General features: G+C 54.2%; 57 protein-coding genes and 1 pseudogene (1 of these 58 running past the window's edge). 38 read left to right on the top strand and 20 right to left on the bottom strand.

What is annotated here, in order from left to right:
* The 12 genes from V6U78_RS08740 to V6U78_RS08685 form a co-directional block, all read left to right on the top strand.
* Positions 1-502, top strand: partial view of a sigma-E factor negative regulatory protein gene (locus V6U78_RS08740; RefSeq protein ID WP_405339481.1) — the 3' portion only. 197 nt of this gene lie to the left of the window's left edge; 502 of the gene's 699 nt are visible here — the last part of the coding sequence; its start codon lies off the left edge, out of view; the stop codon is at positions 500-502.
* A gap of 35 nt (positions 503-537) precedes the next feature.
* A complete protein-coding gene (locus V6U78_RS08735) occupies positions 538-987 on the top strand; it encodes a SoxR reducing system RseC family protein (protein WP_405339479.1) in 450 nt (149 codons plus the stop codon).
* 42 nt (positions 988-1,029) lie between these two features.
* On the top strand, positions 1,030-2,472 hold the full coding sequence (locus V6U78_RS08730; RefSeq protein ID WP_405339477.1) for a DegQ family serine endoprotease: 1,443 nt from the start codon (positions 1,030-1,032) through the stop codon (positions 2,470-2,472).
* A 118-nt stretch (positions 2,473-2,590) separates the two neighbouring features.
* Positions 2,591-4,402, top strand: coding sequence for a translation elongation factor 4 (gene lepA / locus V6U78_RS08725; RefSeq protein ID WP_405339475.1), 1,812 nt, complete (start codon positions 2,591-2,593; stop codon positions 4,400-4,402).
* 66 nt (positions 4,403-4,468) lie between these two features.
* Positions 4,469-5,314, top strand: a complete 846-nt coding sequence (lepB, locus tag V6U78_RS08720) for a signal peptidase I (protein WP_405339521.1) — start codon at positions 4,469-4,471, stop codon at positions 5,312-5,314.
* Positions 5,315-5,321: 7 nt separating this feature from the next.
* Positions 5,322-5,999, top strand: a complete 678-nt coding sequence (gene rnc, locus V6U78_RS08715; RefSeq protein WP_405339473.1) for a ribonuclease III — start codon at positions 5,322-5,324, stop codon at positions 5,997-5,999.
* The gene (gene era / locus V6U78_RS08710) at positions 5,996-6,907 is read left to right on the top strand and encodes a GTPase Era (RefSeq protein ID WP_405339471.1); all 912 of its coding nucleotides are present in this window, start codon (positions 5,996-5,998) and stop codon (positions 6,905-6,907) included. Before rnc ends, era begins: the two co-directional genes overlap by 4 nt.
* A gap of 17 nt (positions 6,908-6,924) precedes the next feature.
* Positions 6,925-7,740 carry a DNA repair protein RecO gene (gene recO / locus V6U78_RS08705; protein ID WP_405339469.1) on the top strand — a complete coding sequence of 272 codons (816 nt, stop codon included), beginning with the start codon at positions 6,925-6,927 and terminating at the stop codon, positions 7,738-7,740.
* Positions 7,741-7,761: 21 nt separating this feature from the next.
* Positions 7,762-8,493, top strand: coding sequence for a pyridoxine 5'-phosphate synthase (gene pdxJ / locus V6U78_RS08700; protein WP_405339467.1), 732 nt, complete (start codon positions 7,762-7,764; stop codon positions 8,491-8,493).
* Positions 8,494-8,518: 25 nt separating this feature from the next.
* The gene (locus V6U78_RS08695; RefSeq protein ID WP_405339465.1) at positions 8,519-9,874 is read left to right on the top strand and encodes an AmpG family muropeptide MFS transporter; all 1,356 of its coding nucleotides are present in this window, start codon (positions 8,519-8,521) and stop codon (positions 9,872-9,874) included.
* An 11-nt stretch (positions 9,875-9,885) separates the two neighbouring features.
* A complete protein-coding gene (locus V6U78_RS08690; protein WP_405339463.1) occupies positions 9,886-11,817 on the top strand; it encodes a hypothetical protein in 1,932 nt (643 codons plus the stop codon).
* A 17-nt stretch (positions 11,818-11,834) separates the two neighbouring features.
* Positions 11,835-12,767, top strand: a complete 933-nt coding sequence (locus V6U78_RS08685) for a ketopantoate reductase family protein (protein ID WP_405339461.1) — start codon at positions 11,835-11,837, stop codon at positions 12,765-12,767.
* Here V6U78_RS08685 and rfaH read toward each other — a convergent pair.
* A complete protein-coding gene (gene rfaH / locus V6U78_RS08680) occupies positions 12,733-13,221 on the bottom strand; it encodes a transcription/translation regulatory transformer protein RfaH (RefSeq protein ID WP_405339459.1) in 489 nt (162 codons plus the stop codon). The genes V6U78_RS08685 and rfaH overlap by 35 nt on opposite strands.
* A gap of 168 nt (positions 13,222-13,389) precedes the next feature.
* Between rfaH and V6U78_RS08675 the strand changes: the two genes are divergently transcribed.
* The 4 genes from V6U78_RS08675 to acpS all read left to right on the top strand — a co-directional run bounded on the left by V6U78_RS08675 (position 13,390) and on the right by acpS (position 16,146).
* Positions 13,390-14,592, top strand: coding sequence for a glycosyltransferase (locus tag V6U78_RS08675; RefSeq protein WP_405339457.1), 1,203 nt, complete (start codon positions 13,390-13,392; stop codon positions 14,590-14,592).
* Positions 14,546-15,118: a phosphatase PAP2 family protein gene (locus V6U78_RS08670; protein ID WP_405339455.1), complete on the top strand. Its 573-nt coding sequence runs from the start codon at positions 14,546-14,548 to the stop codon at positions 15,116-15,118. The genes V6U78_RS08675 and V6U78_RS08670 overlap by 47 nt, the downstream gene beginning before the upstream one ends.
* 149 nt (positions 15,119-15,267) lie before the next feature.
* Positions 15,268-15,753, top strand: a complete 486-nt coding sequence (locus V6U78_RS08665; protein WP_405339454.1) for a YajQ family cyclic di-GMP-binding protein — start codon at positions 15,268-15,270, stop codon at positions 15,751-15,753.
* 6 nt (positions 15,754-15,759) lie between these two features.
* Entirely contained in the window at positions 15,760-16,146 is a 387-nt protein-coding gene (gene acpS / locus V6U78_RS08660) for a holo-ACP synthase (RefSeq protein WP_405339452.1), read from the top strand.
* 148 nt (positions 16,147-16,294) lie between these two features.
* Here the strand turns inward: acpS and V6U78_RS08655 are convergent, their stop codons facing one another.
* Entirely contained in the window at positions 16,295-17,554 is a 1,260-nt protein-coding gene (locus tag V6U78_RS08655; protein WP_405339450.1) for a 6-phosphofructokinase, read from the bottom strand.
* 200 nt (positions 17,555-17,754) lie between these two features.
* On the opposite strand from V6U78_RS08655, the gene mpl reads away from it, so the two are divergent.
* Together mpl and V6U78_RS08645 are read left to right on the top strand one after the other, a co-directional pair.
* Positions 17,755-19,155 carry a UDP-N-acetylmuramate:L-alanyl-gamma-D-glutamyl-meso-diaminopimelate ligase gene (gene mpl, locus V6U78_RS08650; protein WP_405339448.1) on the top strand — a complete coding sequence of 467 codons (1,401 nt, stop codon included), beginning with the start codon at positions 17,755-17,757 and terminating at the stop codon, positions 19,153-19,155.
* A 29-nt stretch (positions 19,156-19,184) separates the two neighbouring features.
* A complete protein-coding gene (locus V6U78_RS08645; RefSeq protein ID WP_405339446.1) occupies positions 19,185-19,796 on the top strand; it encodes a flavin prenyltransferase UbiX in 612 nt (203 codons plus the stop codon).
* On the opposite strand, the gene V6U78_RS08640 is transcribed toward V6U78_RS08645, so the two are convergent.
* Together V6U78_RS08640 and V6U78_RS08635 are read right to left on the bottom strand one after the other, a co-directional pair.
* Positions 19,793-20,758 carry a GGDEF domain-containing protein gene (locus V6U78_RS08640; RefSeq protein ID WP_405339444.1) on the bottom strand — a complete coding sequence of 322 codons (966 nt, stop codon included), beginning with the start codon at positions 20,756-20,758 and terminating at the stop codon, positions 19,793-19,795. The genes V6U78_RS08645 and V6U78_RS08640 overlap by 4 nt on opposite strands.
* Entirely contained in the window at positions 20,755-21,627 is an 873-nt protein-coding gene (locus tag V6U78_RS08635; protein ID WP_405339442.1) for a hypothetical protein, read from the bottom strand. The genes V6U78_RS08640 and V6U78_RS08635 overlap by 4 nt, the downstream gene beginning before the upstream one ends.
* Positions 21,628-22,013: 386 nt before the next feature.
* Between V6U78_RS08635 and V6U78_RS08630 the strand changes: the two genes are divergently transcribed.
* The 11 genes from V6U78_RS08630 to lipB all read left to right on the top strand — a co-directional run bounded on the left by V6U78_RS08630 (position 22,014) and on the right by lipB (position 32,139).
* Positions 22,014-23,270 (top strand): glutamate-5-semialdehyde dehydrogenase, encoded by a 1,257-nt coding sequence (locus V6U78_RS08630; RefSeq protein ID WP_405339440.1) that lies wholly within the window; start codon positions 22,014-22,016, stop codon positions 23,268-23,270.
* Complete coding sequence (nadD, locus tag V6U78_RS08625; RefSeq protein WP_405339438.1) at positions 23,251-23,940, top strand: nicotinate-nucleotide adenylyltransferase; 690 nt, start codon at positions 23,251-23,253, stop codon at positions 23,938-23,940. Before V6U78_RS08630 ends, nadD begins: the two co-directional genes overlap by 20 nt.
* Before the next feature lie 13 nt (positions 23,941-23,953).
* Positions 23,954-24,334, top strand: a complete 381-nt coding sequence (gene rsfS, locus V6U78_RS08620; protein WP_405339436.1) for a ribosome silencing factor — start codon at positions 23,954-23,956, stop codon at positions 24,332-24,334.
* Positions 24,331-24,798 (top strand): 23S rRNA (pseudouridine(1915)-N(3))-methyltransferase RlmH, encoded by a 468-nt coding sequence (gene rlmH, locus V6U78_RS08615; RefSeq protein WP_405339434.1) that lies wholly within the window; start codon positions 24,331-24,333, stop codon positions 24,796-24,798. The genes rsfS and rlmH overlap by 4 nt, the downstream gene beginning before the upstream one ends.
* A gap of 31 nt (positions 24,799-24,829) precedes the next feature.
* Positions 24,830-26,695, top strand: a complete 1,866-nt coding sequence (mrdA, locus tag V6U78_RS08610) for a penicillin-binding protein 2 (RefSeq protein ID WP_405339432.1) — start codon at positions 24,830-24,832, stop codon at positions 26,693-26,695.
* Positions 26,685-27,824, top strand: coding sequence for a rod shape-determining protein RodA (rodA, locus tag V6U78_RS08605; protein ID WP_405339430.1), 1,140 nt, complete (start codon positions 26,685-26,687; stop codon positions 27,822-27,824). Before mrdA ends, rodA begins: the two co-directional genes overlap by 11 nt.
* A 71-nt stretch (positions 27,825-27,895) precedes the next feature.
* Entirely contained in the window at positions 27,896-28,873 is a 978-nt protein-coding gene (gene mltB, locus V6U78_RS08600; protein WP_405339428.1) for a lytic murein transglycosylase B, read from the top strand.
* A 48-nt stretch (positions 28,874-28,921) separates the two neighbouring features.
* Positions 28,922-29,806 carry a septal ring lytic transglycosylase RlpA family protein gene (locus V6U78_RS08595; protein ID WP_405339426.1) on the top strand — a complete coding sequence of 295 codons (885 nt, stop codon included), beginning with the start codon at positions 28,922-28,924 and terminating at the stop codon, positions 29,804-29,806.
* Between the two features lie 166 nt (positions 29,807-29,972).
* Positions 29,973-31,073, top strand: coding sequence for a D-alanyl-D-alanine carboxypeptidase family protein (locus V6U78_RS08590; protein ID WP_405339519.1), 1,101 nt, complete (start codon positions 29,973-29,975; stop codon positions 31,071-31,073).
* Positions 31,074-31,201: 128 nt separating this feature from the next.
* Complete coding sequence (locus V6U78_RS08585; RefSeq protein WP_405339424.1) at positions 31,202-31,489, top strand: HP0495 family protein; 288 nt, start codon at positions 31,202-31,204, stop codon at positions 31,487-31,489.
* Between the two features lie 2 nt (positions 31,490-31,491).
* The gene (lipB, locus tag V6U78_RS08580; protein WP_405339422.1) at positions 31,492-32,139 is read left to right on the top strand and encodes a lipoyl(octanoyl) transferase LipB; all 648 of its coding nucleotides are present in this window, start codon (positions 31,492-31,494) and stop codon (positions 32,137-32,139) included.
* On the opposite strand, the gene V6U78_RS08575 is transcribed toward lipB, so the two are convergent.
* Entirely contained in the window at positions 32,136-32,840 is a 705-nt protein-coding gene (locus V6U78_RS08575; RefSeq protein WP_405339420.1) for a hypothetical protein, read from the bottom strand. The two genes, lipB and V6U78_RS08575, sit on opposite strands and share 4 nt — an antisense overlap.
* 79 nt (positions 32,841-32,919) lie before the next feature.
* On the bottom strand, positions 32,920-33,195 hold the full coding sequence (locus V6U78_RS08570) for a hypothetical protein (RefSeq protein WP_405339418.1): 276 nt from the start codon (positions 33,193-33,195) through the stop codon (positions 32,920-32,922).
* Positions 33,196-33,368: 173 nt separating this feature from the next.
* On the opposite strand from V6U78_RS08570, the gene gyrA reads away from it, so the two are divergent.
* Positions 33,369-36,092: a DNA gyrase subunit A gene (gyrA, locus tag V6U78_RS08565; protein WP_405339416.1), complete on the top strand. Its 2,724-nt coding sequence runs from the start codon at positions 33,369-33,371 to the stop codon at positions 36,090-36,092.
* Between the two features lie 114 nt (positions 36,093-36,206).
* On the opposite strand, the gene V6U78_RS08560 is transcribed toward gyrA, so the two are convergent.
* Positions 36,207-36,506 (bottom strand): peptide-methionine (S)-S-oxide reductase, encoded by a 300-nt coding sequence (locus tag V6U78_RS08560; protein ID WP_405339414.1) that lies wholly within the window; start codon positions 36,504-36,506, stop codon positions 36,207-36,209.
* Between the two features lie 43 nt (positions 36,507-36,549).
* Positions 36,550-36,798: pseudogene (locus tag V6U78_RS08555) on the bottom strand (peptide-methionine (S)-S-oxide reductase); the annotation flags it as partial.
* Positions 36,799-36,856: 58 nt separating this feature from the next.
* On the opposite strand from V6U78_RS08555, the gene V6U78_RS08550 reads away from it, so the two are divergent.
* The 5 genes from V6U78_RS08550 to V6U78_RS08530 all read left to right on the top strand — a co-directional run bounded on the left by V6U78_RS08550 (position 36,857) and on the right by V6U78_RS08530 (position 41,352).
* Positions 36,857-37,864, top strand: coding sequence for a methionine ABC transporter ATP-binding protein (locus V6U78_RS08550; RefSeq protein ID WP_405339412.1), 1,008 nt, complete (start codon positions 36,857-36,859; stop codon positions 37,862-37,864).
* On the top strand, positions 37,864-38,538 hold the full coding sequence (locus V6U78_RS08545; RefSeq protein ID WP_452312089.1) for a methionine ABC transporter permease: 675 nt from the start codon (positions 37,864-37,866) through the stop codon (positions 38,536-38,538). Before V6U78_RS08550 ends, V6U78_RS08545 begins: the two co-directional genes overlap by 1 nt.
* Positions 38,539-38,651: 113 nt before the next feature.
* On the top strand, positions 38,652-39,422 hold the full coding sequence (locus V6U78_RS08540; RefSeq protein WP_405339410.1) for a MetQ/NlpA family ABC transporter substrate-binding protein: 771 nt from the start codon (positions 38,652-38,654) through the stop codon (positions 39,420-39,422).
* A 152-nt stretch (positions 39,423-39,574) separates the two neighbouring features.
* Positions 39,575-40,525, top strand: a complete 951-nt coding sequence (locus V6U78_RS08535) for an ABC transporter ATP-binding protein (protein ID WP_405339408.1) — start codon at positions 39,575-39,577, stop codon at positions 40,523-40,525.
* 53 nt (positions 40,526-40,578) lie between these two features.
* Positions 40,579-41,352: an ABC transporter permease gene (locus V6U78_RS08530; protein WP_405339406.1), complete on the top strand. Its 774-nt coding sequence runs from the start codon at positions 40,579-40,581 to the stop codon at positions 41,350-41,352.
* A 79-nt stretch (positions 41,353-41,431) separates the two neighbouring features.
* On the opposite strand, the gene V6U78_RS08525 is transcribed toward V6U78_RS08530, so the two are convergent.
* Entirely contained in the window at positions 41,432-42,058 is a 627-nt protein-coding gene (locus V6U78_RS08525; RefSeq protein WP_405339404.1) for a hypothetical protein, read from the bottom strand.
* 126 nt (positions 42,059-42,184) lie between these two features.
* Between V6U78_RS08525 and V6U78_RS08520 the strand changes: the two genes are divergently transcribed.
* On the top strand, positions 42,185-42,754 hold the full coding sequence (locus V6U78_RS08520) for a nitroreductase family protein (RefSeq protein ID WP_405339402.1): 570 nt from the start codon (positions 42,185-42,187) through the stop codon (positions 42,752-42,754).
* Positions 42,755-43,246 (top strand): YiiD C-terminal domain-containing protein, encoded by a 492-nt coding sequence (locus tag V6U78_RS08515; protein WP_405339400.1) that lies wholly within the window; start codon positions 42,755-42,757, stop codon positions 43,244-43,246. It abuts the gene before it with no gap.
* On the opposite strand, the gene V6U78_RS08510 is transcribed toward V6U78_RS08515, so the two are convergent.
* The 11 genes from V6U78_RS08510 to V6U78_RS08460 all read right to left on the bottom strand — a co-directional run bounded on the left by V6U78_RS08510 (position 43,207) and on the right by V6U78_RS08460 (position 54,385).
* A complete protein-coding gene (locus tag V6U78_RS08510; RefSeq protein WP_405339398.1) occupies positions 43,207-43,932 on the bottom strand; it encodes an NAD-dependent deacylase in 726 nt (241 codons plus the stop codon). The genes V6U78_RS08515 and V6U78_RS08510 overlap by 40 nt on opposite strands.
* 113 nt (positions 43,933-44,045) lie before the next feature.
* Positions 44,046-45,263, bottom strand: coding sequence for a BaiN/RdsA family NAD(P)/FAD-dependent oxidoreductase (locus V6U78_RS08505; RefSeq protein WP_405339396.1), 1,218 nt, complete (start codon positions 45,261-45,263; stop codon positions 44,046-44,048).
* A gap of 117 nt (positions 45,264-45,380) precedes the next feature.
* On the bottom strand, positions 45,381-46,997 hold the full coding sequence (locus V6U78_RS08500) for a methyl-accepting chemotaxis protein (RefSeq protein ID WP_405339395.1): 1,617 nt from the start codon (positions 46,995-46,997) through the stop codon (positions 45,381-45,383).
* 228 nt (positions 46,998-47,225) lie between these two features.
* Complete coding sequence (locus tag V6U78_RS08495) at positions 47,226-48,998, bottom strand: proton-conducting transporter transmembrane domain-containing protein (RefSeq protein WP_405339393.1); 1,773 nt, start codon at positions 48,996-48,998, stop codon at positions 47,226-47,228.
* Positions 48,995-50,494 (bottom strand): complex I subunit 5 family protein, encoded by a 1,500-nt coding sequence (locus V6U78_RS08490; protein ID WP_405339391.1) that lies wholly within the window; start codon positions 50,492-50,494, stop codon positions 48,995-48,997. The genes V6U78_RS08495 and V6U78_RS08490 overlap by 4 nt, the downstream gene beginning before the upstream one ends.
* Entirely contained in the window at positions 50,488-51,960 is a 1,473-nt protein-coding gene (locus V6U78_RS08485; protein ID WP_405339389.1) for a complex I subunit 5 family protein, read from the bottom strand. Before V6U78_RS08485 ends, V6U78_RS08490 begins: the two co-directional genes overlap by 7 nt.
* The gene (locus V6U78_RS08480) at positions 51,957-52,274 is read right to left on the bottom strand and encodes an NADH-quinone oxidoreductase subunit K (protein ID WP_405339387.1); all 318 of its coding nucleotides are present in this window, start codon (positions 52,272-52,274) and stop codon (positions 51,957-51,959) included. The genes V6U78_RS08485 and V6U78_RS08480 overlap by 4 nt, the downstream gene beginning before the upstream one ends.
* A gap of 18 nt (positions 52,275-52,292) precedes the next feature.
* On the bottom strand, positions 52,293-53,201 hold the full coding sequence (locus V6U78_RS08475) for a hydrogenase subunit MbhD domain-containing protein (protein WP_405339385.1): 909 nt from the start codon (positions 53,199-53,201) through the stop codon (positions 52,293-52,295).
* Positions 53,194-53,499, bottom strand: coding sequence for a cation:proton antiporter (locus V6U78_RS08470; RefSeq protein ID WP_405339383.1), 306 nt, complete (start codon positions 53,497-53,499; stop codon positions 53,194-53,196). Before V6U78_RS08470 ends, V6U78_RS08475 begins: the two co-directional genes overlap by 8 nt.
* Positions 53,489-53,833, bottom strand: a complete 345-nt coding sequence (locus V6U78_RS08465) for a monovalent cation/H+ antiporter complex subunit F (protein WP_405339381.1) — start codon at positions 53,831-53,833, stop codon at positions 53,489-53,491. Before V6U78_RS08465 ends, V6U78_RS08470 begins: the two co-directional genes overlap by 11 nt.
* 12 nt (positions 53,834-53,845) lie before the next feature.
* Entirely contained in the window at positions 53,846-54,385 is a 540-nt protein-coding gene (locus V6U78_RS08460; RefSeq protein ID WP_405339379.1) for a Na+/H+ antiporter subunit E, read from the bottom strand.
* Between the two features lie 254 nt (positions 54,386-54,639).
* Between V6U78_RS08460 and V6U78_RS08455 the strand changes: the two genes are divergently transcribed.
* Positions 54,640-56,565: a methyl-accepting chemotaxis protein gene (locus tag V6U78_RS08455; RefSeq protein ID WP_405339377.1), complete on the top strand. Its 1,926-nt coding sequence runs from the start codon at positions 54,640-54,642 to the stop codon at positions 56,563-56,565.
* Positions 56,566-56,607: the final 42 nt, after the last annotated feature.

The following is a 56,607-nucleotide window of genomic DNA, read 5'->3' as shown; positions in this document are numbered from 1 at the left end:
GCAGGTCGATTTGTCGGCGCGAATCATGCAGCAGCTGGCGCTTGAAAGCGGTGATCAGGTCTATGATAGCCGTCTGGATGCTCCCGCAGTGGCCTCAGCAGAGGCTGTGACAGCGGCTGTTGCGCAGGATAAGGGGAGCTGGTTTCGTGGTGCTGCCTTGGCGGCTTCCGTGGCGGTTCTGGCGATTACTGGCGTGCAGCTGGTTAATTTGCCGCAGGGGCCAGCTGGCTCGCAGGAGCTGGTGAGTCAGCCACTTGAGCCTCAATCGATTCAGCATTCAGCGCCGCCTAGCTTGCAACTGGTCTCAAGCCAGCCTTTGCGTCTGGCACCTGTGCAGGGCTACGCACCGCCGCAGCGTTTCCAGCTGGTCAGTGAAAGTGTCGCGCCTGAGGCCTATTCGCGTATGCGAGTGATGGAGGAAGAAACAGCGCCAAGTTGGAGTTCAGGTCAGCTTCAGTCACCGGTGAACTTCTTCTGGACGTCGCCTGCGACTGAGCCTTGATGCACCCATGAGATCGCACCCATGAGATCGCACCGATGACAAGCCAGATCACACAACCTGCCCGCGTAACAGCCCGCTCAGGTGATCGGGTTCAGTTACAGCCTGTGGCGGTGCAGGGCTGCCAATCCTGCCAATTAGCAGGAGGTTGTGGTCAGGGGGTTGTCGCGCGCTGGCTTAAAAAAGCCCCGCCAGTGATTGAGTTACCTGCACCTGCCTCTGTGCGCGTGGGCGATCTGGTTGAGCTGGGCGTGTCGAGTCCAGCGCTGATGCGTGCCGCTGCTTGGCAATATTTGCTGCCATTATTCTGTGCGCTTTTCAGTGTTGTGCTTGTTGATGCGCTGATGGCGCCTACACTGCTGGTGCAAGCGCTTGCTGCCTTGCTGGGCTTGGTGCTGGGTTTGGCGCTGGCCGAGCGTTGGGCTGCCAAGGTGCAGCTGGAATTAATCTTGCCGAGCGAGCCGCTTGTTCGCTCTTCTCCTTCCTGAAAATTTGACTGATCCTAGGTTCACTATTGGAGTCATCAGCAAATGAAAAAAATATCCTTGCCTCGCTTTTCCTTGTTTTTTGCTTGTTGGCTACTTTTTGCTTATCCCGTGCTGGCCGTTGATCGTCTGCCTGATTTTACTGAACTGGTCGAACAGAGCGCGCCTGCGGTGGTGAATATCAGTACTGTGCGTGGTCAGGTACAGCGTCAGGCGCCGCTCGCACCGCCAGGTGATTTTCCCGATCTGTTTCAGCACTTCTTTGGTCAGCCTCCCTTTGGTGGGCAGCCTTTTGCGCAGCCTGGGCCACAGCGTCAGCGCCCCAGTCGTCAATCACTCGGCTCTGGATTTATCGTCTCGCAGGATGGCTATATCGTCACCAATCATCATGTGATTGAAGGCGCGCAGGAAATTCTGGTGCGCCTCAGTGATCGGCGTGAATATCAGGCGGAGTTGATCGGTAGTGATCCAGCAACCGATCTGGCGCTACTCAAGATCGAGGCTGAGGATCTGCCAGTGGTGCGTTTTGGCGACTCTGAAAACCTGCGAGTGGGCTCCTGGGTGCTGGCGATTGGCTCTCCTTTTGGTTTTGACCATTCGGTGACGGCAGGGATCGTCAGCGCCATAGGTCGCTCTTTGCCGAATGAAACCTATGTGCCCTTTATTCAGACCGATGTGGCGATTAATCCGGGTAACTCTGGTGGTCCGCTGTTTAACCTGCAGGGTGAGGTGGTCGGTGTGAATTCGCAGATCTATACCCGTTCAGGTGGTTTTATGGGGCTGTCTTTTGCGATTCCCGTGCAGGTGGTGGAGCAGGTGGTGGCTCAATTGCGTGATGATGGTCGCGTGGTGCGTGGCTGGTTGGGTGTCGTGATACAAAATATTGATGTGCATCTGGCTCAGTCCTTTGGTCTGGATCGGCCACGCGGCGCTTTGATTGCTCAGGTTGATCCACGCAGCCCTGCTGCTGCGGGCGGATTGCAAGCTGGTGATATCGTGCTGGCGGTCGAAGGGCGCGGCATCGAGGTCTCCTCTGATCTGCCGCCCGCTGTTGGTCGGATACGCCCTGGCGAGGCTGGGCAGTTCCGCGTGCTGCGTGATGGCGCTGAAATCGAACTGCGCATTCAAGTCGGCGAGCGTCCAGATGATTCTCAAGGGCAGCGCAGTGCAGGTCGGGCCGATCCCAAGTCTGGCTTGGTGCTGATTGAAGATCGTCTTGGGCTGACACTCAGTCCTCTTTCGGATGCTCAGCGTCAGCGCTGGAATCTGGAAGCCGGTTTAGAGGTCACTCAGATCGATTCCAGCGGTTTGGCTGCTCAAGCTGGTGTGCGTCGTGGTGATATTCTGGTGTCCTTGGCAGGCCAATCCATCACCAGTTTAGAGGTGTATCAGCAGCTGGTAGAGCAGCTGCCTGCTGGACGTGCTGTCCCATTGCGCTTAGTGCGTCAGGGTAGTCCACTCTTCGTCGCGATTTATATCAGCGAATAGCAGCGGGTTTATTTCCCCTGCGCCGCCGAATCAGTTAGACTTTGGCGACTTTTCAAGGCAGTCCGATCAGGCGCGATGCCGTGATCGGGCTTTCTTTTTGTGATGACTTCTTTCTCGGATGCAGGTGAACGTGAGCCCAATTAAGCATATCCGCAATTTTTCAATTATTGCCCATATCGACCATGGTAAATCGACGATTGCCGATCGTTTTATCCAATTTTGTGAAGGTCTTTCAGATCGTGAAATGAAGGAGCAGGTCCTGGATTCGATGGATCTGGAAAGAGAGCGGGGTATCACGATCAAGGCACAGAGTGTCACACTGAACTATGCCTCCTTATCAGGTGAAACCTATCAGCTGAACTTTATCGATACCCCCGGGCATGTCGACTTCTCGTATGAGGTTTCACGTTCCTTGGCCGCTTGTGAAGGCGCGCTGCTGGTGGTCGATGCCGGTCAGGGTGTTGAAGCGCAATCTGTTGCCAACTGCTATACCGCGATAGAACAGGGGCTCGAAGTGGTGCCTGTGCTGAATAAGATGGATTTGCCCCAGGCCGATCCTGAAAAAGTGGCAAAGGAAATCGAAGAAATTATTGGCATTGATGCCACGGATGCGGTGCGCTGCTCGGCCAAAAGCGGCATAGGGATACAGGATATTCTTGAGCGCTTGGTCCAACAGGTCCCACCGCCTGAAGGGGATATTGAAGCCCCCTTACAGGCATTGATTATTGATTCCTGGTTTGATAACTACCTAGGCGTTGTTTCTTTGGTGCGGATTAAAAATGGCACCTTAAAGAAAGGCGATAAGATTTTGATCAAATCGACAGGCAAAACCTGGGATGCCAATGGTGTCGGCATTTTTACGCCCAAGCGTGTTGAAACTGGCTGCTTAAAGGCTGGTGAAGTGGGTTATCTGGTCTCGGGCATCAAGGAGATTCATGGTGCGCCAGTGGGTGACACCATTACCCATGCCAAAACGCCTGATGTTGAGCGCCTGCCTGGTTTCCAAAAGGTGAAGCCTCAGGTCTATGCCGGTCTCTTCCCTGTGTCCTCAGATGACTTTGAAGACTTCCGCGAGGCGCTGGATAAGCTCTCACTGAATGATGCTTCCTTGTTCTATGAGCCAGATAGCTCCGAAGCCTTGGGTTTTGGTTTCCGTTGCGGCTTCTTGGGCATGCTGCATATGGAGATCATCCAAGAACGCTTAGAGCGCGAGTATGATCTGGATCTGCTGACGACCGCGCCAACGGTGGTCTATGAAGTTGAGATGAAAAGCGGTGAGGTGGTGTATGTCGATAATCCTACGCGCCTGCCTGATCCTGCTGGCATTGCCGAAATGCGCGAACCCATCGCACGCTGCACGATTTTGACGCCGCAGGAGATGGTCGGCTCGATCATTACCCTGTGTACTGAAAAACGCGGTATGCAAAAAGATATGCAGTATCTGGGGAGCCAAGTGCAGCTGGTTTACGATATTCCAATGGCGGAAGTGGTCCTGGATTTCTTTGATCGCCTCAAATCAGCCTCACGCGGTTTTGCCTCGCTTGAATACAGCTTTGATCGCTTTGAAGCAGCTAAGCTTGCCCGTTTGGATATCCTGATTAATGGTGAGAAGGTCGATGCGCTGGCATTGATCGTGCACCGTGATTTGGCTGCCAACAAAGGCCGTGCGCTGGTTGAGAAGATGCGAGAGCTGATTCCACGCCAAATGTTTGATGTGGCCATTCAAGCGGCGCTTGGCGGTCAGATTATTGCGCGCTCAACCGTCAAGGCGCTGCGCAAGAACGTACTGGCCAAGTGCTATGGTGGTGATGCAACGCGTAAGAAAAAGCTACTTGAGAAGCAGAAAGCGGGTAAAAAACGGATGAAGCAGGTCGGCCGAGTTGAGATTCCCCAAGATGCCTTCTTGGCGGTCTTGCAGGTCGATAGTTAGTGGTGAGCCGAGTGGGGCGCGCTACCCTGCTCGGTGTTCATAAAGGAAGGAAGAGTTTTGATGCATATCGATTTTTCTCTGGTGTTGGTGCTGGCGACCTTGTTCAGCGGGGTGGTCTGGGCGCTCGACCGTTGGGTGTTGCGTCGTCAACGTGCTGCGGTGCAGGCAGAGGGTAAAAAGGCAGAGCCAGGTTTGGTTGTGGAATACTCCGTCTCTTTTTTTCCTGTCCTGGCTTTGGTTTTGGTGCTGCGCTCCTTTTTGTATGAGCCTTTTCAGATTCCCTCCGGCTCGATGCTGCCGACACTGAAAATCGGTGATTTTATTCTGGTCAACAAGTACAACTATGGTGTGCGTTTACCGGTCATACACACCGAGGTGATTCCAGTTGGGCGACCTGAGCTAGGCGATGTGGCCGTGTTTCGCTATCCGCTTGATCCACGTTTGAACTATATCAAGCGGGTTGTCGGTGTGCCGGGAGATCGTATTGCCTACCGTAATAAAGAGCTGATCGTCAACGGCCTGCCCGTTGAGCGTCAATTGTTAGAGCGTCATCCGCGTGAAGCACCGAGTGAATGGTTATGGCAAGAGCAGCTCGGTGAAGTCAGCCATCAGGTCTATAACTTTCCTGAGCGCTACTATGATTTTCCTGAAGTCGAGGTGCCAGAAGGTTTTTATCTGGTGATGGGCGATAACCGTGACCATAGTAATGACAGCCGTTTTTGGTGTGAAGGTCAGCCGCATGCTGAGCAGGGTTGCTTGATTATTCCCGAATATTTTAACCAGCGTGGCGAGCCTCTAGTGATGGGCTTTGTGCCTGAAGAGGCTTTAGTGGGCCAGGCCGTGGCTGTCTGGATGCACTGGACAGGCTTTTTTAATTTACCAAGCTTCCGTGATGTGAGGCTGATTAAGTGAGTGTTTTGTGAGACAAAATCTGACCGCTTTAACCAGAAGTCTGGGGCATGAGTTTCATGATCTCAACCTGCTGGATCTGGCGCTCACCCATCGTAGCTATGGGCAGCAGAACAATGAGCGCCTTGAGTTTCTAGGCGATTCCATCGTGAACTTTATTATCGCTGAGGATCTTTTTCATCGCTTTCCTCAGGCGCGTGAAGGCCAGCTCTCACGTTTGCGTGCCCGTCAGGTGAAGGGTGCGACGCTGGCTGAAGTGGCGCGTGAATTTGCGATCAGTGATTATCTGCGCATGGGATCAGGTGAGCTCAAAAGTGGCGGCTATCGTCGTGATTCGATTCTGGCCGATGCGCTGGAAGCCATTATAGGTGCGATTTATCTGGATGCGGGCATGGATGTGGCGCGCGAGCGGGTGCGTAGCTGGTTCCAATCCCGTCTTGAGCAGATGTCGCTGGATGATACGCAGAAAGATCCGAAAACGCGCTTGCAGGAGTTTCTCCAGTCTCGCCAGCGGCCGCTGCCGCGTTACGATGTGATACAGGTTGAAGGTGAGGCACATGCGCAGATGTTCACTGTAGAATGCTGCATCGAAGAACTCAGTTACCGCCCTCTCGGGGTGGGATCCAGCCGTCGCATTGCTGAGCAAGAAGCGGCGCAGAAAGCTTTACAGGCCCTGGAGGTCAAATGACAAGCCAAGCAACACGTTGCGGCTATATTGCCTTGGTTGGTCGCCCAAATGTGGGTAAATCAACCTTAATGAATCGTATTCTGGGGCAGAAGATCAGTATTACCTGCAAAAAGCCGCAGACTACACGCCATCAGATTCTGGGGATTGTGACAGAAGGCCAGACACAGGCCATCTATGTGGATACCCCCGGTATGCACCTTGCTCAAGGCAATCGCGATAAAGCCATCAATCACTATATGAATGATGCTGCCGCGCAGGCGTTGCGTGGAGTCGATCTAGTGGTGTTTTTGATTGATCGCACCAAATGGACAGAAGAAGATGAGCTGGTGTTAAAGCGCTTAGAGCATTTAACCTGTCCAGTGGTGTTGGTGATTAACAAGGTGGATTGGCTGGAAGATAAAAACAGCCTGCTGCCTTTTATTGAAGAAGTCAGCCAGAAGTACGCCTTTCACTCCATCTTCCCGATTTCAGCCAAGCAAGGTACTCAGGTTGATGAGCTGGTCGCCAGTCTTGAAGCTCAGCTGCCAGAAGCGCCATTTTTCTTTCCTGAAGATCAGGTGACGGATCGCAGTGCCCGTTTTCTAGCTGCTGAACTGATCCGTGAGAAAATCATGCGCCAGCTGGGCGAAGAACTGCCCTATGCCGTGACAGTGGAAATCGAGCGCTTTAAGCAAGAAGGCCCAACGCTGCATATTCATGGCCTGATTCTGGTTGAGCGTGATGGGCAGAAAAAAATCCTGATTGGTGAGAAGGGCAGCCAGCTGAAAAGCATAGGTCGGGATGCGCGCCTGGATATGGAAAAGGTATTTGAAAGCAAGGTGATGCTGAATCTCTGGGTCAAGGTCAAAAGCAACTGGTCAGATGATGACCGAGCTTTAAAGAGCCTTGGTTATACAGGGCTGGACTAGCCTGATAGGCCATGGTCTTGTCCACGCCAGCTTCAGATCTTGATGCAGCCTGGTTGTTGCATCAGCGTCCCTATCGAGAAACCAGTGCCTTAGCCTGGTTTCTGACGCTGGATCACGGGCGAGTGGATCTGGTCGTGCGCGGAGTACGTAGTCGCCAAAGTCGCTATCGTGCTCTGCTCCAGCCTTTTACGCCCCTTCATCTGAGTTGGCGCGGCCGTGGCCAGCTGACAAACCTCCATCTTCTCGAAGCCTCCGGCTCTCCCTTGTGGTTTCATGGTGAGCCGCTGGTCTGTGCTCTGTATGCAAATGAATTGCTGAGTCGTTTACTGCCTGCAGACCTGCCTTGTCCTGCTATTTTTCGTGAGTACTCTTTGCTCTTGCATTTGTTGACAGAAACAGAGCAGCGTGAACCGGCATTAAGACGCTTAGAGCTGGCGCTTTTGGCGTTTTTAGATCAGGATCTGCCGCAGACAGATCGCGACGGGCAGCCCTTGAGGCCTGAGATCTTCTATAGCTGGGTACATGAACAGGGCTGGCAGCCAGTGCATCAGGAGGCAAGCGCCTCCACACCCTTGGTGCTGGATGGTGCGAGCCTCTTGGCGATCTTAAAAGATGACTGGCGTGCGCCAGCGACCCGTCTGGCTGCCAAGAAATGGACACGCTGGCGTTTGCAGCCGCTGCTGGGTTCGCGTCCCTTGCAAAGCCGTGCGCTCTTTTATCAGCTCGCCTCCTCAGCTGGGCGTGCCACTCATCAAACCGAACAGACTCAAGCTAGACAGACTCCAGCGGAGCACAAGCCCTGGCCTGCTGCTGCGCTTGGATCATCACAATGACTTTTGATAAGGAAGTGGGTTATGTACAGTCAATCAGCCCGACTGGGCGTCAACATCGATCATATTGCGACTTTGCGCCAGGCCCGAGGCACACGTTATCCAGATCCCGTACTGGCAGCACAGATTGCTGAGCAGGCTGGGGCTGATGGCATCACGCTCCATTTGCGTGAGGATCGACGTCATATTCAAGAAAGAGATGTCGAGCTGATTCAGCAGGTGCTGCAAACCCGTATGAATTTTGAAATGGCGATCACGCCTTTTATGCTCAACTATGCTGAAAACCTGCGCCCAGAGCAGGTGTGCCTGGTGCCTGAAAAGCGCGAAGAGCTGACCACCGAAGGCGGCCTTGATGTGATCAGCCAGTTGGATGCGGTGCGCGCGGCTTGCACACGCTTACAGCAGGTGGGTTCAGAGGTGTCTTTATTTATTGATCCTGACCCAGCGCAAATAGAAGCGGCCTTGGCGGCAGGAGCACCGGTCATTGAGTTGCATACTGGCGCTTATGCCGAAGCCAGTGGCGCAGCCCAGCAGCAGGAGTATCAGCGTTTGCGTGAGGCGGCTCGCTTTGCTCACCAGAAGGGATTGATCGTCAATGCTGGGCATGGCTTGCATTATCACAATGTGCAGCCGATTGCAGCCTTGCCTGAAATTCATGAGCTGAATATTGGGCATGGTTTGATCGCGCACGCCCTGTTTGTTGGCTTGGCAGCGGCGGTCAAAGAGATGAAGCAGTTGATCCGTGATGCTCGCTAGCCTTGCATTCGGTTAAGACGTCGCGATGATCGCCTTGCAACGTTGGATCGGGCCTTATCTGGATCGACGCATGTTGATCCTGTTATTGCTCGGTTTCGCCAGTGGCCTACCGGCACCGCTGGTGTTCTCCAATCTGTCTCTTTGGTTAAGAGAAGTCGGCGTCTCACGGACAGAAATCGGCCTCTTTGCCTTGGCCGCCACCCCTTATGCCATCAATTTTCTTTGGGCACCGATGCTAGATCGTGTGGCCCTACCTTGGCTCACGGCGCGCTTTGGGCGGCGGCGCGGTTGGGGATTATTGATTCAAGCGCTGCTGATTGTCGCCTTGTTGCTGCTGTCCTTGGCTCGGCCAGATCAAAATCTAGCCTGGATGGCGATGGCGGTGCTCTTTGTGACCTTCCTCTCGGCGACGCAGGATATCGTCATCGATGCTTATCGGGTCGAAATTCTTGAGCCGCATCAGTATGGTGCAGGTTCGGCGATGGCGGTCTGGGGCTGGCATCTTGGCGGCACGCTTGTGGGTGCGGCGGGTGGGCTGTATCTGGCCGCGCATTTTGGCTGGCAGCTGGCTTATCAACTGCTGGCCTTGAGTGTGCTGATCGGGATGATCACCTTGTTGTTGAGTCCTGAGCCGCGCGTGCAGCAGGTGATTCTCGAAGAAGAGGCGCAGCAGCGTGCTCAAGTGGCTGGCTGGTCCTGGTTGCCTCAACGGATGCGGCATCTGTTGACGCCGCTCTATGTCAATCTGGTCGCGCCCTTTGCCGAATTCACCCGCCGCCGTGGTTGGTTGTGGATTTTGGCGTTTATCTTTATCTTTAAGCTTGGTGATGCTCTCCTTGGGCGCATGGCGAATGTCTTTTATCGTGACCTCGGTTTTTCCTTGGTGGAGATCGCGCAGGTTGCCAAGGTGTACGGGCTGGCTGCGATGCTACTCGGTGTGGCCTTGGGGGGTATTTTGGTGGCGAGGGTGGGTATTCTGAAGGCGCTGTTGATTTCTGGACTGGCGACCGCTACCACCAATTTGACTTATAGCCTGCTGGCCTACTCTGGTCAGTCTAGTGTTGTTTTTGCGCTGGCAGTGATCGCGGATAACCTGACTTCTGGTTTGGTAACGGTGGCCTTTGTGGCCTATCTCTCCAGCTTATGTAACTTAGCTTATACCGCCAGTCAGTATGCGATGCTGGCATCCTTGGGTAATTTGGCACGCATCTGGTTTTCGGCCTCCAGTGGTTGGATGGTCGATCAACTCGATGGCGATTGGGGTGTCTTTTTTATCCTCACCGCCGTGATTGCCTTATTGGGGCTGCCGCTGCTCTGGGTATTAATGCGCTATTTTCCGCTTGAGCCTCAGCCCCATCAGGCACGGCAAGAACAAGAATGAGGGATCAGGTCATGGGTTTTTGGAGCTGGTTGCGCCGCGTAGCAAGCCAGTGGCGAGAAAAGAAAAAAGAGCGCGCGGCTCAGCGGGCGCGCGTGTCTTTAGATCGTGAAGGCAACGAGAAAAGAGAGAGATTTCAGCGCATTGTGCATTCGACGCACTGGACGCGAAGTCTTTTGTATATCGTGTGGACAGCGGGTCCGGTCACCTTGATGGGCCTGTTTGGTGGTTATTATATCGCCTTTGGTCGCCCGCCACCGGCGCAAAACATGCTCTACTTTTTTATCTTCTCGCTCTTATCGGGCACCATCGCTTTCTTTGCCAAGATTGTGTATGACGTGGTGCAAGGTCATGTCAAAGAGCAAGATGAGCTGGATATGAGCGAGGCGATTGATAAGCTGGCTGATCTGATTCTGGCCGTCAATGATTTGATCGTTGGTAGCTTTGAAGAAGGGGAAGCGCGTCAGCGCGAAGCGGCATTGCAGCTGCTGCGCCGTGTCGATTTGACACCAGATGGAGTGGCTTTTGCCGCACAGGAGCTCACCGGAGACAGTGAGCTGGCCAAGATTCTCGGCCGTATTGATACCTATCGTCGAGCGGGTCTGTATTCGCGAGTGCGTGATCTGAATCGCCAGTATCGTGAGCGGATTGAAACCGCTTTAGAGTGGTTGCAGGCTGTGTCACCTCAGGCGGTGACGGTGCTGCGCGAGCGCTTTAGTGGTGAGCCGCCTCAGCTGGAGCGTGGTGTACCGCGTGATGAGTATTTTATTGAACGCGTTCTGGCGGCCATTGAGGAAGACAACCTGTTTCTCATGACCTTGCAGGATGTCGAAGAGATGCTGATTCTCGCCTTTGAGCTGATCAATGGGCGGGAAATTCCGATGCTGATCTTTAGCTATTCGGGGCAGTGGAAGCTGGCACGCGCGCTGGATCAGCTCGAAGAAAAACGTAGTCATTATCGCATTGCACAGGCCAGTGGCAGTAACCGCCTACGCGCCTTGGCCAGTTTTTTGGTGGAAACGGATGAGGCCACCCACGAGCAGCTGCCTAATGGTCTGGCTGCACAAGAGCTGGTGGCAAGGGTGGAGGCGATTCTGGATCAGCTGGCCAAAGAGGTGTCTGAGCTGGTGCAGGGCGTACGCTACTATGGCGTGCCGATGAGCAGCCAACTGCGCGCCAAGGTGGATGTGCTGGCGCGTTCTCTGGCCTTGTATAAGGCGGCTCGTCAAGGCTATCAGCAGCTGGGTAAGGCGCATGTGGCCTTGCTCGAAGCCTCAGAGGAGTGGAATGAGCTTGCTCATCGTTTTGGTGATGATGCTAGTCAGCTGCAACTGGGGCCAGGTCGCCGGGGTTTGCGTATCCTAGAAAAAATGGTCTGGCTGACCGAAGAAGAAAAACTGGCGGTTTGTCAGCATCTGGTGGCCTACCTGCAAGGTGAAGAGCTAGAAAAGCGTGGCCGCCGTTTCTTTACTCGTCGTGATGGGCGCTTGCGGCCGCTGACGCTGGAAGGTGCGCGACAACTGGCCGTGGAAGTGGCACTTGCGCTTGAGCCTTATATCCATTTGAGTCGTCCGGCAGTGCAGCGGGGACTGAATGCCTCGAATGCCACCTATCTTGGCGGGTTGGAGCCCAATATGAGCGCGGCTGAAAAAGCGGCTTTGGGCAGTGCAATGGCCAAGGAGGTGCAGCAGGATATGGGGCAGGCGGCAGAGCGTCTGGCGGTGGCTTTGGTCAAGCACTATCGTGTTGATCTAACAGAAGAAGCGCGCGAGTTCCTGGTGGAAGCCTATGGTGCTCGGCCGCAGACGCTGGAGCTGCTGGCCAAGCATGAGCCCAACTCAGGCAATGGTCCGGTGAGTTTTTTGAGTTTGCGTCCGCCGATGGTTGCAGCACCCAAGCGAGAATGGTATCGCGCATTGATTAAAGCACGTCAGGTCTTAGGTTAATGGTGACGAGGTTGAGGATGAGTGAAGCAGCCGTGTTTGTGTTAGGAGCAGGTAGTCTGGGCTTGCTTTATGCCAGCAAACTGGCCAAGGCCGGTCGCCCTGTGACCTTGCTGGTGAAGCCCAATCAGGCGCAGGCCCTCAGTTTGGGAGTGAGCCTCAAGGCGTCGGATGCCAGCCTGCCTAAGCGGGTTTTTGTTCGTCTGATCAGTCAGCCCTATGCGGATCTTTCTATTGAGCGTCTGATTATTGCGACTAAGGCCGGACAGGTGCTGAGTGCTCTTGAACCTTGGAAGCCACACCTGAGCGCAGACGCACAGATTCTGATGCTGCAAAACGGGCTGGGGAGTCAGGCGCAGGTGGCCGATCAACTGCTGCCAACACAGACTCTCTTGGCGGCCAGCGTCACAGAAGGGGCCTATAAAGAAACGTCGACCTGTGTTGTGCATGCCGCGCGGGGCGAAACGCTTCTAGGGCGTTGGTCTGGGCCAGATCAGCAAGCTGAAAAGACTTGGGAGAGTCGTTTGACCATTGCTGGCTTGCAAGCGCGTGTCGTGGATGCCATTCGTCCTGTGCTCTGGCATAAGCTGGCGGTGAATGCCGTGATCAATCCGCTGACAGGCTTGCATCGGGTCGCGAACGGTGCCTTGGCTTCGCGTGAATTCCAGCCTCAGGTACAGGCCTTGTGTGGCGAATTGCAGCAGGTCTTCAAGCGTTTGGGTATTCCAGAACCTGAAGGTGGGTTGCTGGGCCGAGTTGAGCAGGTTATCTACGCGACAGCCCAGAACTTTTCTTCGATGTATCAGGATTTACAGGCAGGGCGTCAGACAGAAATCGATTTTATTACTGGCAGTCTGCTGAAGGCCGCCAAGCCGCTGAAGCTTGAACTGGCCCATCATCAGCAGCTCTATGAGCAGGTTAAGCAGGCTGAACGGCATTCACCTTCAGTGTGATGCGCTGCTCTTTCTGGAGTAGTTCCAATAGCAAGACCACCCGATCTTCACCCTTGGTGCAGGCCAGAATGGCATCCAGTCCCTGAAAAGGGCCGGAGGTGATGCGCAGCTTCTGTCCAGGGGTGTAGAGGTGCTGGGTTGTGCTCTGTTGGGGCTGCTGTAAGGATTGAATCAGCGCATCAGGAACCTGTACTGGCTCCTGGCCAAAACTCAGCAGCTTCAGAACGCCTCGAGTCGAGCGAATCGGCCGCCAGTTATCGCTGGTACGGCAGAGTTGAATGAACGCATAGTAGGGAAACAGCGGTTCTTCCTGATAAGTCAGGCGTCCACGCTTGACCTTCTCGACCTGTAAGGTTGGATGAAAGACGATATAACCTTGAGCCTCTAAATGCTCAACTGCACGAAATGACTCTTTCGCCTTGCATTGAATTGCATACCAGCTGCGTTGGGTCATTGGATCTCCTTATAGCAATCGGCCACACCTTAGCGATTCATCCACTTTTAAGCAAGTGCTGATCTGTCTTGTTGCAGCGGCGCTTGGCGTCATCTGAACGTCAAGATTTGTTGATCAGTTTGTCACCTCCAGCCGTCATTCTGCCAGAAACGGCCAGCAGAGGTGAGCATGCATCTAGGGTTGATTACCGAAACCTACGCGCCAGAAACCAATGGTGTCAGCCATACACTGGGACACTGGGTGCAAGGATTAGAAGCTCAGGGGGTGCAGATCGATCTGGTGCGTCCTCGCTTAAAGGATCAGGCCTTACCTTCAGGGCAGTGGCCTAGCCTGGCTGCTGCGCTGCCTGGTTATCCCGGCTTGCAATTTGGCTGGCGCTTGCCTCAATCCGTCAGAGCCCACTGGGCCAAGACACCGCCTGATCTGCTTTATATCGCGACACAAGGGCCCTTAGGGCTGAGTGCGCTACGCTATGCTCGCCGTCATCAGATTCCGGTTGTGGCGGGTTATCACACTCACTTCGCCGACTATCTGCCCGCCTATCGTTTGGGTTTTTTGCAGCGTCCGGCGCTGCGCTATCTACGTTGGTTTCATCAGCAAGCAAAGTGCACCCTGGCCCCCACTCAGCCTCAGTGTCAGCTGCTGCTCGAGCAAGGTTTTGAACGGGTGCTCTGTCTAGGACGGGGTGTGGATACGCAGCTGTTTCATCCTTATCAGCGTTCATGGATGCTGAGGCAAAGGCTGGGCCTGAATGCACAGCAGCTGCTGGTGGGCTATGTCGGCCGTTTGGCGGCAGAAAAAAACATGGATCTTCTGCTCTCCTCCTTTCAAGCGATACAGCAGGTGCGCCCAGATGCTCGCCTGCTTCTGGTGGGGGATGGCCCGATGCGAGCCGCTGTCCAGCAGCGCTGCCCACAAGCGATCTGCGTGGGTCTACAGCAGGGTGTTGAGCTAGCACGTTTTTATGCGAGCTTGGATCTGATGCTCTTTCCGAGCTTGACGGACACCTATGGCAATGTGGTGGCCGAAGCCATGGCCAGTGGTATCCCTGTGCTGGCCTTTGATCGTGCCGCAGCAGAGGTTTTGATTGAAGATGGGGTCAATGGGCGCAGCGTGGCTGGGCCGAGCAGCTTGGGTGATCCAGCAGAGCAACAGGCCGCAGCGGCGCGTTTTCAGCAGGCGGCGCAGCAGATGGCTGCTGAGGCAGGTCGCTTGCCTCAGCTTGGGCAGGCCGCTTATCTGAGCGTACAAGCCCTGAGCTGGGAAAGCATCCACCAGCAACTCTATCAGCTCTTGAGTTCTGTATTGAAGAAGGAGAAAGATGATGAGCATCAAAAATCTTTTTGTTCTGCAAGGGCATCTTTGGACTGAGCGCTTGGGTGCTATGGATTCCTCAATGAGCTGGCGTTGTAATGTGATCGGCCAGAAAAAGCTGATTAAGTCTTTTTTTCGCTTCATTAGCCGCCTTGGAGATGGATATTTCTGGCTGCTCTGGGTGCTGGTTTTGCCTTGGTACTATGGTTGGAACGGCCTGTTGTTCAGTGTGCAGCTGCTGCTGACGGGATTAGGCGGTGTGCTGATCTACTGGATGATCAAGCGCACAACCAGCCGCCTGCGTCCCTGTGAGGCCCACCCGCATATCGAAGCCCACCTGCCTCCGCTTGATCGATTTAGCTTTCCCTCTGGTCATACTCTGCATGCTGTTTGCATGAGTTGTCTGCTGGTGGCCGCTTTGCCTGCGCTCTGGCCTTGGTTGGCAGTGATTGCGCTGCTGATCGCCCTCTCGCGTCTGATTCTTGGGCTGCACTATCCAAGTGATGTGCTGCTGGGTGCTGTTTTAGGCTGGGGCTTGGCAGAACTGAGTCAAGCACTGCATCTGCCTGTGTTGACCAGCTAGGCCGCCTTTGATGCGCTAGGGTGCGGGGTGATGCTGCGCTCATGACGTTGATTAACGCTGCCTTCGAGGTCGCTTCTTCTGACGCAAAAATCGCCCCAGCTTGGGGCGTTTCAGGCTATACTGGCGTTTTTTGTTGTGCGGAGAAAAGCATGCCTTCTTTTGATGTCGTCTCAGAGCTGGATAAGCATCAGGTGACCAATGCTGTCGATCAGGCCAATCGCGTGGTCGGTAATCGTTTTGATTTTAAAGGTGTGGATGCCAGTTTTGAGTTGAGCAAGGATTATGATGTTCAGCTCAAGGCTGAAGCTGAGTTTCAGGTTGAACAGATGTTGGAAATTCTAAAAGCTGAGCTGATTCGCAAGGGTGTCGATATCGCCTGCTTGGAAGAAGGCGAGATCCAAGAAGCCAATAAAAGTGCGCGTCAGTCGGTGAAGTTGCGTGAAGGCATTGAAAGCGATAGCGCAAAAAAGATAGTGAAGCTGATTAAAGATGCCAAGCTGAAGGTGCAGGCCCAGATTCAAGGCGATCAAGTGCGCGTGACGGGTAAAAAGCGTGATGATTTGCAACAGGTGATGGCGCTGCTGAAAGGCGCGGGTCTTGAGTTGCCCTTGCAGTTTATCAACTTCCGCGACTAGTCGTTGATGATTCTTGGCATCGGTACAGATCTGGCGAAGATTGCACGTTTTGAGCAGCTGCTGGCGCGTCGTGGCGATGCCATCTGTCAGCGATTACTGACCCCTGCTGAGCGACAAGCGATGCAAAAAACCGCCCAGCCTGCTGCTTTTTTGGCTAAGCGTTTTGCCGCCAAGGAGGCACTGCTCAAAGCCTTGGGCACTGGCCTGCGTGATGGTTTAAGCTGGCAGCAGATCGAGGTGAGTAATGATGCGCTGGGGAAGCCACTGTTGGCTCTTTCTGGCGTCGCTGAGCAAAAAGCCCAGGCTCTTGGTGTGAAGCAGATTCATCTTTCATTGAGTGATGAACAGGAGATGGCGCTGGCTTTTGTACTGCTAGAGGGCAACTCGGCCTGAGTCGATCCGTCAGTTCGCTGCCTTGTCAGGATGACAGGGCTTAAAAAAGCCGCTCCATTGATATTGGGCGGCTTTTTTATGTGATTAGGTGCATGAGGCGCTGAAGAACCCTAGACGCGCCAGCAATCCAGGGCTCAAAAGAAGCGGCTTAGGGCTCAAAGTCCGGCAGTTTTTTCGCAACCAGCTGATGTTGCAGGCGGATATACTGCGGCAGGCCATTCACATACGGAGGGCAGTCTTCGCCTTGAATTAAGGGCGAGAGATACTGGCGGCCCAGTTCGCTAATGCCAAAACCATCGGGCGTAATGAAATCACGCGGCATCATTTTCTCGACATTGGCGATATCAGACAGGCAGGCCTCGCCGATTTCCCAAGCGTAGGGGGTGTCCTGTGTTCTGACGATGGTGGGCATCACTGAGTTCTTGCCTTCCAAGGCCAGCTTGACGGCTGCTGCACCTACGGCATAAGCCTGCTCTACATCGGTTGCTGAGGCCAGATGGCGCGCAGAACGCTGCAGATAGTCAGCGACGGCCCAGTGGAATTTATGGCCGAGATCTTGCTTGATCATGCCAGCCAGTGTGGGCGCAACACCGCCGAGCTGTTTGTGACCAAAGGCATCGGTTGTTCCAGCATCGGCGAGGAAGGTGCCATCAGCATAGCGTGCGCCTTCAGAGACCACCATAACGCAGAAGCCGAACTTCTTGACGCAGTCATCCACGCGTGCCATGACGGTGGCGCGGTCAAAAGGAATCTCAGGGAAGATGATCAGATGTGGAGCATCACCTTCTTTGTGGCCCGCTAAGCCCCCTGCAGCGGCAATCCAGCCAGCATGACGGCCCATCACTTCTAGAATAAAGACCTTGGTTGATGTTGCACACATGGATTCGATATCCATCGCCGCTTCTTGGGTGGAGACGGCAATATACTTGGCGACTGAGCCAAAGCCGGGGCAGTTATCCGTGACGGGGAGATCGTTATCGACTGTTTTGGGGATATGAACAGCCTTGAGTGGGTAGCCCATCGCATCGGCCAGTTGTGAGACCTTGAGGCAGGTATCGGCTGAATCATTGCCGCCGTTGTAGAAGAAGTAGCCGATATCGTGCGCTTTGAAGACTTCAATCAGGCGCTCGTACTGGCTGCGATGGCTGTCAATATCCTTAAGCTTGTAGCGACAAGAGCCAAAGGCACCGCCTGGTGTATGGCGTAGCTGTTGCACCTGCTGATCGGATAAGGCACTGGTATCGATCAGTTCTTCAGTGAGGGCACCAATAATGCCATTGCGGCCAGCGTAGACAGTTCCGATTGCATCGCCATGCTGACGGGCGGTTTCAATGACGCCGCAAGCACTGGCATTAATAACTGCGGTCACACCGCCGGATTGGGCATAAAAGGCGTTTTGCTTCGCCATAGGAAAAAAAGCTCCTACTGAGTAAATGAAAGGACAGGCGTAAAGCCATCAAAATAGCCGCCATTTTATCCCATCCTTAATTAAAATGCATGGCTGTTTTAAGTGGACTTGAGTCGGGCTGATACCTGGCTCAGGCGAGAGCCGTGTGCTCAGAGATGAAACTGTTACACTAGCGGCCTGATGACCAAAGAGGGAGAGATATGCACCTGCATTTTTTGGGTATTTGCGGCACTTTTATGGGGTCTCTGGCGATTCTTGCGCGTGAGATGGGGTTTCAGGTCAGCGGATCAGATCAGCAGGTTTATCCGCCAATGAGTGATCAGCTGGCGCAGGCAGATATCCACCTTCATGAAGGTTTTGATTATGATCCGCAGATCTTCGCACCGGATCTGGTGGTGGTCGGCAATGTGATGCGCCGTGGTCTGCCCTGCGTAGAGGCGCTGCTCAGGTCTCAGTTGCCCTATGTTTCTGGCCCGCAATGGCTGCATGATCATTTGTTGCGCCCGCAGGTGGGCGAGCCACGCTGGGTGCTGGCGGTAGCCGGTACCCACGGAAAAACAACCACGGCGAGTATGCTCGCCTGGATTCTTGAAGAAGCGGGCATGGCCCCTGGCTTTCTGATTGGCGGGGTGCCGCGCAATTTTGGCTGTTCAGCGCGCCTGGGTCAGACGCCTTTTTTTGTTATTGAGGCCGATGAGTATGACACGGCCTTTTTTGATAAGCGGTCGAAGTTTGTTCACTACACGCCACGCACGCTGGTTCTGAATAACCTTGAGTTTGATCATGCGGATATTTTTGCCAATCTGGGTGAGATTCAGCGTCAGTTTCAGCATCTATTGCGTCTTGTGCCCTCGACTGGGCGGGTGTTGTTTCCAGCAGCGAGTGAGGCTTTGCAGGCGGTATTGGATGCAGGATGTTGGAGTGAGCAAGAAACACTGGGGCCGCAGGGTGAGTTGGCAGACTGGCAGGTGGGTGCGGTGATAGAGGCAGGGCGTGCCTTTGAGGTGTTTTTTCAGCAGCAGCGCGTGGGTGAGCTGCGTTGGTCCTTGACGGGAGCGCATAATATTGCCAATGCGCTGGCGGCCCTGGCTGCAGCGCGCCATGTTGGTGTGCTGCCTGAGCAAGCGCTGGCGGCATTGAGCCGTTTTGAAGGGGTCAAAAGGCGTATGGAAGCCTTGGGGCAGCCGGGTGGTGTCGCAGTCTATGATGATTTTGCGCATCATCCAACAGCGATTAAAACCACACTGGAAGGCGCACGGGCAACAGCCAGTGGGCGCGTGCTGGCGGTGATTGAACCTCGCTCTAACACCATGCAACTGGGGACCTTGCGCGCAGAGCTGCCTGCCAGTGTGGCCGCAGCAGATCAGGTATTCTGGTATCAATCACCGCAGATGCGCTGGTCGCCAGCTGAGCTGGGGGTGGGGGAGTGCTGGACGGATTTGGATCAGCTGCTGGCACGCTTAGTGGCTGAGGCCCGCCCAGGTGATCAGTTGATTTTGATGAGCAATGGTGGTTTTGGCGGCCTGCATCAGCGTCTGTTACAGGCGTTGCAGTCTCAGGCAGCGGATGCAACGCCAGTCGATACAGGTCGCCCAACATAATCAGTGATGTTCAAGCAAAGAGAGTGGACATGAAAAGAGTAACACTGGCCCTGACAGGGGCATCTGGCATCCAATATGGACTCAGGTTGCTGGATTGTTTGGTGGCGCAGGGATGCCAGGTTGATCTATTGGTCTCGAAGGCGGCGCATCTGGTGATGGCGACGGAAACCCCAGTCCGTTGGCCTTCTGATCCTGAGCGTTTGAATGCCCAGTTGGCAGAGCGCTATGCTGATCAGCCAGGTCAGGTGCGTGCCTATGGGCGCGAGAACTGGTTTGCTCCAGCCGCTTCAGGTTCAGGTGCAGCGGCCAGTATGGTGGTCTGTCCCTGCTCTGGCGGCACCTTGTCGGCTCTGGCCACAGGTGCCAGTAATAACCTGATTGAGCGCGCGGGTGATGTAGCGCTCAAGGAAAGGCGGCAGTTAATTTTGGTGTTGCGAGAAATGCCCCTGCACCAAGTGCATCTAGAGCATATGCTGAAGCTGACTCAAATGGGCGCGGTGATCATGCCCGCTAGCCCGGGCTTTTATCATGATCCACAGACCATTGATGATTTGGTCGATTTTGTTGTGGCGCGTGTCTTGGACCAGCTGGGGTTGGAGCAGCAGCTGGTCGCACGCTGGGGAGAAGAACCGGCAGGTTAAACGCGTTCACTGAGTGAGTGGACGCAGCTCTGGTGCAGCCGCTGCCAGCACTGATCAAGATTCTCGCCCGGAGCGAGAACCAGTGGTGTGATGCTGGTATCCGGTGGCCCCAGCTCAGAGCTGAGTTCACGCAGCAGCTGTTGATACAGTCGCTCACGCAGTACCAGTGCACCATTCATGCTGGTGTTGGGTAGCAGCAACAACAGGGTTTGCTCATCAAAACGATAAGCCTCATCGCCTGTGCGACAATTCATGCGCGCGATACGGCTGGCTTCCTTGAGGAACAATCTGGCGCTGGATGGACTGAACTCTTGTTTAAGCAGCGGATATTGATGCAGCTCGATCAGCAAAAAAGCCAGCGGCTTTTGCATGGCGCGACTGCGTGCAATCTCGGATTTGAGCTGCTGTTGCAAATGCTGCCGGTTATAAAAGCCTGTGGTTTCATCCTGCCCAATCAGCTGTTCAAGGCTGGCTGTTTTCTGACGATGCTTAACGCCATAGAGCCAAGCAATCATCAGCAGCAATAGATAGTGACCAATAAAAATCAGTGTGGCATCCAGTGAGTCCAGATCCAAGTGCCAATGGGTGAGCCCAGCCAGCAGCAGCAGGCTGAGGGCAAGAGAGACAGCATTGGGCAGCAGATAAAAGGCAATAAAAGGAAAAAAGAAGCTCACATATTGCCACTGACTCGATTCATGTGGACTGGTTGGCTGAAAGAGCAAAAAGAACATCAGTCCTAGCAAGGCAATCAGTGCCGCTGGATCATAGACCACACGGCTGGGCATGACCCAGCGCCAGATGGCCAGTGCAGCGAAAACAGGCGTCAATAAGCTGGGTAGTAGAATGGCTTCATAATAGCCAGAGCGATACACCTGCACGGCCATGCCAATCATCAGTAAGCTGATTAGGCAGTAGATAAAGGCACCCAGCTGGCGCAGCGGTGGATTGAACTCGATTCTCATGCGCGCAGCTGCCTTACGGGCGGTGCGAGGCTCGGTGATGGTGTCGGTGCTGGGGGATGCAGTGTCAGCAGATCCGCATCTTGAATTGCAGTGCTCAAGCTCAGCTTTCTCTGCTCGGCAGCGGCCTCATTGGCGGCGGGCAAGAGCAGAACAAGCTGTTGCTGCTGATCTTGATAAAGCTGTTCATAGGGAAGCAGTGCCTGCTGAATGCGCTGGAGCTGTGCAAGTGACAAGGGTGGAGTATGAGGCTGAAGCTTGACTTGCAGCAGATAGGTTTTTTCACGCGCAGCGCGCTGCTCTTCTCTGAGTTGATCCTGGGCCAGTTGGGCAGCGTTGAAAACTTTGGTGTTGGGGTCGCGTCTGAGGCGTTGCAGATATTCTTGCTGTCGGCGTTGGTGGGTGTAGCCGTAAAGGGTGGCCAGCAGAGTGCCAGCCCAGAAGGCCAGTAAAATCGTTGCGCGAAAACTGCCCGAAAACTCAAGCATCAGCAGAAAGTTAACGCTAACAGCAAAGCCAATCACATAGTTCAAGCCTTGACGGTAAGGGAAAAAAGCCAAGGCAAGAAAAGGATAGGCCAGATGAATGCTTAAATAGTAAAGCGGCGTCTCTTCGCTCAGTTGTAAGACCAGATAAAAAGAAATCAGGGTATAAAAACTGAAGATCAGGTGGGTGCCGAAATCTAGCCAGCGCAGGCCCTTGTGCTCGGGTTGAAAAGCAAGAAAGAAAATCACCAGAAGCATGCCGGTAAAGTAAAGGCTGGCGTGAGGCAGGTCATGGATGTGAAAGTGCCACCCTGCAAGCAGAGCAAAAAAGAAACAGGTTAAAACCTGGCACCAAGTTAAAGCACGTATGGACTCAAGTGGTTCCATAACTCTACAAACCTTTGTTTATCTGTAAGCACCCATTCATTGGGTGTCAGGGTCTTCAAAAACAAAGCCTTCATTGGCAGACCGGCCACTCCCCTGGCGGATGTATTGTAAACCAATGTTAAAGGTTATGGAAAGGCAGCGCAGATAAAATGCCGGTCAAAAGCCGGCTGCTGGATTTAAACCTTTCTTTTTAATCTATCTCTATAAAAAAAAGATCGGTAATCAGCTGGGATGGCAATATCGAAGCAGAGTCAAGATTGGAAAAGTAAGTGAATTTCAGCCCTGATTCAGTTAAGGTTGTCGGTTTGAATTAGTTGGCTCTGGTGGTCTTTGATGACTGTGGGAGCAGGTGTAAAGACCCTTTTAGGATCAGGTAGAGGTTCAGCATGAATATTGCAGACTATATGCAGCGTCTTGGGCAGCAAGCGCGTCGTGCCGCGCAGACCCTAGTGCAGGCCACCACGCAAGATAAGAATAAGGCGCTTTTGGCCATGGCCGATGCGCTGGATCAAGGGCGTGCTGCACTGCTGGCGGCCAACCAGGAAGACTTGCGTGTGGGTGCTGCACGTGGTTTGGATGCCGCGTTGATGGATCGTCTGGAACTGACCAGCGGGCGTATTGATGCGATGATCGAGGGCCTGCGCCAGGTTGCTGCCTTGCCAGATCCTGTTGGAGAAATCACCGAAATGAATTATCGCCCGAGCGGTATTCAGGTTGGCAAGATGCGTGTGCCACTGGGTGTCGTGGGGATGATTTATGAATCGCGGCCCAATGTGACCGTTGAAGCGGCAAGCCTGTGCCTGAAATCAGGGAATGCGGTGATTCTGCGTGGCGGTTCTGAGGCGATTCATTCCAACCGTGCGATCGCCGCCTGTATCGAGCAGGGGTTGGCGCAAGCTGGTTTGGTGGTCGAGGCCGTTCAGCTGGTTGAGGTAACCGATCGTGCGGCTGTGGGTGAGCTGATCCAGATGCAGGACTTTGTTGATGTCTTGGTCCCGCGTGGTGGCAAGGGCTTGATCGAGCGGATCACGCAGGATGCACGTATTCCAGTGATCAAACATCTGGATGGCATCTGCCATGTCTATTTAGATCAGGATGCTGATGAGCAGAAGGCATTGGCGATTGCGCTGAATGCCAAAACGCACCGTTACGGTACCTGCAATACGATGGAAACCTTGTTGATTCACGCTGATCAGGCACCGCAGCTGTTACCGCGTTTGGCTGCGCTTTATGCTGAAAAACAAGTTGAACTGCGCGGCTGCGAGCGCAGTCGTAGTCTGGTGCCCAGTATGCAGGCGGCTATAGAGGCGGATTGGTCCACCGAGTACCTCGCGCCGATACTGGCCATTAAGCTGGTGGACTCGATGGATAAGGCGATAGAGCATATTAATCACTATGGCTCACATCATACGGATGCCATCGTCACTGAGAACTGGACGCGCGCACGCCAGTTTTTGGCCAGAGTGGATTCCAGCTCGGTGATGATCAATGCTTCAACGCGCTTTGCAGATGGCTTTGAGTACGGCTTGGGCGCTGAAATTGGGATCTCGACAGATAAGATCCATGCTCGGGGGCCTGTGGGGCTGCTGGGTTTGACCTCACAAAAGTATGTGGTATTGGGTGATGGTCATATCCGCCAGTAACGAGGTTGCGGCCCAGTCCAGCGGATTGGTGCTGATGTATGGGGGAACTTTTGATCCGGTGCATTGTGGCCATCTGCGCAGTGCGCTGGAACTGACCCAGTGCTTGCCGATTCAGCGTGTTCACTGGATTCCTTGTCAGGTGCCACCGCATCGTCCTCAGCCGCAGGCGAGTGGTGCGGCGCGTTTGGCCATGTTGCATCTGGCGACGGCCGATGAGCCGCTGTTTTATGTTGATGATCGTGAGCTGAGGCGGGCTGGACCTTCTTGGTCCGTGGAGACACTGGAGGCTTTGCGCGCTGAATATGGGCCGCACCAGCCGCTGGCGATGCTGCTGGGCTGGGATGCTTATCTCGGGCTCCTCAGCTGGTCGCGGACTGAGCGCCTGCTGGATCTAGCGCATCTGGTGGTCATCGCGCGTCCAGGGACGGCCGATCAGGAGCCAGAAGCCTTGCGTGCCTGGTCAGCAGAACGGCGTGTGCGTGACCCAGAACAGCTGAGCTTGCACCCTGCCGGCTCTGTGCTTCACATTACCCTGCCTAGCCAGCTGCAAATCTCGGCTAGCTTCTTGCGTCAGGGTTTACGGCAGCAGCGCTCTATGCGCTATCTGACACCGGACAGTGTGCTGCACTATATTCAAGAGCATCAGCTTTATGTGGCTGATGTTGTTTAACTGAGGAGTAAGTATGCAACAAGAAGTGAATCCCGCCCCACTGGATGCGGCTGCGCTGACCGAGAGAGTCTTGCAACTGCTGGATGATTTAAAGGCGAAAGACCCAGTGGTGCTTGATGTCACTGAACAGACCAGCGTGACGGATCGCATGGTTCTTGTCACCGGTGGCTCGTCACGTCAGGTGGCGGCTTTGGCCCGACATCTCGTCGATGAATTAAAGAAAGAACAAATCCATCCGCTGAGCGTTGAAGGACAGGATGCCAGTGACTGGGTGCTGGTTGATCTCGGTGATGTGCTCGTGCATATCATGCAGCAAGAAGCGCGTGACTATTATGCGCTTGAAAAGCTCTGGGGTGAGCTGGCACCGACAGCAGAGCAGGTTGCACAAGGGTGAAGATCAGAATCCTTGCCGTTGGACAAAAGATGCCGTCTTGGGTTGAGCAGGGGGTGAATGAATATCTACGCCGCCTGCCTGCCGATTTTAAGGTTCAGTTTGAGGAGTGTGCGCTCGGTCAGCGTCGAGGTCAGCACTCAGGTGCGAAGGCCAAGGAGCAAGAAGGCCAGACCTTGTTGGCCAAGATTCACCCTAAAGAAAGGGTGATCGCGCTGGATGTGCAAGGCAAGGCCTGGTCTAGTGAGACCTTGGCGGAACAGGCCACGGATTGGCGCATGGACGGCCGTGATGTGGTCCTGCTGATTGGCGGGCCAGATGGCCTAGCCGATGCTTGTCTGCAACGAGCAGAACAGCGCTGGTCTCTTTCAGCCTTGACCTTGCCTCACCCTCTGGTGCGCGTTGTGCTGGCAGAGCAGCTCTATCGTGCCTGGAGCCTGATTTCCGGTCATCCCTATCACCGCTAAGCGCAGTTCGCGGCAGGTCTGAGTCACGTCTATGTCAGAATTTCATCGTCAGATTAAAGACCCAGAAAAAGAAAAGCAGATTTTTCTTTTTCGTGCACGCCTGCTGCTTTTTTTTGTGCTTTTGATCCTGGCTGGCCTGGTCAGTCGTATGGCCTACTTGCAGTTGTGGCAATATGATGTCCATGCCAGCCGCTCCGAAAGAAACCGTATTAGTGTCGAAGCCATCCCACCTACGCGCGGGCTGATCTACGACCGTGAAGGCCGCCTGTTGGCGGATAACCTGCCCAGCTATAGCCTCACTTTAACGCGCGAACTGGCGGATAATGTGCCGCTGGTGATTCGTCGCGTGTGCTTTTTCCTTGATCTTGATGCCGCTTGTGAGGAGCAGCTGCAGGAAAGAAGCCGCCAGCGCCGCCGTCCTTTTGAGCCTGCCTTGTTGCTCGATCAGCTCACTGAAGAGCAGATTGCCATCTTGTCCGTGAATCGCCATCTGTTGCCAGGTGTCGAGGTGGCCGCTCAGCTGCTGCGCGATTACCCCTATGGTGCAGCCTTGTCTCATGCTCTGGGCTATGTCGGGCGGATCAGTGAAGAAGATCAAGCGCGTATTGATCGTCGCGCGTATAGCGGTACGCACTATATTGGCAAAACTGGCCTTGAGCGTTTCTATGAAGAACGCCTGCTGGGAGAGGTTGGGTTTCGACGTGTAGAAACCAATGCTCGTGGACGAGTGATTCGTCTGCTGGAATCCGAACCGCCGCGTCCGGGTGAGGATTTGCATCTGCATCTTGATGCTGAGTTGCAAGCCTTTGCTTACGAGGCTTTGGCTGGCCAGCGTGCGGCATTGGTGGCGATAGAGCCTGCCACGGGTGGCATTCTGGCATTGGTCAGCTCACCCGGTTATGACCCAAATGTTTTTATTGGCTCGCTTGATTCGACTGCCTTTCATGAATTACGCCGTGATCCGCAGCAACCCCTGTTTGATCGGGCGGCTCGTGGCCGTTATGCCCCAGGTTCGACGATCAAGCCCTTTATCGGACTGCTGGGTTTACAAGAAGATGTGATTCAAATGGATACCGTGATCCATGATCCCGGTTTTTATCAGCTACCGAATGATGATCGGCGCTACCGCAATTGGCGGCGTTGGGGGCATGGCGAGGTCGATCTGCGGCGTTCAATCGAAGTCTCGAACAATACCTTCTTTTATCATCTGGCATTTTTGCTCGGCATCGATCGCATCGATCTTGCCATGCGCGAATTTGGGTTTGGACAGGTCATGGCGCGAGATGTCCAGGGAGCGCGAGCGGGCCTGATGCCGAATCGGGAGTGGAAGCGTCAAGTGCATCGTCAGCCCTGGTTTCCCGGTGAGACCTTGAGCACAGGGATAGGGCAGGGCTACTGGCTGACGACGCCCTTACAGCTGGCCACGGCAACGGCGGTGCTAGCCAATCGAGGCCAATGGGTGCGCCCTCATTTACTGATGAATGATGATGACCTGCCAGATCCAGATCTTCCTGCACCGATCAGCGTACAGCATGAAGCCTACTGGGATTATATTATTGGCAGCATGGAAGACGTGATGCACGGCCGTGAAGGAACAGCCCGTTTTGCTGGTGCAGGTGCGCGCTATCGTATTGCAGGTAAAACCGGCACATCACAGGTTTTTGGCTTAAGCCAGGAAGAAACGCATGATCGGGATGCCATCCCCGAACATCTGCGTGATCACGCCTTATTTATGGGTTTTGCGCCGGCCGATCGCCCACAGATTGCTCTGGCGCTGATTGTTGAAAATGCTGAAGGTGGTGGGAGTCGCATCGCCGCGCCATTGGCACGACAAATTTTTGATGCTTATCTCACTCCTGAGCGTCTCGCGCAATTAGAGGCTGATCATGCCCCGTGATTTTCAATGGAAGCTGCCTGGTGCAGAAAAGCACCTGAGGCGTAAAGAGAACTGGCTGACACGCCTGCATCTTGATCCTTGGTTGCTTGGAGGCTTGCTGCTCCTGATGGGCGCAGGGTTGGTTGTGCTCTATAGTGCCTCTGGTGGCCAATGGGCGGTGGCCCAGGCGCAGTTGCATCGCTTTGTTTTGGGCCTGATGCTGATGTTTGCTGTCGCGCAGATTCAGCCACGCACGCTCTTGCATTGGGCACCGTGGATTTATGGGGCCAGTCTGGCGGCCCTCGTTGCTGTGCTGTTCGTCGGTACGGATGCCAAGGGCGCACAGCGTTGGATCGCCCTAGCTGGATTTCGCTTTCAGCCATCCGAACTGATGAAGCTCGCCTTGCCGCTGATGCTGGCCAGCTTTTTAGCGCGACGCCATCTGCCGCCTGGGTGGAAGCATTTGATGATCTCTTTCGCTCTGCTGGCAGTGCCGGTGTTGCTGATCTCCAGACAGCCGGATTTGGGCACTTCTCTTTTAGTGGCTGCCTCAGGTTTGGTGGTCTTGTTTCTGGCGGGTTTAAGTTGGAAGCTGATTTTTAGCTTTATCGGCCTGGCCGCCGCTGCTTTGCCCGCCTTATGGATGGTGATGCATGATTACCAGCGTAATCGGGTGCTCACCTTCTTGCATCCCGAGCGCGACCCGCTGGGAACAGGGTGGAATATCATTCAATCCAAAACCGCCATCGGCTCTGGTGGATTAGAAGGGAAGGGGTGGCTACAGGGAACGCAATCACGGCTGGAGTTCCTTCCTGAGCGGCATACGGACTTTATTATTGCGGTTTTGGCGGAAGAATGGGGTTTTATTGGTGTTTGTGTCTTACTGAGCTTGTATCTATTGATTATCTGGCGTGGTTTGTCGATTGCGATGCAAGCCGGCACCAGTTTCTCACGTTTGCTGGCTGCAGCCATTATCATGACCTTCTTCATTTATCTTTTTGTCAATATTGGTATGGTCAGTGGTTTATTGCCTGTTGTTGGAGTGCCGCTGCCGCTGGTGAGCTTTGGCGGCACCTCTAGTATCAGTTTATTGATCGGATTCGGTATTCTGATGTCTATTCACACGCACAAGGCTTTAGTCGATAAATAATGAAAGGAGTGAACGTGATCCATTTAACCCCGGTCTCGCTGAGACAGACAAGAAACGTGCGTGTCAGGCTCATGCTGAGCTTGCTTTTGCTACTGGTGTGGAGCCAAAACCTGCTCGCCCATCCGCAGGTTTATCATCCAGAAACACGCGAGGATGTGGCTGAATTGATCGAACTGCTGGTCAATGAGCGGGGGTTTGAGCGCCAGTGGCTGGTCACGACGCTCGCTGAGGCCCGTCAGCGACAGGATATTCTGGATTTGATCGCTCGTCCTGCCGAGCGCGTCTTGCAGTGGTATGACTATCGTCAGATTTTTCTGACCGAAGCACGGGCGCAGGCAGGACGTGAGTTTATGACTCGTTATGCAGACGCACTGCAACGTGCTGAGCAGCAGTATGGCGTGCCTGCTGAAATGATCACGGCGATTATCGGCGTTGAAACCTTCTATGGTCGCAACAAGGGGCGACATCGTGTGCTGGATGCCCTAGCGACGCTGACCTTTGATTATCCGCCACGCGCGCCCTTTTTCCGTGGCCAGTTGATCGAGTTTTTAGAGCTGACCCGTCGAACCGGCTTGAATCCCAGCCTGCCGATGGGCTCCTATGCCGGTGCGATGGGCTATCCGCAGTTTATTCCCACCAGCTATCGTGATTTCGCCGTTGATTTTGATGGCGATGGTTTTGCCGATATCTGGACCAACCCAGTGGATGCCATAGGCTCAGTCGGGCGTTATTTTGAAGCCCATGGCTGGCAGCGCGGCGCGGCTGTGGCGCATGAGTTCCGCTTGACAGGGGATGAATCGGCCCTGCCTGAGTTGCGTGCCAATCGCTTCAATCGCCAGCCTTGGTCTGAAGTACGCGCGGCTGGTGTGCGTGTAGATGCCAGCCTCGAGGACGCGGAACGCGTGATCCCGATGGCTTTTCGTACTGCTGAAGAATCCAGCCGTTATGTTTTAGGCCTGAATAACTTCTATGTCATCACGCGCTACAACCATAGCCGTATGTATGCACTGGCAGTCTATGATCTGGCCAGGTCTTTAGGGATGGATTAAAATGCCCGTCCGCAGCAGACAGCTGATCGATGAGCGAGAGTAAGTGGGATGAAGCGAGGTGATGTAGCGTTAAGGTTGGTGGCACTGGCAGGCATCGCACTGCTGACAGGCTGCTCTGTCGGTGGCGGAGGTGGCGTGTTCGGTGCTCACTCGCCAAGTGGACAGTCGGTTTATACGCTGCAAGATAGAGTCACCAGCTCTGGCGGCGGGCGCTATACCCAGCGTGTCGATGGTCTGCCCGCGAACCCGCCCGATGTGTCGCGGATTCCTGACGCCATCCCGCGTGTTGAGCCGCGTAGTCGTCAGGGTAATGCGGCCCAGTACACGGTTTTTGGAGAAACCTATCGCGTTCTGCCTTCCAGCCAGGGTTTTGTACAAACAGGCATTGCTTCTTGGTATGGCACTAAATTTCATGGGCACTTAACCTCCAATGGTGAGGTCTATGACATGTATGCCATGACCGCAGCCCATACCACCTTGCCGATTCCAACTTATGTGCGTGTCACTAACTTGGATAATCAACGTCAGGTTATCGTGCGTATTAATGATCGCGGTCCTTTTGTTGGACGGCGGATCATTGATCTGTCCTATGCGGCAGCCTATCGCTTAGGTATAGTCCAGACGGGAACGGGGCGGGTGCGTGTTGAGGCGATCGATCCGCTGGCCTGGCAGCGTGAGAACCCGACTCAAGTGGCAGCGCAATCGAGCGTGTTCCTGCAAGTGGCGGCACTGGCGGATGCTGAGGCCGCGACCCGCTTGCAAGAAAGAGTTCGAGGGATGACGCAAGCGCCGGTGCGGATTTTATCCAGTCAAGGATCGCCCAGGCTCTACCGTGTGCAGGTTGGGCCTCTGGCGGAAGGCGAGCCAGTACAAGCAGCAATACGCCAGCTCGAGGCCAGTGATTTAGGTCGACCTTTGCTTGTGCGTCAGTAGAGGACGATCGTCAAGATACACCCAGTGCTCAGGGTGAGCCGCTTGCGCAGAGATCCGCTTTGACGAGCTTTTAAAGATTTTTAGGTTAAGAAAAGGAAGAGTTATGTTGTACAAGAAAAGCAGCGTGATAGGTTGGGTGCTCAGTGGCTGGTTATTGGTGAGCTCGATGGGGTGGGCGTCGCAGGTGATGATTCCTGCACCCCCACAGCTGGCTGCTTCTTCATGGATTCTGATCGATGCTCATAGTGGTGCGGTGATTGCTGAGCATAATGCGGATGAGCGCCTGCCGCCTGCCAGTTTGACCAAAATGATGACCAGTTATCTGCTGGAGTATGAGATTCATCAGGGAACCGTCGAGCTGAATGATATGGTGCGCATCAGCGAACGCGCTTGGCGTATGCCCGGATCCCGCATGTTTGTCCAAGAAGGCACTTTTGTTTCGATTGAAGATTTGTTGCGCGGGGTGATTATTCAATCCGGCAATGATGCTTCCGTAGCCGTGGCCGAGCATTTGGCCGGCAGCGAAACGGCTTTTGCTGATTTGATGAACCAGCACGCGCGTTTGATGGGCATGACCAACACCCACTTTATGAATTCAACTGGCCTGCCAGATGAGAACCACTACTCCACAGCACGTGATTTGGCCATCTTGTCACGCGTGAAAATCATGGATTACCCAGAACACTACTCGATCTACTCAGAAAGAGAGTTCACCTTTAATAATATCCGTCAGACCAACCGCAACCGCTTATTGTGGCGTGATGCCAGTGTGGATGGATTGAAAACCGGCCATACCAGTGAGGCAGGCTACTGTTTAGCGGCCTCTGCTGTGCGTAATGATATGCGCTTGATCTCGGTGGTGATGGGAACGCGTAGTGATGAAGCACGGACGCAAGAAAGCCAGAAGCTTTTGAGTTATGGTTTTCGCTATTTTGAGACCCCCCGTCTCTATCAGGCCTATCAGGATCTGGATGAGGCGCGGGTGTGGAAGGGAGCGCGTACCTCGGTGCGTGTTGGCCTGACGGAAGATCTCTATGCCACAATTCCGCGTGGCGCGCAGGAGCAGCTCCAGGCTGAGATCGTCCTTCATCCCAATTTACAGGCCCCGCTGGTGGTGGGTGATCAGGTGGGTCAACTGGTGATCAGCCTCAACGGTGAGGTGGTCAAGCAAGAACCTGTCTTTGCTTTGGAGAACCTCGAGCGCGGTGGTTTTTTCAAGCGTTTATGGCATAGTCTGATTATGTTCTTTAGTGGGCTGCTGAGCTAAGGGAGTCTCTGATCAGCGCTCATGTGGCAGAAGGGAGGCTAAAAACAGCCTCTCTTTTTTATTTTTAGATGGCTTTGATAAGGCGGACCTGGTCTTCTTGTCTGGCCCAGTATGTAGGTGTGAAAAGTATGTCGAACTCTAATCCTAGTGTTGAAGCCAATGCGCCTAAAATTGATTTCCCCTGTGATTATCCAATTAAGGTGATGGGAGAAGCGGCGCCAGATTTTAAAGTCAGCATCCTTGATGTGTTAGTTGGAGAAGCCACTGAATATCATCAACAGAGCGTGACGGTGGTCGACAGTCGAAATGGCCGTTTCCAATCGGTCCGGGTGACCGTGAAGGCGGAGAGTCCAGCGCATCTGGATCGTTTGTTTCAGGCCTTAAAAGCAACAGGTCGTGTGCATATGGTGCTGTGATCATGGTGGAATCTGCCTTGATCGAGCGTCATTTGGGGCGTCAGCCTTATACGCCAACTTGGGAGCGTATGCGGGCCTTTACAGAGCAGCGTACTGCCGATACAGCCGATGAGTTGTGGATTTTGGAGCATGACTCGGTGTTTACTCAGGGCTTGGCAGGCAAAGCAGAGCACCTGCTCAATCCGGGTGATATTCCTGTGGTGCAGGTGGATCGTGGTGGACAAGTGACCTGGCACGGTCCGGGGCAGCTGGTCATCTATCTGCTGCTGGATATCAAGCGTCTTCACTATGGCGTGCGCGATCTTGTTAATTTGATCGAGCAAAGCCTCGTGGCCTATTTGGCTGAGTTGGGGGTCGAGGCCTATGCGCGCCCTGATGCGCCCGGCGTGTATGTCGAGGGCGCAAAAATAGCGGCGCTTGGCTTGAAAGTGCGCCGTGGTTGCAGTTTTCATGGCCTGAGCTTGAATGTTGCGCCAGATTTAGAGCCTTTTGAGCGGATTAATCCCTGTGGCTATGCAGGCTTAAAGACAGCACGCCTTGCTGATTGGCGTCCTGATATCGACTTGGTCGCAGCGACCGAAGGGGTTGTGCAGCAGCTGGTGTCCCGTCTTGGACATACTCAGATACAGCGGCAGCAAGGTTGGTCCTAAATCCGCATCACCAGTAGCGTATAGCCAGCAGCGCCAAGGATGAATAAGCCGAAGCGCTGCAAGCTCTCTTCTTGTATTTCTTCCTTAAGCGTCAACAGGATCATCGCACCAGCCAAAATGGAGAGGAGCAAGGCAAGAAACACCCAGTTGATGGGAAGCAGCGTTGCGCTCATCCAGCCTAGCAAGCAAAAAGCGGCAAAGCTGATTTGCGCGATGCGTGTGTTGCCGGCAGAAAAAGAAGGGGCGAGCAGATGATGAATCAGGAAAAAATGCAAAGCCATGGCAAGGCTGAACAAAAAAGTCGAGCGCGTGCCACCTAGGGCATAGTGGGCGGGAAGCAAATATCCAATGATAAAGTTATAAAGGCTGTAGATGCCAAGGAGCAGATGGGCGCGTTGTACGCGTATCCAAGATGTGTGCTGGCGGCTGCTGCGATCTAAGCCAAGAAATAAAATCAGTCCGATTAAGGCGAGCAGAAACCCATGATGTTGCCAGCGTGCAGCCATCTGGCGCGCTGTTTCGGTTAAGAGATGATCGCTGTAGGTGAGTTTTGGTAGCAGCTGTAAAAAGACATAGCTAACTGAAACACCACCTGCTACAGGGGCCAGCCAGCCTGCGCGATGCGAGTGTTGCAGCAGCCACGGGCTGATGAGATGCGTCAGCAATAAAACGCTGAGTCCAAGCACAGAAGCGAATGACACGACGCCTCTCCTCGTCTTTGAGTCCTTGTCCTCGATCGCGGTTCAGGCGACAGGGTCTATCGCCTTGGCCGCGCTCGTCTTAATACAGTGCTTTGCTTTCTTCCACCACTTCTTTGAGTAGATCCAAAAACAAGGTGTCTGCCAGCGTACGTTCTTTGGGGTCCTCAGAAATTTTAACCAGTGTTTCGCTGCTGATGTCTTCAGCAACCTTATCGAGCATCTTATGATCGCCATAGTGACGCTGGGCTATCTCGAGTGTTTTTTCGAGCGTGCCGGGCTCCAGTAGGAGCTTTTTCAGAAACTGCCTGAGTTCAGAAAGAGCGCGGGCTTTGTCAATTTCACTTGAGCTGCTCATCGACAGACTCCTTTTTTGTGGGGGTGGATTCAGTAGTATAGAAAGCAAAGACTCTATGTTCTTCATCTTACTGGATTTCGATCAACTGAAACAGTCTCCTGTGCGATGACCTGAGCGCGACAAAAGGGTATAATCGGCACCATCTCTATTTAACCTCAGAAGGACGAAGATGCATGGCTGAAATCGCAAAAGAGATCCATCCAGTCAATATTGAGGATGAACTCAAGCAATCCTATTTAGACTATGCGATGAGCGTCATCATCGGACGCGCCCTGCCAGACGTGCGTGACGGTCTCAAGCCTGTGCACCGGCGTGTGCTCTTCGCCATGCACGAGCTCAAAAACGATTGGAACAAACCCTATAAAAAGTCGGCCCGTGTGGTCGGTGATGTGATCGGTAAATATCACCCTCACGGTGATTCTGCTGTTTACGACACCATCGTCAGGATGGCTCAGCCTTTTTCCTTGCGTTATCTACTGGTCGATGGTCAGGGTAACTTCGGTTCGGTTGATGGTGATTCCGCTGCGGCGATGCGTTACACCGAAATCCGCATGACCAAAATGAGTCACGAGCTGCTGGCGGATTTAGAAAAAGAAACCGTGGACTATGTCGATAACTATGACGGCACAGAGAAGATCCCTGCAGTGCTGCCAACACGTGTTCCGAATCTGCTGATTAATGGCTCTGCTGGGATCGCGGTCGGTATGGCCACCAACATTCCGCCACACAACTTGGGTGAGGTGGTCGATGGCTGCTTGGCCTTGATTGATGAGCCAGAACTCACCATTGATCAGTTGATGGAATATATCCCTGGCCCTGACTTCCCCACTGGCGCGATTATTAATGGTCGTGCCGGCATCGTCGAAGCCTACCGCACTGGGCGCGGTCGGATTTATATGCGTGCTAAGCACCATATTGAGACGATTGGCAATCGTGAGGCCTTGGTCTTTACTGAGATTCCTTATCAGCTCAATAAGGCGCGCTTGATTGAGCGCATAGCAGAGCTGGTCAAAGAGAAGAAGATCGAAGGTATCGCCGAGCTGCGCGATGAGTCAGACAAAGAGGGCATGCGCATCGTGGTCGAGGTCAAAAAAGGCGAATCGCCTGAAGTCCTCGCCAACAACCTGTTTACCCAAACGGCCTTGCAGAATGTTTTTGGCATTAATATCGTCGCCTTAAAAGACGGTCAGCCGATGCTGCTGAATTTAAAGCAGCTGCTCGAAGCCTTTGTTCGTCACCGCCAAGAAGTGGTCACACGACGTACTGTGTTTGAGCTGCGCAAAGCCAAAGAGCGAGGCCACCTGTTGGAAGGTCTGGCGATTGCGCTGAGCAATATCGATCCAGTGATTGCCCTGATCAAGGCTTCACCTTCTGCGGCCGAGGCCAAGGCTGCTTTGCTGGCGCAAGCTTGGGTGCCCGGACAGGTGGTGCAGATGCTGGAAAAAGCCGGTGCTACGGCCTGCCAGCCAGATGACCTGCCAGAAGGCTTGGGTTTGAGCGAGCAGCAGGATCAATATCGTCTTTCTCCAGCGCAAGCTCAGGCGATACTCGACCTGCGTCTGCATCGCCTGACGGGCATGGAGCATGAAAAGCTGCTGGCTGAATACCAAGAGCTGTTAGTCAAGATTGCTGAGTATCTGGCGATTCTGGCTGATCCAGCCTTATTGATGCAGGTGATCCGTGAAGAGCTGCAGCAGGTTCGCGCTGAATATGCCGATCCGCGTCGCAGTGAGATCATTGCCAGCCGCCAAGATTTCTCGATGGAAGATCTGATCGCCGAAGAAGAGCGAGTGGTCACCGTCTCCCGCTCCGGTTATGCCAAGTCTCAACCTTTGAGTGACTATCGTGCCCAGCGTCGGGGTGGTCGCGGCAAGTCAGCCACCGCGATGAAGGATGAGGATGTGATCGAGCATCTGCTGGTGACTTCTAGCCATGATACGGTGTTGCTCTTCTCGACTCGTGGCAAGGTCTACTGGCTCAAGGTCTACGATATTCCTTCTGGTACGCGTGGATCGCGTGGTCGTCCGCTGGTCAACCTGTTGCCCCTAGAAGAAGGCGAGTGGATCACCACCATTTTGCCGGTGCGTGAATACCGTGAAGATCATTTTATTTTTATGGCGACTTCACGCGGAACCGTCAAGAAAACCAGCCTGGATCAATTCTCGCGTCAGCGTTCTAGTGGCCTGATTGCGCTGGATCTGGATGAAGGCGATCGTTTGGTTGGCGCGGCGATTACACAAGGTGAAGACCATGTGCTGCTCTTGACCAGTGCGGGCAAAGCCATTCGCTTTGAAGAAAGCCAAGTACGTGCGATGGGCCGGACTGCTCGGGGTGTCCGGGGCGTGCGTTTGCCTGATGAGGCTGAAGTGATCAGCCTGATCATTCCTCGATCCACCTGGGTGGAGGCGGAGGAAGGTGATCAAGAAGGTGAAGCTGAAACGATCACTGAGACGCAAACCAGCCAGGTGGATGCCCAGCAGCAGGATGCGCGTCCGATTTATATTTTGACGGCATCGCAAAATGGTTATGGTAAGCGCACCCGTCTTGAAGCCTTCCCTCTCAGAGGGCGCGGGGGTCAAGGTGTGATTGCGATGCAATGCAGTGAGCGTAACGGCGCTTTGGTCTCGGCGATTCAGGTCGAAGATGGTGAGGAAATGATGCTGATCACCGATCGCGGTACGCTAGTACGCACGCGGGTTGATGAAGTGTCGATTACCTCGCGCAATACTCAGGGTGTGAAGCTGATCAGCTTGAGTGATGATGAGCAGCTGTGTGGTACTGTCCGTGTACAGGATGTAGATGAAGACGAGGCCGAGCTGGAAGAAGATGCAGCAGCCACCTCGGATGTGAGCGATGCACCAGCAGCCGATAGCGCAGCAGAGGCGATTGACGACTAGTCGTGTTTCTTGTGCCTTGAGCAGCACAATAGCAGGGAGCCATGATCAGGCTCCCTTGCTCTTGTTGGGTTCTTGTTTGGCTTGTCGGTTGCTGAAGCTGTGTCTTGCTGACTGCTACTGGCGCTGAAGAAAAGCACGCACTGCCTCAACCTTGGGCTGGGCCACGGCTTGAATATAGGGCTGTTGTGGGTGGCGGGCAGCATAGCCTTGGTGCTCGATTTCTGCTGGGAAAAAACCTGCAAAAGGCTCAAGCTGCGTGACAATGGGTTGTGCAAAGGCGGGCAGGGCATTCAGCTGGTCTATGTAGGCGCGTAACTGCTGCTCTTCGGCCGTGTGACGATAAAAGATCGCTGATCGGTATTGCGGTCCACGGTCTGCCCCCCTGACGTTGCCACTGGGTCGGGTCGTGGGCAAGACTGAAAAATACACGCAGCAGGGCTTCACGGCTGATCTGGTTGGGCAAAAAGGTGATCTGAAGTGTCTCGGCATGCTGAGTCTGGCCGCGGCACACCTGCTCATAGGTGGCAGTTTCTGCCGTGCCACCGCAGTAACCACTCACCAGCTTCAGGTTAGCATCAAGCTGCGCAAAGACGGCTTCTACACACCAGAAGCAGCCGCCTGCAAGATAGAGTTGGTCTTCTTGTGGTACCTCAGCCAAGGGTGGCGCAAGAGGAAAATCTTCCGGTGGAATAAAACCTTGGGGCATGAGCGGATCTCCTCGTTCAGGCTCTCTTTTTTAGATGACTCATAAGGTTAGACTGAGCGTGATTCAATTTCAAAATATTCATAAAACCTATCTGGTGAAAGGGCAGGCGATCACTGCGCTGCATCCTTGCCAGCTATCGATCCCGCGCGGTCAGATTTATGGTTTGATCGGCCATTCCGGAGCAGGCAAGAGTACCCTGTTACGCTTAATTAATCGCCTGGAAACACCCAGTGGCGGTCAGCTCTGGGTCGATGGTGTCGATGTCACGCAGCTGGATGCGGCTGGGCTGCGTCAGTTCCGCCAAGGCGTCGGGATGATCTTCCAGCATTTTAATCTGCTGAGCTCACAAACTGTCGCCGATAACATTGCCATGCCGCTGCGCTTGGCAGGTCAGCATAGCGCTAAGGAAATCGAGGCGAAGGTTGCCCAGCTATTGCGCCGGGTAGGCTTGGAAGATCACGCTAAAAAATATCCAGCCCAGCTTTCTGGTGGACAAAAGCAGCGTGTGGGCATCGCACGGGCCTTATCGACCGACCCCAAAATTCTGCTCTGTGATGAGGCCACCAGTGCACTCGATCCAGAAACCACGCAGCAGGTGCTGGATTTGCTGCTCGAAATCAACCAAGAGCTGAAACTGACACTGGTGTTGATCACGCACGAGATGGAAGTGGTGCGCAAGGTGGCGGATCGCGTTGCTGTGATGGACAAGGGGCATATTGTTGAAGAAGGCCCCGTGGCGCAGGTTTTCTTGCATCCGCAACATCCTACGACGCGGCGTTTTGTTTATGAGGCTGAGCAGCTGGATGAGCAGGCGCTGATCGAAGATTTCTCCAAGGTAGAAGGGCAGGTCTATCGTCTGACCTTTCAAGGGGAGGCAACCTATCAGCCACTGCTGGCGCAGATAGCCAAAGAAACCCAGGCTGATTTTACCTTGCTCTCCGGGCGGATAGATCGTATTAAATCTACGCCCTACGGCCAGCTATTGGTGGCTTTTCATGGTGGTAATGCCCAGCAGGTGCTGGAAAAACTACAACAGGCTGATGTGACGCTGGAGGCGATGAACTAATGGAGCAACTGGCGGCGTTAATGAGTAATGTAGATTGGTATGATTTAAGCTGGGCCACGGGTGAAACGCTAGTGATGCTGGGTGGCTCGCTGCTTTTTACTCTGGTATTTGGCTTGCCTTTGGGGATTATCTTGTTTTTAACAGGCCCCAAGCAGCTGTTTGAGAACAAGCCCTTGTATGCCGTACTGTCTTTAGTCACCAATATTTTGCGTTCTTTGCCCTTTATCATTTTGATTATTGTGATGATTCCGCTCACCGTGATGCTGGTTGGAACATCGCTGGGTGTCTGGGGTGCGATTCCTCCTTTGGTTGTGGGTGCCACGCCCTTTTTTGCGCGTCTTGTAGAAACAGCGCTGCGCGAGGTGGATCGGGGGATTATTGAAGCCACGCAGGCGATGGGCGCCACCACGCGCCAGATTATTTTCTATGCCTTGCTGCCTGAAGCTCGCCCCGGCATTATTGCTGCGATTACCGTCACGGCGATTACCTTGGTGTCTTATACAGCGATGGCTGGGGTGGTCGGTGCGGGTGGCCTTGGTGATCTGGCGATTCGCTTTGGTTATCAGCGCTTCCAAACCGATGTGATGGTGATTACCGTGGTCCTGTTGCTGCTATTGGTGCAGTTGATCCAAACCCTTGGTGATCGTTTGGTAGTGCGCTATTCGCGTCGTTAATCTATGCCGCCCTGTTGCAAGAGCGGTGAATAGCCTACTCTTGTGCTGGGTTTTTAGTTAGAATCAAACCATTGGTGTTTTTATCTCGTTGATCTCATAGAAGAGGATGTCCTGTGAAGAAAGTTCTGGCCACTTTTTTAGCCCTTGCGGCTTTTAGTTTACAAGCTGAAACCCTGCGTGTTGCCGCAACAGCCGTTCCCCATGCTGAAATTTTAGAGCACCTGCGTCCTGCTATGGCGGAGCAGGGCATACATCTTGAAGTGCGTGTGTTTACCGATTATGTCCAACCGAATACTCAGGTGAATGAAGGGCGCTTGGATGCCAACTTTTTCCAGCATCTGCCCTATCTGGAAAACTTTAATGCCAGCCGTAACACCCAGCTCGTCAGCCTTGCCGGTGTTCACGTAGAGCCTTTTGGTGCCTATTCAGTGCGCTACACCAGCTTAGAGGATTTACCCCAGCGCGCGCAGATAGCTGTGCCTAATGATGCCACCAATGGTGGTCGTGCCTTGCTGTTGCTGCAAGAGGCGGGATTGATTCGCCTGAATCCAGAAGCCGGCATTACGGCCACGCCACGCGATATTATCGATAATCCCAAGCGCTTGCGTTTTCGTGAGTTGGAAGCCGCGACACTGCCACGCGTGTTGAATCAGGTGGATTTGGCGTTGATCAATACCAACTATGCGCTGGAAGCGGGTTTGAATCCGGCAGCTGATGCGATCGTCATTGAAGGTGCGGAATCTCCCTATGTGAACATCCTGGTTGTGCATCGTGATCGCGCTGAAGATCCTGCACTGCAAGTGCTGGTCAATACCTTGAAAAGTGAAACTTCGCGCCAATTTATAGAAGAGCGTTATCAGGGTGCGGTGGTTCCTGCGTTTTAATTCTTTTTTGCTCTCTCCGCTGTGAACCTGACCTGAATCCACCTGCTTTCGTGGGTGGATTCCCCTCCTCTGAACCGCCTCCTTGTCCCTTGCCGTCCTTGTGAGGGCCGGACTTTTGAAAAAGCCAGAGCCATTAAGAGCAAGAGAAATCTATGCAAGCATTATCCATTCAGGGTTTAACGAAAACCTATCAAAACGGGCATCAAGCACTTAAAGGGATAGATTTGAGTGTCGCGGAAGGTGATTTTTTTGCGCTACTGGGGCCCAACGGTGCCGGTAAGTCGACGACGCTGGGTATCGTCTGCTCTTTGGTGCGCAAAACAGCAGGACAGGTCAAGCTGTTTGGTATTGATATTGATGAAAACTTCGCCGAAGCCAAGCGCATGATTGGCGTGGTGCCGCAAGAGTTTAACTTTGGTGTATTTGAGAAAATTGAAGATATCGTGCTGACTTCAGCAGGCTACCATGGGTTGACTCCAGCTGAGGCCCAGCCGCGCTGTGATCAGCTGTTGAAGGATCTTGGTTTGTGGGAGAAGCGTCATCAACAGGCGCGCATGCTCTCCGGTGGGATGAAACGCCGTCTGATGATTGCCCGTGCGCTGGTGCACCAGCCTCGTCTCTTGATCCTTGATGAACCCACGGCAGGTGTGGATATCGAGTTGCGTCGGTCGATGTGGGGCTTTATGCAGGAGATCAACCGCCAGGGGACCACGATCATTTTGACCACCCATTATTTGGAAGAAGCAGAAAGCCTGTGCCGCAATATTGCGATTATTGATCAAGGCGAGATCGTCAAAAACACCAGTATGAAGAATCTCCTCGGTGAGCTGAATCGTGAGACTTTTATGCTCGATCTGAGTCAGCCGCTGGCTGAGTGCCCAGATCTGGATGGGTTTGCGCTGCGTTTGCTTGATCAACGTTGTTTAGAAGTGGTGGTCGAGAAAGGCCAGAGCCTGAATCAGCTCTTTCGCCAGTTGGATCAGCAGGGTTTAGAGATTGTTAGTCTACGCAATAAAGCCAATCGTCTTGAAGAGCTTTTTGTTGCACTGGTTGAGAAAACACCAGCCAGCGATTTTCGTGCGGCTCAGGCTCAGCCGGCTTAACCTGTGTTCCCCGCTTTATCTGTCCGCGCGCTATCCCTTCTGAGGAGAAGTCAGTGAATATCAGTTTGTACCGTGTTGCTTTTTTAACGATTCTGCGCAAAGAAATTCGGCGTTTTACCCGTATTTGGCCGCAAACCTTGCTGCCACCAGCCATCACGATGACGCTCTACTTTGTGATTTTTGGTAGCTTGATTGGTAGTCGTATTGGTGAGATGGGTGGGTTCACCTATATGCAGTTTATTATGCCGGGTTTGATCATGATGTCGGTGATCACCAATAGCTATTCGAATGTGGTCTCGTCATTTTTCAGCAGCAAGTTTCAGCACTCGATTGAAGAGCTGCTGGTCTCGCCTGTGCCCAGCTGGGTGATCCTGACTGGCTATGTGCTTGGTGGCGTGGCCAGAGGCCTGATTGTCGGGTTGGTCGTGACCATTTTGGCGCTGTTTTTCACTGATCTACAAGTGCATCACCTTGGTTTGACGCTGCTGGTGGTCTTTTTAACTGCCGTACTTTTTGCACTTGGCGGTTTTATTAATGCGCTTTTTGCGCGCAGCTTTGATGATATTGCGATCATCCCCACCTTTGTGCTGACGCCACTGACTTATTTAGGTGGTGTTTTCTACTCAATCCATTTGCTGCCTGATTTCTGGCAGGGCGTGTCCTTATTGAACCCGATCCTCTATATGGTCAATACCTTCCGTTATGGGATTTTGGGCGTTTCAGATATCAACCCTTGGGCCGCACTGAGTGCAATTAGCTTGTTTATTGTGGTGTTTTTTAGTTTGGCGCTGTATCTGCTTGAAAAAGGCCGTGGCATACGCCATTAAGATTCAAGCTGACAGGTTGAGCAAGAGCGGCGGGAGGCAGCGGCAGTGTTGATCAACACCGCGCCTTCCGCGCTCAGCATTATTTTTTAGTATCGAGCAGTTCGCTTTCCAGATCAGAGAAGTCAAAGTCATCTTGGCTATCGAGAATGGCCTGCAAGGTATCATCAGGTAGCTCAGTGTCATCAGCCTCAATCTCGGCGCTGGTGGTTTCTATCTCATCCAGCCCCAGCTCATCCAGCTCGATGGCGTCATCGATTTCAGCGTCAAAATCACTGCCCAGTACTGAATCGATCTGATCTTGAGTGATAATATCGTCTGACTCAGGTGCGCTGGGTGGCGGCATGCTTATGCTGGGTTCGACGGGAGCCATGGCAGGTGCGCTTTTTCGTGCCGAGCCCAGTTGCAGGCCTAGGCAGTCAGCGAGGTTATCCAGTAGCTGCAGTTGTTCCTCGCAGAGACCTTGACTGGCTGGCGCATAATCCTCGATATCGGCATAGCCTTGCTGCAAGCGGTTGAGCAGGCGTTCCGCTTGATCCAGGTTGATCTGGGGTTCAGCGTCAGAGGAAAGGGCACTGGGTGCTGCTGCTTTGAACACCGCGAGTTCCTTCATCAAGCGCCAGTTCTTGAGGCTTTGATAGATGGCTGTCCCCAAGAGCAGAATACCCAGCTGGGCAACCAGTAAAACCGCGAGTGGAGATAACACCATGAGTCTCAGTCCTTAATTGAACAAAAAGAGGAAAGCGCATCCGCGCATCCAGGCTTCAAGAGTAAGCCGCAGTCCGCCGCGCTGCAAGTCAGCGATGATGACACAATGCACATCAGGAGTGAATGTATGCAAGCTTTAGAACTGTTACTTAAGCGTAACTCCCATCCTCGGCTCTTGTCTCCTGCTCCCGAGGGAGAGGCTATGGCGCAGATGTATCAGGCCGCTTTGCGTGCGCCAGATCATGCAAGTTTAACACCTTGGCGCTTTATTGAGTTTCGAGGATCGGCTTTGCTCAGTCTGGGCGAGATTTTTGTTCAGGCGCAGTTGGCACAAGATCCTGCTACACCAGAGGCTGATCTCGATAAAATCCAGCGTATGCCGCAGCGTGCGCCATTGGTGATTGCCGTGGTGGCGGCCTGTCAGGTGCATCCAAAGGTGCCAGAGATCGAACAGCAGCTTTCAGCAGGCTGTGCAGCACATGGGCTTTTACTGGCGGCAGAAGCCTTGGGTTTTGCTGGGTTGTGGCGCAGCGGCTGGTTGTGTTTTGATCCACTGGTCAAAGAGCGTCTTGGTTTGACTGAGCAGGAATCTTTGGTGGGTTTTCTCTACCTCGGGACACCGCAAGGGCGACGTAAGGTTTTGCCGGAGCGTCATGTGGCTGATTTTGTGCAGCAGTGGCCGCAACAGGAGGCTTAAATGTCGACGAGTGATCCTATGGCGAGCCTGCCGGTGATGGATGCCACTTTTCTTGAGCAGCTGCATCAGCAGATTCCTCTGACGCAGGCGATGGGCATTCAGCAATTAGGCTGGGAGGCATCAGCGACATCGCCTTGTTTAACAATGCATTTGGCATTAGCGCCACTGGTGAATGATAAGGGCACGGCTTTTGGTGGTGGTGTCGTGGGTCTGGCAACGCTTTTAGGCTGGTGTTGGACGCGTCTGATGTGGGAGAGTAAACAGCCCTGCGTCCCAGTGGTGGTCAAAAGTGCACAGCAGACTTATCTGGCGCCGATTGAGGGGGATTTCACGCTACGGGCGCAGCCGTTGCACGATGATTGGGTTGAGACGCTCGACCCGCAGCAAAGCGCCCGCCCAGGTGTTGAGCTGGTGATCGAAGCCTGGCAGGGCGAGCATTGTTGTTTTCGCTTTCAGGGCGTGTATCGCGTGCTGGCTGCTTCAAGGAGCTGAGTCAGATACACAGGCAGTTCTTCCGAGGCAGGACCATAAAGGCCAAGATCCCAATCCTTGCGCGTGGGAGCAAGGTTGACTTCTACCTTCCATGCCTGTTGCGCTTCTTCCATCAGCCCGGCGGCAGGATAAACCTGCCCTGAGGTGCCAATGGAGATAAACACATCCGCCTGCTGCGCTGCGCTCAAGCAGGCATCGAAGTGATAGGGCATTTCACCAAACCAGACAATATCGGGTCTTAGTTGTTGTGCCGGCCGACAGCAAGGGCAGAGATCACCGAGCTGAAGCGGGCCTGTCCATGGATGAGACTGGCGACTCAAGGGGCAGAGGGCACTCTGCAGTTGTCCATGCAGGCAGATCAGGCGTTCACTACCGGCGCGCTGATGGAGGTTATCGACATTCTGGGTGATCAGGGTGAATTCACCACCCAAAGCACACCACTGCTGCTCAAAATCTGCCAAGGCCAGATGGGCTGCATTGGGGTGCAGACCAGGATCAAGCAGCTGCGCCCGACGCTGATTATAAAAATCAAGAACCAATTGCGGATTGCGCTGAAACCCAGCAGGGCTGGCGACATCTTCAATGCGATGCGCTTCCCACAGTCCTTGTTGATCGCGAAAGGTGGCGATGCCTGATTCAGCTGAAATACCAGCCCCAGTGAGCACAACGACTTTTTGTGGCGACATGCAGGCTCCAAGGTGATGTAGAAGATGATGAGTCGGTCTTACCGAGTCTGCCGCAGAGGTTGGATGAGATGTTTGATGCGCATCAGGGCCTTGTATTTTAAGCAGATTGTGTTTTAAAAACTACGTCCGCAGGCCACAGCAGAAGCCCAGGCCCATTGGAAGTTAAATCCACCCAGCTGGCCGGTGACATCTAATACCTCGCCAATAAAGCGCACAGCTTCCAGCCCTTGAACGGCAAAGTTTTGTGAAGAAATCTGTTCAGTCGCGACGCCCCCTAGCGTGACCTCAGCCGTGCGATAGCCTTCACTGCCTGCTGGCTTGAACACCCAGTTTTGCAAGTGATTGGCGAGTTGATCGATCCGTTCATTCGACAAGTCGGCAAGGCGGGCCGGAAGGGGGTCATGATGGAGGGTGATCTCCTCGTAGAGCGTGGCCGCCAGACGCTTGGGCAGATGGCGTCCTAACCAGGCGGCTAAGCCTGCCTTAGCGGCTTGTTGGCGTTCTTGGCGTAGAGCAGTGCTGACACAAAGATCCGGCAGCCAGTTAATGCTGACTTCCTGTCCTTCTTGCCAGAAGTTGGATACTTGTAGCACGGCCGGTCCAGAGAGTCCGCGATGCGTCAGCAAGAGATCATCGGTGAAGGTGTGGCCGCCTGCATGGATGGCCACAGGACAACTGAGGCCAGAGAGGGGCGCAAACAGATGTTTGTGCTCAGGATGCAGGGTTAAAGGCACGAGCCCTGCACGGGTTGGCAGGACTTCGAGCCCAAACTGGCGTGCCAACGTATAGCCAATACCTGTGGCCCCCATGGTCGGGATCGAGAGCCCACCGGTTGCAATCACTAAGGCTCCAGCATCAATCTGGCCCAGCGAAGTGTGCAGCAGCACGCCATCAGCACGCGGTTGGACGGCTTCGAGTTGGGTACGCAGATGCAGCTGTGCCCCCGACCATTCAAGCTCAGTCAGCAGCACACGCTGGATTTCTTTACTCGATTCTGCACAGAACAGCTGGCCTGGATTCTTCTCGACATACTCAACACCGTGGCGTTCCACCAGTTCAACAAAGTCCTGTGGGGTATAGCGTTTCAGGGCGGATTTACAAAAATGAGGATTGCGGCTGAGATAGTGTGCCGGTGTGGTATTGAGATTGGTGAAATTGCAGCGGCCGCCACCTGACATCAGCACCTTGCCTGCTGGCTTTTTAGCGTGATCGATGACCAGCACGCGTGCACCTTGATAGCCAGCTGTGGCTGCACACATCAGGCCGGCGGCACCGGCCCCCAGAACGACGACATCTGCCGTCAAAGAGGAAGAAACAGACTGGGAGGGCATCCATCAACACCTAGTTGCTTAATGAGCTTGGCCAATGAGCTCGATTGCGAGCCCAAAAAGGCGTGCTAGTGTAGCAGTTTGATGAATTTTCTCCAGTCTGTTGTCAGCGGTTTGCTCTTACAGTTGGAAACGCTGTGTTTCTTCCAGCAGGGTCTCCGAGGTACGGCTGAGTTGCTTGGCCGTTGTGAAGTTAGTTTGCAGTGCCATCTGATTGTCATCCGCCATTTGATTCATTTTGGCCATCTGGGTATGAATGCTCTCAGTGGCAAGGGATTGTTGCTCGGCGGTTGTGGCAATTTGCTGACTCAGATCGGCAATACTGAACAGGGTTTCTAGCAGGCTGTTTAACTCTTCGAGTGTGGCCTGAGCTTGTTCGAGAGTGCTTTCCGTTGCGCTACGACTGGCTGTCATTCTTTGATCGGCTGCACTGGTTTGTGACAAGACCTCTTCGATCACCTGCTCAATTTCGCTGGTACTGGCGGCAGAGCGACTGGCGAGCAGACGGACTTCATCGGCAACAACAGCAAAGCCACGTCCTTGTTCACCCGCGCGTGCGGCCTCAATGGCGGCATTCAGGGCGAGGAGATTGGTTTGTTCTGCAATTGAGCGAATGGTATGAATGATTTGAGTAATATTTTCTGAATTGGCCTGGAGTTGCTGTAGGGTGCGACTGGTGTGCTCAATATGCTGCTGCAAAGAGTGGGCTGTATCGACGGTTTTTTCGAGCCTCGCTTGACTGGCTTGAGCTTTTTCCTGCGTGCTATGAATCGCTTGCGCTGTATTGAGAATGCGTTGTGCAACTTCTTGGCTGGAGAGGTGCATTTGCTCTATTGCACTGGCTGAGGTGTGGGTGGATTGGGTTTGCTCTTCACCACGCTGCATACAATCATTGGACTGATCAAAAACCACCTGAGCGGAATGGGCCACCTGATGCGCATGATTTTGGACGGCTTCAATCAGACTTTTAAGCTGGGTTTGCATGCTGTTGAGATAGGCCAAGAGGCTATGGCGACAGTTGACATCATAGCGGATAGGGCGGGTCAGGTTACCCTGCGCGATCTGGTTAGCGGCTTCAACAGCGTAGCGTAGATCGCCACCCAGAGCTTGGTGGATGCGGCGCAAAACGGAATAGCCTATTGCAGCCAGCAGCAATAAAGACAACACAAAGATACTGGCAGAAAAGAGGGCCGCCCGCCATGAAGCCTGTTGAACGACTTGGTAGACGGCCTCACCCTGTGCACTTTGCCAAGCCAGACGATCGAGTAAAGGGTGGCGAAAGGCTTGCCAGCGTCGCGATTCATCAGGAAAGACTCGGGCGATAGCGTCACGATCGGCCTGACGAGCGGTGTGCATCAACTGATCCGCCCAGTTCAGCCATTCGTTCTGCAGCTGGATTAATTCGCGCACGGCCTGAGGCTCAGCAATCAAGCCGGCTTGATCCAATGTCTGGAGATGCGTGACGGTGGCTTGAATTTCTTCTTGTGCGCGCTGGAAACTGATATCTGGTTGCGGGCTGGCTGGATTATTGGTTTTGGATAAAACCGCAAGGCGCAGGCCAAGCGATTCATAAAAGAGGCGCGTCATCTGGCGTTCGACTTCGCTGTCTTGTTGCACATAGTCTTCAAACAGGCTCAAGCTGGATTTCATTAAGGCAAAGGTTGTGCCTGTGGCGAGCAGCAGAAGGAGAGTGGCGGCGCTAATCAGTTGAATCAGAGACAAACGAATATTGATCATAGGCATCCTGCACACAGAAGTCGGTCTTGGTGACAAGAGAGGACTTTTCTCTTGATGGCCCTAGTCTGCACTGGCTGGTTGATCGCTAGGTGCATTGACTAGGGGCAAAAGATTAGCAGTCTTCTTCTGTGATGAGGATGATATAAGACAAGCTTTGTCTTGTTTACAGGCGATGCTACCGACCTTGCCAACTGATTCGGCAGCATCGCTGGAGGAGAGGAGACGGGTTCAGGAGACCGCTCCGAGCAAGAAATACAGGCTGGCAAGCAGCGCGCAGCCACAAAGAAACAACAAAGCCATGTTCTGGCGTAACCTCTCTTCAAGCCGCGCCAGTCTGTTGGTATCTTGCCGTTGGGCAGCAGTCTGTTTGATCCAGTCCACCAAGCGCTGGATCAGAGTGAACTCTGTTGAGCGCCAAGGTGCCAGTGCCTGCCCAATACGCCGCGCCAGCCAGCTGAGCGGCAGGAGGAGATCTCCGGGTGGCCATTCAGGCCCTCCTTGGGGCAGTAGCTTGATGACCAGTAGGGCCAAGAGTAAAGCAAGCAGCGGAACCCAGGCCAGTTCGAGCCAACCCTTGAAATCAGGCCAGAGCAGCGCTGCGCCGCCAGGAGCGGTGAACCACCAAGGCAAGGTGAGCGCAGCCAGCATCAGGCCCAGCCAAGCGAGCTGCTGACTTAAGGGTGGGCGATGTGGCTGCGCGGGCATCAAGGCCCAGAGGCGGAATAGATAGCGCAGCATTAATAAGCTTGTGCCACCGGCACCTAAGGTGAGCCACATCACCAGCTGCGACATCTCTTGTGCATAAAGTCCTTGCTTGAGCATCCATTTGGTGACCAAGCCGCTGGTCAGCAGACCAGTTAAGGCCAGAGGGGGCAAGAGCGTCAGCAGTAGAAACAGGGTCAGCGGCCAGCGCGGTGGTTTTTCAGCCAGTCCTACGGCCAGAAACAGTGCTCCCTTATTGAGCCCGTGATGGGCGACAAACAGCAATAAGGCGGGCAGCGCCAGTGGCCATAGAGCTGGCTCAATCAAGCTGGCCCCCAGCACACTGATCATCATTCCCATCTGGCTGATGCTGGAATAGGCAAGGACAGCCTTAGGATGGCTTTGGAGCAGGCCGGGCAAGACAGCGCCGAGCATGCTGATCAGTCCTGCCACTAAAAAGATCTGTCCCCATACTGGCCAGCTGACCTGTCCCAGCGGCAGGAGCAGACACCAGCCGAGGAGTCCGGCTTTGATCATCGCACCAGACAGTACGGCACTGGCAGGTGTGGGTGCGACAGGATGGGCTAAAGGCAGCCAGAGGTGCAGCAGAGGTAAGCCAGCCTTGACACCAAAGCCAAGCAGCAGGCAGTTGAGGATCCATATCGATGGCTCCGAGGTCATCAAGCTGGCCGCTGCTGGCCCCATTTGTGGCGCGGCGGCCTGTTGGCTGAGGCCGATCAGTGCGGCCAGCATCGCGGCCTCTCCCAATAAAGCCATAGCAAGATAAACCCGACCAGCATATAAAGCGCTGGCCTTGCGAGAATCGATCACCAGGCCATAGGCGGCAAAGGTCATCAAGGCAAAACCCAAATAAAAGCTGGCGATATCCTCAGCAATAATCAGCAGCAGATTGCCGCTGAGCGTGAGGAGCCATAAGGCCGCAAAGCCCATCTTGTCAGATGCGGGTTGATCTGGCCGCGCTGGATGGGTGGCTGCGGCAAAGTAGCCTCGTGCATAGAGCCCCGCCATCAGCCACAGCAGAGCCGTTGTCACCAGAAAAACCTGACGTACTTCATCGAGCCACCAGAGGCTGCCTAGCAGTAGAAAGGGCAGATGCAAGGAGGTCAAGGCAGGATCGGCTGGCATCAAGAGCGCCAGAGCGAGAGCAGGTAAGGGCGCGCTGATCCAGAGCCAGTTCAACGCGGCCCAGCGCTGCCCAAAGGCCATCATCAGTAAATAACCGCCGGCCAAAACCAGAGGCCATAGCGGGGTGAGCAGCAGTAACGCAGACGCCATCATGGTAGATACTCCCGCTGAATGATCAGCTCCACCCAAGCCAAGGGGCTGAGGGCTGAAGCGGCAAAAAGACCCGCCAAAAGACTGAGGGTGGCGGTCACGACGGGGGGAATCAATAACCACGCACTGGTATCCCAGCGTCCAAGCTGTCTTTCATGCGGCCAGCTCTGAGTTTGGGGTTTAAACCAGATACGATACAGCAAGGGTAAAAAGTAAGCGGCATTCAACAGGCTGCTTGCCAAGAGAACAGGAATGACCCAATAGGCCTGGATGGCGACAGCCCCGCTGGCCAGATACCACTTGCTGATAAAACCAGCTAAAGGCGGTAGGCCAATCATGCCCAGCGCGCCCAGCGTAAAGCACAGACTGGTGGCGGGCATGCGCTGTCCTGCTCCATCGAGTTGATCAATACGATGAATGCCAAGTGTTTCGGCATAGTTGCCAGCGCAGAAGAACAGCGTGACCTTCATCAAGCCTTGATGCAGCAGATGGACCAGGCCACCCAAGGTGCCCAAAGGCCCAAACAGGCTAATTCCCAGCGCAATATAAGAGACTTGACTGACGGTTGAGAAGGCCAAGCGTTTTTTGATATCGGTTTGGCTGAGGGCACGAATGGAGCCATATAAAATAGTGAAGGCTGCGGCCAAACCAAGCGGAAGCAGCAGCCCAAGCTCCCAGCTCAGCGTAATACCATAGACATCATAGACTACCCGCACGATGCCAAAGGCCCCGGCCTTAACGACCGCAACGGCATGAAGCAGAGCGCTGACGGGAGCGGGTGCGACCATCGCCTGAGGCAGCCAGCCATGCAAAGGTACCATCGCGGCTTTCACGGCCAAACCCAGCATCAGCAGCAGGAAAATACCTTGCAATAGATGAGGCTGCTCTTCTGCCAAGGCGACCAGTGCGTCCTTTTCAGCAAAGGGAACAGCACCGACAAGGCTATGCAGTGCCAAGACGCCCATCAGCAGCACCAAGCCGCCTGCCAGGGTGTATTGCAAATACAGGCGTCCGGCTCGCAGCGCCGCCGGTGTGCCCTTGTGCACCACCAGAGGATAGGTCGAGAGCGTCAGCAGTTCATAAAAGATCACAAAGGTGAACAGGTTACCCGCAAAGGCAATACCGAGAGTGGAAGCCACGCAAAGACTAAAAAAGCCAAAGAAGCGGCGACGGTTCGGTGTATGTTCAAGATAGCCGATGGCATAGATGGTGGTGAAGAGCCAAAGAACAGAAGACAGGCCAGCAAACAGCACGCCTAGCGCATCGGCGCGCAGCACAAAATCAACATCCTGCATCAGCGGAAACTGGGTAATAAACTCTTCGCCGTGACTGACGCCGATCAGAATCAGCACCATCAGCAGAATTTTAAATAAGGCTGCCGCTAGGTTCACACTGGTGCGCAGTCGGCTACTGTGCTCTGGAATCCAAAAGATCAGCGCTGCGGCAATCAAAGAGGTTGAGAGGACCGCCAGTGGCAGCCAAAAATGAAGATCTAGCATAGCGAGCCTCCCAGGCAAGAGGATTGCATCCAGGTCATCGGCCAGTAGGAAGCCAGACCTAAAGCCAGTGCCCCTAAGGCCAGTAGCAGAGCAGAGAGATCGAGCCAGGTCGATGGATGGCGGAAATGATCACTCTCATTGGGCTCTTCAGTGAAGCAGTAATGAAAGACTTTGAAAACATACAGTGCACTCAGCAGGCTGCCGACCAGTAAAATGGCGATCCACCACCCCTGACCGCTGATCAAGGCGCTTTGTAGCATCAGCCACTTGGCGGTGAAGCCGCCGCTGGGGGGTAATCCCATCAAACTGACGCCAGCCAAGCCAAAACCCAATAATGAGAAGGGCAGATGACGTCCCACGCCATGTAAGCCTTTGAGTTCACCCTGTCCCATCGCCAGAACCAGATTGCCCGCCGCAAGGAACATCGCGGCTTTAGCCAGTCCGTGCGCCAGAAGCTGCATCCACATTCCCTCCCACGCAAGAGAAGCCGCGAGCTGACTGGTCGCACCAAAAATTAACGGAAAGGCCAGCATTAAATAGCCAAGCTGTGCCACGGTGGAATAGGCCACCAGAGGTTTGAGCTGCTCCTGACGCCAAGCCATCCAGCCACCCCAGAGAATGGCGCCTGCGCCTAAGGCTCCTAGTCCTTGGCCTAACCCATAGAGTAAGGTCTCCTCGCTGGCTTGCGGCCATGCCAGATCGATCCACAGGCGCACCAGAATCACAAAGGAGGCCTTGGCGACGAGCCCGGAGAGCAGTGCACTGACAGGAGGTAGCGCACGGGCATGGGCGGGTGGAAGCCAACTATGGAGCGGAAAGATCGCTGTTTTGAGCAGCAAGCCCAGCGTCATGCAGGCCAGTGCCATCCAAGTGAGAGGATTGAGTGTGAATGCTTGGCTCAGCAGGTGGAGATCGAGTGTGCCATAAGCACCATAGAGCAACCCAACGCCCAATAGATAAGCCAAGGAACCCAATAAAGCGGCATAGAGATAGCGCAGGCTGGCACCCAGTGCTTCTTTTTGTCCGGTCAGGGCGATCAGCCCGACTGAACTCAGGCCCAGTAATTCGAGGCCAACATAGAGATTAAACAGATCGCCCGACAGCCAGACCACATTCAGGCCAGACCAGCAAAAAGCAAAAAGTGGCCAGAAATAGACCTGCGCGCGTGGATACTCGATCAGATAACGACTGGCATGCAGCGCAGAGAAGCTCATCACTATCCACGTCAGCCAGAGTAGCAGGTGGGTCACGCCCTCCATGCGCAATGCAATGCCCAGTGGTGGTGCCCAACCTCCTAAGAACACCACTTGCCCCCAGCCTTCAGCCGAAATAGCGAGCAGCACAGCGCCTTGAAGCAGCACAAACAGCAGGGCCAGTTTCTCTGCCCAAGAGCGCGGGGTGAGCAAGCCCAAGAGCGCCCAAACGAGAGGAAGCATCACCAGCCAGGGCATCAGATGGTTACTCATGATGTCTCCTTCTTGGGTGATGTGTCTTCGGTCAAGGTGACCTGTCCTGTCAGGTGATACCAGCGTCTGACCAAGACCAGCGCCAAGGCGGTGGCGGCCACGGCAACTACGATGCCGGTTAAAACCAGCGCTTGAGGAACGGCATCGACATCAGAGGTATATTGGGCGAATCCAACCATCACTAAAAAGCAGCCACTGCCCATCAGATTAAAGGCCATCAGGCGGCGCAGTAGATGAGCGTGTAACACAAATCCTAGCAATCCAAGCAAGACCAAAAGTCCGCCAGTTAAGGTATAAAGCAGCAGGCTCGGCATGGCTGTGCATTCTCCGTTTTAGGATACTTGAAGAGGAAGCGGCGCAGGGCTGGCTTCAAACAGGCTGTAGAGCAGCAGGGCTAAAGAACCACTGAGCACCAGCTCGATCGAGAGGATAAACGCGCCGGATACAGCGGTGGGCCACTCCAGAAACTGACCACCCAAGCCTTGAGCCAGCCAGCCAGCGGCGATAAAAAAGCCAAGCCCCACCACCGCACCCAAGCGAAACACCCAACCTGAACTTAAACGCTGTAAAGAAAAACCAGCCAGTTTGAGCAACACCAGCAAGGCGGCTAAAACCGCAGCGGATTGAAACGCGCCACCACTGCGATAGCTCCCGATCCATAGCAGATAGCTTCCGACCAACAGCATGACTGGGGCGAGCCATGCCAGCATGCCACTCAGTAGTGGAGAGTGGGCCTGACTGGCTGCGGGTTGATCCTCATGGCTCATTCTTAATGCCAAGCCCACCACCACGGCCACCAGCACCACGGCGACTTCCAGCAGCGTGTCATAAGCGCGAAACGCGAGCAGAACACCTGTAATGGGATGTTCTACCCCAGTCGCTGGCAAGGAGGTGGCTACCTGCTCAATCAAGCTCTCGCGCTCGGTTACAGGGTAAAGCAGTGCCGCGAGCAGACACAGGCAGAGCAATCCAGTCATCACCAACGGCAAGGCCAAGGATGGGTTCGATGGCCGGTGCGGCTCGCGCAAATGTCCCAGGGCATCCAGGAGCAAGACGCCGGTCAGTCCCGCACCTATCGCTGCTTCAGCCAAGGCCAGATCTGGGGCCTCCATGCGTATCCAGACCAAAGCCATTAACAGACCAAAGGCGATAAACATCACCACGGCTTGATAAAGCTGTCGTGCCACCAGTACACCGATGGCCAGCAGCAGCAGGCCACCCACTAAAAGCCAATCAATCATGATCCTCTCCTGAGCGTGGTGAAGGCGGATGGTGGGGTGTCTGGTTCAACACCAGATGACCAGCCAGCGCACTGGCTGCAATCGTTAGCAGCCAAATGAGCAGCAGTTTTAAGGCCCAAATCCCCTGCTCAGTGCCGAGGAGTAGGCCGCAGACCAGTAAACCTAAACCGAGGTTATCCACCTTGGTGAGGGCATGCAGGCGTGATGCTGTATCTGGGAAGCGCAATAAACCGAGGCTGCCGATGACAAAGAACATCGCGCCGCTGATCAAGAAAAGGGCTTGTAGACTAAGGAGCATTTGGCTTCTCCTCTGCTGATGCTGGATCAGAAGCAGGTTCAGAGCGGGTGTTGGACTGAGCAGGATCACCCGCCTTGGGTTGTTGTGGCTGGCCGCGAGCCACAAAAGCGACACTGGCCATCAAGGCGAGCAGGGCCAGCACTAAAGCTATATCGCGCAAGGCAGGCAGGTGCATCCACTGAGCCAGGAGCAGGCTTAGACCGACACTGGAGGTACCAAAGAGTTGTGCGGCCAGCATCCGATCAGCAGGCAGGGGGCCGCGCCAAATTCTGACTAGCCCCAGCAGGAGCGCAAACACCAGCAACAACGCACACAGAGCATAGATGCTATCCATGATGAGCTTTCCTTATACAGAAGAAACGGAATCTGTGGTGGGCAGCGGATAGCAAAAGATCGCCGCAATGGCCACTTCGGTTGCCCTGAACTGGGCTTCTAAATCCTGGCGCACATCCAGCGCATGGAGCTCTAGCTGAGGCCCCTCCAGCGAACGCGTGATGGTGCCAGGTAAGAGTGACAGGGTCATGGCGAGCAACCAACGCATCCGACCGGCAGGCAAGCGTGTTTGAAAAGACTGCCAGCCAGGCTCAATGGGCAGTCTGGGATGGAGCAAGCGCCAAGCAACATCGAACCCCGCGACAATCGAGAGACGCAAGAAAAAACCGACAAAGCGCAGTAAACCCCATAGCGAAAAGCGGCTTGCGGTTAGGCGCACAGGTGCCAAATGGGCCGCGATCATCAGCGCCAACAAGATGGCTGGCCCACCAATGATCCAGCTATGCAGTGCACCCTCAGTTAAGATCCACCACAGCAGCAGCAATAAAGAGGCACGCATCAAATGGGCCCAGATAACACGGCCTGTACTCAACCTAGGGCGAGATAGATTCATCGTAACTCCTGATATCCGTGGATGCTGGCAGTTTAGCATTCGGCTGCAAGTGACCCAAGCTAAGCAGATATTAAACTAAACCGTTTGTTAACAAAGAGAGGAAAAGCGCGAAGAAGTTCCCCAGCATGGGTGCATTTTCAATGAGTTGCGTCTATAGAATTCTTCTTTCTTGACCCCTGGGAGGTGGATTGATTAGAGTCATAGACTCCAAAGCCATGCGGATATGGCAATAACAACAAGGAGATCAGGGAAGCATGTTGAATCAACTCTCTATGATGCAGCGTTTACTCATGGCGGTCTTGTTACCGCTCCTCATTGGTTTTCTGCTACTCGGTCTTCTAGTGACCTCGCAGTTGAATCAAGCTGTCCCCCCATTGATTGAAGAAGGTAGCCGTCGTCAAGTCGAGGCGCGCGGCGCTGAAGTGGCGCGCTGGCTAGATGGCTATCGCATGTGGATGCAAGCTCTGTCCTCAGCCCATGAATTGCGTCATGCACAAACCTTGGAGGAGGTCGAAGGCTGGCTGATCGAGCAGCATGGCGGTGATCTGGCGGTGGAATCCTTCTTCTTTGCCCAACCTAATGGGCAGGCGCTGATCCATACCGGACAGCGCTTTGATATTAGTGGTCGTGATTACTTTCAAGAGTTACTGGTGCGCAAGCAGCAAGAGCGAGTCCTGACTCAGCCCTTGCTATCAGTGGTGATGGGTAACCCTGTGGCCGTGATGGCGCAGGTAGTTCGTGATTCTGACGGACAAGCGGTTGGTTTGCTGGGGATCTCCTTGTCGATGGAGGAGCTGTCGCAGATTGTCGCCAGTCTTGAGATGGGAGCCGGCAGCTATGGCTGGGTGGTGGATGGGACAGGCATGATGGTGGCTCACCCAGCGCCTCAAGCACGGATGCAGATCAATGTGACCGATGCTGATCGACATGGCTATCAAGGACTCGATCAGCATGGCCGCCGTTTTGTGCGTGGTGAAGCGGGTATGGGCGATATTTTGAATCTGAATGGCGAGTCGGTGACGATGGTGTGGAGCCCGATTCCCAACACGCCGCGATGGACGGTTGGTGTCTCGGTGCCGAGTCAGAATTTTACTGCAACCACCGAAGCCTTGCTGTGGAGTATCGGTCTGGTCATTCTCAGCGTGCTTGCGGCACTAACACTGATTATTGTCCTCGTGGCACGCCAGCAGGTGCGGCCGATTCAGCGTATGGTGGCGCGGATGCGCGATATTGCTCAAGGAGAAGCGGATTTGACGCAGCAGCTTCAGATCTCACGGCGTGATGAACTTGGCCAGCTAGCGGAAGCCTTTAACCAGTTTGTGGATCGGATTCGCCAGCTGGTCAGTGATATCGGTGGTACGGCACAGGAGCTGGCCGGCCATGCTCAGCGGGTAGAAAGTGCAAGCCTTAGCATGGGAAGCGATATGGATAATCAACAAAGCGAAGTGGATCAGATTGCTGCTGCGATGAATCAGCTGGTCGCGACGGTCGAAGAAGTCGCACGCCATGCGCAGGATGCCTCGATCGCTGCTCAGCAGGGTGGGCAAGAGACAGAGCAGGGTACAGAAAGAGTTCGCACGGTCGTGAGCTCGATCCAAGAACAGGCGGAGGTCATCCGCTCAACAGCCACCGAAGTTGAAAAACTGCAGCAATCCGGTGAGCAAATCGGTCAAGTCATGGATGTGATACGAGCTATCGCCGAGCAGACGAACCTGCTGGCGCTGAATGCCGCGATAGAGGCAGCGCGTGCGGGTGAAGCAGGGCGGGGTTTTGCCGTCGTCGCGGATGAAGTGCGTACACTGGCGGCGCGCACCCATGACTCCACAGAGCAGATTCAGGCCACTGTCGATCAACTGCGTCAGCGTATTACCACCGCAGTCGACTCCATGCGGGCCAGCAATGCCCGTTCTGATGCCACAACGGCGAATGCTGAGGCCGCTGGGCAAGCGCTGATTTCTATCACCTCTGGCATTCAGCAGATCGAAGGGATGAATATCCAGATAGCTTCTGCGACCGAGCAGCAAAGTAGTACAGTTGATGAGCTGAATCGTAATCTAGAGCGTATTGTCGCACTGAGTGGTCAGACGAGTCATTCGGCGCAGGATGTTGCTCAAAGTGGCACCCAGCTTAATCAGGTGGCGCAAGAGCTGCAGCAGCTGGTTGGGCGCTTTAAAGTCTAAGTCCTTCAAGAGCTTAATTATTTTCAGAATTGATTCAGCTCC

Source organism: Marinospirillum alkalitolerans, assembly GCF_045055655.1.
GTDB classification, from domain to species: Bacteria; Pseudomonadota; Gammaproteobacteria; order Pseudomonadales; family Halomonadaceae; genus Marinospirillum; species Marinospirillum alkalitolerans.
The sequence above is the reverse complement of the archived record's forward strand: the minus strand, read 5'-3'. Positions and strand labels throughout refer to the sequence as shown.

Coding starts and splice junctions, on each gene's coding strand:
- V6U78_RS08735 (WP_405339479.1), top strand. CDS start 538: ATGACAAGCCAGATCACACAACCTGCCCGCGTAACAGCCCGCTCAGGT.
- V6U78_RS08730 (WP_405339477.1), top strand. CDS start 1,030: ATGAAAAAAATATCCTTGCCTCGCTTTTCCTTGTTTTTTGCTTGTTGG.
- lepA (WP_405339475.1), top strand. CDS start 2,591: ATGCAGGTGAACGTGAGCCCAATTAAGCATATCCGCAATTTTTCAATT.
- era (WP_405339471.1), top strand. CDS start 5,996: ATGACAAGCCAAGCAACACGTTGCGGCTATATTGCCTTGGTTGGTCGC.
- pdxJ (WP_405339467.1), top strand. CDS start 7,762: ATGTACAGTCAATCAGCCCGACTGGGCGTCAACATCGATCATATTGCG.
- V6U78_RS08695 (WP_405339465.1), top strand. CDS start 8,519: ATGATCGCCTTGCAACGTTGGATCGGGCCTTATCTGGATCGACGCATG.
- V6U78_RS08690 (WP_405339463.1), top strand. CDS start 9,886: ATGGGTTTTTGGAGCTGGTTGCGCCGCGTAGCAAGCCAGTGGCGAGAA.
- V6U78_RS08685 (WP_405339461.1), top strand. CDS start 11,835: ATGAGTGAAGCAGCCGTGTTTGTGTTAGGAGCAGGTAGTCTGGGCTTG.
- rfaH (WP_405339459.1), bottom strand. CDS start 13,221: ATGACCCAACGCAGCTGGTATGCAATTCAATGCAAGGCGAAAGAGTCA.
- V6U78_RS08675 (WP_405339457.1), top strand. CDS start 13,390: ATGCATCTAGGGTTGATTACCGAAACCTACGCGCCAGAAACCAATGGT.
- V6U78_RS08670 (WP_405339455.1), top strand. CDS start 14,546: ATGAGCATCAAAAATCTTTTTGTTCTGCAAGGGCATCTTTGGACTGAG.
- V6U78_RS08665 (WP_405339454.1), top strand. CDS start 15,268: ATGCCTTCTTTTGATGTCGTCTCAGAGCTGGATAAGCATCAGGTGACC.
- acpS (WP_405339452.1), top strand. CDS start 15,760: ATGATTCTTGGCATCGGTACAGATCTGGCGAAGATTGCACGTTTTGAG.
- V6U78_RS08655 (WP_405339450.1), bottom strand. CDS start 17,554: ATGGCGAAGCAAAACGCCTTTTATGCCCAATCCGGCGGTGTGACCGCA.
- mpl (WP_405339448.1), top strand. CDS start 17,755: ATGCACCTGCATTTTTTGGGTATTTGCGGCACTTTTATGGGGTCTCTG.
- V6U78_RS08645 (WP_405339446.1), top strand. CDS start 19,185: ATGAAAAGAGTAACACTGGCCCTGACAGGGGCATCTGGCATCCAATAT.
- V6U78_RS08640 (WP_405339444.1), bottom strand. CDS start 20,758: ATGAGAATCGAGTTCAATCCACCGCTGCGCCAGCTGGGTGCCTTTATC.
- V6U78_RS08635 (WP_405339442.1), bottom strand. CDS start 21,627: ATGGAACCACTTGAGTCCATACGTGCTTTAACTTGGTGCCAGGTTTTA.
- V6U78_RS08630 (WP_405339440.1), top strand. CDS start 22,014: ATGAATATTGCAGACTATATGCAGCGTCTTGGGCAGCAAGCGCGTCGT.
- nadD (WP_405339438.1), top strand. CDS start 23,251: ATGGTCATATCCGCCAGTAACGAGGTTGCGGCCCAGTCCAGCGGATTG.
- rsfS (WP_405339436.1), top strand. CDS start 23,954: ATGCAACAAGAAGTGAATCCCGCCCCACTGGATGCGGCTGCGCTGACC.
- mrdA (WP_405339432.1), top strand. CDS start 24,830: ATGTCAGAATTTCATCGTCAGATTAAAGACCCAGAAAAAGAAAAGCAG.
- rodA (WP_405339430.1), top strand. CDS start 26,685: ATGCCCCGTGATTTTCAATGGAAGCTGCCTGGTGCAGAAAAGCACCTG.
- mltB (WP_405339428.1), top strand. CDS start 27,896: ATGCTGAGCTTGCTTTTGCTACTGGTGTGGAGCCAAAACCTGCTCGCC.
- V6U78_RS08595 (WP_405339426.1), top strand. CDS start 28,922: ATGAAGCGAGGTGATGTAGCGTTAAGGTTGGTGGCACTGGCAGGCATC.
- V6U78_RS08590 (WP_405339519.1), top strand. CDS start 29,973: ATGGGGTGGGCGTCGCAGGTGATGATTCCTGCACCCCCACAGCTGGCT.
- V6U78_RS08585 (WP_405339424.1), top strand. CDS start 31,202: ATGTCGAACTCTAATCCTAGTGTTGAAGCCAATGCGCCTAAAATTGAT.
- lipB (WP_405339422.1), top strand. CDS start 31,492: ATGGTGGAATCTGCCTTGATCGAGCGTCATTTGGGGCGTCAGCCTTAT.
- V6U78_RS08570 (WP_405339418.1), bottom strand. CDS start 33,195: ATGAGCAGCTCAAGTGAAATTGACAAAGCCCGCGCTCTTTCTGAACTC.
- gyrA (WP_405339416.1), top strand. CDS start 33,369: ATGGCTGAAATCGCAAAAGAGATCCATCCAGTCAATATTGAGGATGAA.
- V6U78_RS08545 (WP_452312089.1), top strand. CDS start 37,864: ATGGAGCAACTGGCGGCGTTAATGAGTAATGTAGATTGGTATGATTTA.
- V6U78_RS08535 (WP_405339408.1), top strand. CDS start 39,575: ATGCAAGCATTATCCATTCAGGGTTTAACGAAAACCTATCAAAACGGG.
- V6U78_RS08525 (WP_405339404.1), bottom strand. CDS start 42,058: ATGGTGTTATCTCCACTCGCGGTTTTACTGGTTGCCCAGCTGGGTATT.
- V6U78_RS08520 (WP_405339402.1), top strand. CDS start 42,185: ATGCAAGCTTTAGAACTGTTACTTAAGCGTAACTCCCATCCTCGGCTC.
- V6U78_RS08515 (WP_405339400.1), top strand. CDS start 42,755: ATGTCGACGAGTGATCCTATGGCGAGCCTGCCGGTGATGGATGCCACT.
- V6U78_RS08510 (WP_405339398.1), bottom strand. CDS start 43,932: ATGTCGCCACAAAAAGTCGTTGTGCTCACTGGGGCTGGTATTTCAGCT.
- V6U78_RS08505 (WP_405339396.1), bottom strand. CDS start 45,263: ATGCCCTCCCAGTCTGTTTCTTCCTCTTTGACGGCAGATGTCGTCGTT.
- V6U78_RS08500 (WP_405339395.1), bottom strand. CDS start 46,997: ATGATCAATATTCGTTTGTCTCTGATTCAACTGATTAGCGCCGCCACT.
- V6U78_RS08495 (WP_405339393.1), bottom strand. CDS start 48,998: ATGATGGCGTCTGCGTTACTGCTGCTCACCCCGCTATGGCCTCTGGTT.
- V6U78_RS08490 (WP_405339391.1), bottom strand. CDS start 50,494: ATGCTAGATCTTCATTTTTGGCTGCCACTGGCGGTCCTCTCAACCTCT.
- V6U78_RS08485 (WP_405339389.1), bottom strand. CDS start 51,960: ATGAGTAACCATCTGATGCCCTGGCTGGTGATGCTTCCTCTCGTTTGG.
- V6U78_RS08480 (WP_405339387.1), bottom strand. CDS start 52,274: ATGCCGAGCCTGCTGCTTTATACCTTAACTGGCGGACTTTTGGTCTTG.
- V6U78_RS08475 (WP_405339385.1), bottom strand. CDS start 53,201: ATGATTGATTGGCTTTTAGTGGGTGGCCTGCTGCTGCTGGCCATCGGT.
- V6U78_RS08470 (WP_405339383.1), bottom strand. CDS start 53,499: ATGCTCCTTAGTCTACAAGCCCTTTTCTTGATCAGCGGCGCGATGTTC.
- V6U78_RS08465 (WP_405339381.1), bottom strand. CDS start 53,833: ATGGATAGCATCTATGCTCTGTGTGCGTTGTTGCTGGTGTTTGCGCTC.
- V6U78_RS08460 (WP_405339379.1), bottom strand. CDS start 54,385: ATGAATCTATCTCGCCCTAGGTTGAGTACAGGCCGTGTTATCTGGGCC.
- V6U78_RS08455 (WP_405339377.1), top strand. CDS start 54,640: ATGTTGAATCAACTCTCTATGATGCAGCGTTTACTCATGGCGGTCTTG.